We start from the raw sequence: 57671 nt of genomic DNA, 5'->3' as shown, positions 1-57671 counted from the left end.
CGGAGGTGTTATCAGATGCTAAATCAAGTCGTAATCATTACTGGAGCCGCAAATGGAATAGGTAAGGAGATTGCAAAAAAGTTTGTGGAAAAACAAGCCAAGGTTGTCCTTGCCGATGTAGATGCGGAAAATGGAGAAGCTGCTGCAGCTGAGTTAAGTCCCGAGGTCCTGTTTATCAAAACCGATGTTCGGGAAAATAACGACGTCATCGATTTAATGAAAAAAACTGTCGAGCACTTCGGAAGAATAGACATATTAATTAACAATGCCGGTAAAGGGATATCCCGTTCACCTTATGACTTGAAAATAGAAGAATGGGACGATGTCATTGATACCAACTTACGAAGCGTGTTTCTTTGTTCGCGTGAAGCTGCAAAATATATGCGTGAAAATAATGAGGGAGGATCGATTGTGAATATTGCATCTACTCGCGCCATTATGTCAGAAGCAAATTCTGAAGCATATGCAGCTTCAAAAGGTGGTATTCTTGCGCTTACTCATGCGCTCGCAGCTTCTCTCTCTAACGACAGAATAACCGTAAATGCTATTTCACCGGGATGGATTGAAACGGAAGATTATGCCGCATTAAGGCCTGAAGACCATGCCCAGCATTTTTCAAAACGGGTTGGTAAACCAGCGGATATTGCAAGAGCTTGCCTATACCTCACGGATCCACTCAATGATTTTGTGACAGGCATTAATTTAGTGGTGGATGGTGGAATGACACGAAAAATGATTTATGAGGAATAGTTAAAAATAGGCCCTCATGTTTAAAAAATACATGAAAAGGTACTTTCTTTTTCGTGTATTTTTATTTATATTAAGAAACCGGTTTCCTTTTAAAGTGAAAAATTACTCATAATATGTTGATTTTTCTAAAATCCATGTATATAATACATTTAGGAAACCGGTTTCTTTACTAAGTGTTTCTGTAATTTTTACATAATTAGGGAAGCGGTTTCTTCTTTTCGAGTTACTAGATTCACAGATATACTAACTACACTTGGAGGTGGATCCGGGTAAAACTGGCAATATATTTAACAAATATACTTCTTTAGAAAAAATAGGGGGAAAATACTAATGAAGAGTTTTAAAAAAGGGATAATAATTGCTTTGACTCTGCTTCTATCGTTTTCACTGGCTGCATGTGGAACAAGTAAAAAAGAAAGTGGCGGAAGTGGAAAAGATGAAAAAATTACTTTGAATTTTTGGACATTTGGCGCAACTAACTATGAAGAATTGGCAAAAGAATATGAAAAAGAAAATCCTAATGTAATAGTTAAAGTAAAGGCTTCTGAAACTGCTGAACATCACGACGCATTATTCACGGCATTATCTGCTGGAAGCGGTGCGCCGGATCTGGCAATGTTAGAACTAGATCAGTTTGATCGTTTTAAAGCTGCTAAAGACCGCTTTGAAAATCTATACGATCTTGGAGCGAAGGATGTCCAAGGTGAATACCTGGATTGGAAATGGGCAGGCGGCGAGAATGCTGAAGGTGACTTCTTATTCGGAATGCCTACGGACATTGGTCCAAAAGCACTTTATTATCGGACCGATATTTTTGAAGAAGCAGGATTACCAACTGAGCCTGCAGAGGTTGAGGCATTAATCAACTCACCTGAAGAATTTCTAAAAGCTGGTTTGCAAGTGAAAGAGAAGACTGGGAAGCCATTTGTGGACAGCATTGAAATGGCGTATAGAGCCTACTTGGATGCGTCGGTAGATACGTATTTAAATTCCGATGGCGAGCTATTGCTTGAAAAAGAAGGAAATTCAGTTAAAAAGGCATATGACTATGCTGTAGATTTGTACAAGCAAGGAATTGTTGGGAAATTTGAAATGTGGACTCCTGAATGGGCGAACGCTGTTAATAAAGGTGAATTCGCGGCTGAGTTAGGTGCTGGTTGGTTAAAAGGATGGATGGAAGGAAATGCTCCGGATGCAGTTGGCAAGTGGAAAGTAGCTACGCTTCCTAAGGAATTTGCTGCAAACTGGGGTGGATCTTATATCGCGATTCCAAATGAAACAAAGAATGCCCAAGCAGCATATGACTTTGTTGAATGGTTGGTATCTCCTGAGAATCAATTGAAATCATTCGAAGCAAAAGGATTATTCCCATCTGCTCACTCTGTTTATGAAATGGAAGAATTTAAAACCAATGAAGATGAGTTCTTCGGTGGCCAAGTTTCGTCTTCTGTGTTTGCCGCTGCGGCACAAGATATTACTGGTGCGGTCTATAAAGGAGAAAAATACTTCCCTGTACACCAAGAAGTGGTGAATGCTCTTCATAACGTTAGAGATGGCAAAGATCCAGAGAAAGAATGGAAAGCAGCCGTAAAACGCTCTAAAGACTTAATTAGTCGTTAATTTCCAAAGCAATCTTGAGATATGGTGTCCCCAGGGCACCATATCTTACTTTCAAGTGAAACGGGGGAGTGAAAATGGTTTCGTTAAATAAATCCGAGAAGATAAACAAGAGGTTTATTTCAGAAGAAAAGAAAGATATGATATCAGGGTATTTGTATATTGCACCTTTTTTCATTATTTTCGCCGTGATCGGTTTGTATCCAGCTATATTTAGTATGTTTTTAGCATTTCAAAAATGGAACGGTTTAAACCCTATGGTTTTTGTCGGATTGGATAATTTTAAGGTAGTCCTGACAGACCCGCTTTTTTGGAAATCGGTTTATAATACAATTATTATTGGGTTAATGGGAACAGCACCACAATTAGTCATAGGTATTATTCTTGCTTTTTTATTAAACCTATCGTTTCTGCGTTTTAGAAATTTCTTCAGAGTTACCATCTTTATGCCGTATATTACGTCAATGGTTGCAGTAGCTCTTATTTTCAGTGTGTTATTTAGTAATCATGAAACATCGTTGGCGAATTACGTATTAGGTGTATTTGGATTTGATCCAGTAAATTGGGGAACATCAGAGTGGGGTACGAAAATTGCCATTTCCATTATGGTGTTTTGGAGATGGGTCGGATACAATACAATCATATATCTTGCAGGTATCCAGAGTATTTCGAATGACCTTTATGAAGCTGCAACAATTGACGGAGCAAACAAATTTCAGCAGCTACTCCACATTACATTGCCTTTGCTAAAGCCATTTATCATCCTAACCGTTTTCTTCTCAACAGTTGGAGCATTACAGCTATTTGCTGAACCAACCGTATTCCTAGGGGCAGGCGCCTTTACAAGAGATGAAGCAATGACTGTAGTTATGTATTTATATCGTGATGCTTTTAAATTACAATCATTTGGTACAGCCTCTGCTACAGCGATCATCTTATTGTTTATCATCGTCGTTTTCGCTTCTATTAATACACTGTTGACATCAGGGATCGGCAGAAAGAAAAGAGGTGCAAATGGATGAGTAGAGCAGCTGAAATGAAGAGACTGTCATTTGGAAAAATCCTTATTTACTCATTTTTAGGCATTGCATCACTGCTATCCTTGTTTCCATTTTATTGGATGTTTGTGATGGCTTCACGCCCGAGTTCTGCCTATAACTCCATTCCTCCAACGGTTACACCTGGGAATTTATTGGTAGATAACTTTCAGAAGGTATTAAATCAAATTGATTTCTTTCATGCGATGTGGAACACCTTTATTGTGTGTGCAACAGTTACACTAGTTGTATTATTTATCAGTTCACTAGCTGGGTTTGCTTTTGCGAAATTTAAGTTCCCTGGTAAAAACGTGTTATTCCTAGCTATTTTATTAACAATGGTTATACCACCGCAATTAGGATTAATTCCTCAATACTACTTAATTGCTAAAGCTGGTTTGCTAGATACATTACAAGGTGTAATGATTTTATTCTTTTTAAATCCACTAGGTATTTTCTTAATGAGACAATATGTAAGTGACTCAGTACCTGACGAACTGATTGAAGCGGCTAAATTGGATGGATGCTCAAACTTTAGAATATACCGGAGTATTGTTCTGCCGATTATTTTGCCGGCTTTTGCTACATTGGGTATTATTGTCTTTACTGCAGTCTGGGGAGAATTCCTATGGCAGTTTACAGTATTAAGGGATCCGGAAATGTATACAATCCAAGTTGCTTTAGCATCACTAAGTAATACTCATAATATTGACTTTGGAATGATATTATCAGGTGTTTTCTGGGCAACTGTACCATTAATAATCATCTTCTTGTTTTTCAATCGGTTATTTATTTCGAGTATTACAGATGGTTCTGTAAAATAATTTAGTTGTTTTTAAAAAGTCTTAACAGGTGGGGTAAGAATCCCACCTGACTTTATTGCGAGACTATAAGAATAGAAGTTATCAGCATATACAGGAGGGGAGGGGTTGCGATGAATTATACGATCAAAGATATCGCCAAAATGGCCGGAGTTTCCCCGTCGACTGTTTCTAAAATAATGAATAACTCCGGTAGCATCAGTAATAAAACAAAAGAAAAAGTAAATAAAGTCATCGAGGAAACGGGTTATCAACCAACTTTTTCGGCTAAATCGCTGGCTACCAAGAAATCAAATTTAATTGGGTTAATTTATGCAGGTAAGGTAAATGTCGACTTTACACATCCCTTTTTTAACGAGGTCATTACATCGTTTAAAAAGTCAATTGGACATTTAGGCTACGATATCATTATGTTTTCAAATGAGCAATTTTATCAAGGCCAAGGCAGTTATCTCGCAAGATGCAGACATTTCCATGTGGATGGCTGTTTAATTATCGCCGGTGAAGAAATCGAGGACGCAATTTATGAATTGGTAGAAAAGAATATTCCTTGTATTGGAATTGACTTGGAGTTAAATGGACCTAGTTCAAGCTTTGTTATGACCGATAATATAAATTTATCCAGGAAAGTAATTCAACACCTATACATGCATTCTGTAAGAAACATTGGATTTATTGGTGGAAAACGTGATTCGGCAATTGCGATGTTACGTGAAAAAGGATTTTTAGAAGCGATGAATCAGCTTGGCTTGGAGTTAAATAAAGATTGGATTCAGTATGGAGATTTTCATGAAGAAAGCGGATATGCTGCGATGAAGCAAATCCTTCAAAAGGAGCCTTATCCACAAGCTGTTTTTGCAACATCGGATATGATGGCTTTTGGCGCATTGAGAGCAATAAATGAAAGCGGATTAAAAGTTCCTGAGGACATTCGTCTAATTGGGTGTGACGACATCGAGGCTTGTCAATATAGTCATCCGAAACTTACAACAGTCAAACAAGATAAAGAAAAGTTAGGGAAGTTAGCTGCATCTATGTTAAATGATCTTATTCATGGAAAGACATTGTTGAATCCTGTTTTTATTGATTCCGAATTAATAGTTAGGGACTCATGCGGGAGTAGTAAGGGATTTTAGAAGCTCGTCTACTGAAAGAGTATAGAAATAGCCGATGGGGAAACGATGAAAAGATTCTTAAGCAAGTTAATTAATAGAGAGAGAAATGTTAACGGTATCAAGGGATATTTTCAATCAGCTACAAAGAAGTTGGAGGTAAAATTTTCACTGTTTTTGTAATTATTTTTATTTTGATTGCAGGCTCCAGCTCGTACATGCATTTCGGAATGAAAGAAATGAATAAGAAGTCCGCTGAAGTTGAAGAAGGTTGGCTACCATTAATAGAAACAATTGGTGAAATGAGATTCCTTATAGAACAGGTGGTAGCGTTTCAATTGTTTTTTGCATCAAACAATAGGAGAAATGGATTACTTTGAAGGGCGATTAGATACAAATTTTTCTCGCTCACAGGAGTTGTTTGGACATCATGAAACAACGCTTACATCAGAGGAAGAAAATGCCATATATAAAGATTTTCGGATGGAGTGGGATGGATATTTAAAAATACATAACGAAGTTCTTACTCTTTCCAGACAGTTCGATGTAAAGAGCGCAAGTGAAATCATTAAAACCTCTCGGCAAAAAATCGAGGAGATAGAAGGGTTTATAGACGAACTTGTAGAAATGAATCAAGAGCAGGCCAGCACGGCGCAAGTCAATGGAAGAAATTACTGCTTCCTCAGAAGTGCTGAGCCAAAGGGCAATGGAATTACAAGATCTTATCAAACAATTCCAGGTTTAAAGACCTTATTAAATGAAAGGGGCATTATAATCATGAATTATCGTCCATTGGGAAACACAGGCATTAAAGTAAGCGAAGTAAGCTTTGGAACTTGGGCAATCGGTGGGGCTTGGGGAAATGTGAGTGATGAGGAATCATTAAAAGGGCTTCAATATGCTATCGAAAATGGCGTCAACTTCTTTGATACGGCTGACGTTTATGGCGATGGACATAGTGAAGAATTATTGGCAAAAGCAACGAAGGGCAAGGAAGACGACATTCACATTGCCACAAAGTTTTGTAGGATGGGAGATATACATAACAAAGATACATATTCTTATGAAACGGTAAGTGCGTATTGTGAAGCGAGTTTAAAGCGCTTAAATCGTGAATCGATAGATTTATATCAAATTCACTGTCCGGCTACTGAAATCCTCAAAGATGGAGAAGTTTTCGCGGTGCTGGATCGTCTCCAGCGAGAAGGCAAAATCCGTCATTACGGAGTGAGTGTAGAGACAGTTGAAGAAGGTTTAATCTGCTTAGAGCACTCTAATGTAAAAAGCCTTCAGGTGATTTTTAATATGTTCAGGCAAAAACCTTTAGAGGAATTACTTCCAAAGGCACAGGAAAATGGAGTCGGTATCCTTGTAAGATTACCATTGGCAAGCGGCCTGTTAACGGGGAAATTTACGAAAGACTATACTTTTGAAAAAGATGATCACCGCCATTTTAATGAAAATGGTGAAGCGTTTAATGTTGGAGAAACCTTTGCAGGACTAGGTTTTGCCAAGGGAGTTGAGTTGGCTGATCAGCTATCCTGGATTGCTAATGATAGGGAATCAATGGCGAAGGCAGCGCTAAGATGGATTTTGGATCAAAAAGAAGTAACTTGTGTCATTCCAGGATTCAAAACGGAAAAGCAAGTAAGAGAGAATTTAGCATCAGCCTCTGTAAAATCTTTTTCACTAGAAGAGACGCAAAAAATAAGAGATTTCTATAATGAGGAAGTAAAACAATATATTAGAGGATCATACTAAACACTTGCTGGCTGCATCCAAAGGGGATGCAGCCGTATTCATGCAATGATTATCGGTCTCCACCGAGTATGTTAAATAGACCGCCAAGACCACCTTCATCTTTAGAACCGCCTGCTCCAGGCATAGCTGCAAAGACACGGCTAGCGAGTCTTGAAAAAGGCAGTGATTGAATCCAAACTGTACCGGGACCGCGAAGTGTAGCGAAGAAGAGGCCTTCTCCTCCGAATAACGCCGTTTTAACTCCACGAACCATCTCTATATCGTAATTCACATCGCTCGTCATCGCAACGAGACAGCCAGTATCAATCCGTACTACATCTCCGGGTTCCAATACTTTTTTATAGATCGTGCCACCGGCATGTACAAAGGTCATGCCATCGCCTTCAAGTTTCTGCATAATGAAGCCTTCGCCACCAAAGAAACCTGCACCAAGTTTGCGCTGGAACGCAATCCCGACAGACACCCCTTTTGCTGCAGCGAGGAAAGCATCCTTTTGGCAAATAATTTTACCGCCAAGTTCACTCAAATCTAACGGAATGATTTTCCCTGGGTAGGGTGATGCGAATGAAACGTGTTTTTTTCCACTACTTTCATTTGTAAACATCGTCATAAAAAGGCTTTCCCCAGTAAGCATGCGTTTGCCGGCGCCCATTAGTTTTCCCACCAGTCCGTTTTGACTGGAAGAACCATCTCCGAAGACAGTTTCCATATGAATGCCATCATCCATCATCATTAGGCTGCCCGCTTCCGCTATAACCGTCTCACTCGGGTCAAGCTCCACTTGCACAAATTGCATATCATCGCCAATAATCTCATAGTCAATTTCATGGTTATTCATTGTGAGCACCATCCTTTTGATTAAACTACGGGTTGTGTATCTAAAAAGTTTCGCAAACTCACTTTAAATTCTTTGTCATATAAAGAACTAAATCATCATCTGCATACACCATTGTTCCGGGCATGACCTCTTGGTGGTGGTAAGTGACTCCTTTTCCATCTGGGATATATCCTCTTTTGGCATAAATCCTTTGAGCAGGGCCATAGTAAAAGTGCATGCCAACCCCTATTCCGACTATTCCGTATTGTTCTTTTGCGATTTGTTCTGCGGCATCCATCAGCCGATTTCCAATACCCAGTCTTTTTAACGGTTCAATCACATTGAAATCATTGATTTCGGGAATATTATTCTCGGAAAAATAAGGATAGGACGATTTTTTAAGGAAATGCAGGCTTCCTGCAAACTGGCCATTGTAAAAAGCGAGTAAAGTGATACGATCTCCTTTCTCGTTTTCTTCCCAGTATGTATGTACATACTCTTTGGGCTTGTTAATACCATGCTCAGTAAAAACTTCATAGACGACCTCAATGTCCTCGCTTTTCATTTGGCGAATTTGAATGGAATGATTCATTATTTTAGACCTCATTTTTATATCGTTTTTAATCTAATTCGTTATGGAAGATTAAAACCCTTTATTTTATTCAAGTTTAATTTTTAAAACGGGGAACTTAATTTATTTAAGTTTTTAATGAAATTAATTAATAAATGTTATTTACAATTTTAAATATGTGTAATATGATATCAATAACATGAAGAAGGGAGAGCGTTATGACCTATCCAATCATCTCAACTTGCCCAGTGTGCAGCAAAACATTAAAGATTACCAAATTGCATTGCACCCATTGTCATACAACGATTGAAAATGAATTTGAACTTTCGAAATTAGCTTCACTCAATAAAGAACAGCTATATTTTATTGAAATATTCCTAAAAAGCCGCGGGAATATCAAAGAAGTAGAAAAAGAATTGGGCATTTCTTATCCGACTGTGCGCGGCAAACTCAATGATATCGTTGCCGCTCTTGGATATGCCGAAAAGAAAAGTGAAACAGATGAGAGTAAAGTCATCTCGATGCTGGAAAAAGGGGAAATCACCCCAGAAGAAGCACTGAAAATGTTAAAAGAAGAGTAGAGGAGGATTTAATAATGAAAGAAGAGATTTCAAAAATATTAACTTTGGTCGAAGAAGGAAAAATTGATTCGGAAAAAGCTAGTCAACTCATAAACGTGTTGAAGGAAAAAGATGTTACTCCTTCTGTTAAGAGCTCGGACTATTTAGATAAAATGTTAAGGGTCCGGGTATCATCTGAAGAAGGTGATAAAGTAAGTGTAAATTTACCGTTAAGACTTATTAAAGTGGCGTTAAAAACAGGACTTAGCATTGCGGCAACAATTCCGGAGTCCGCAAAGTATGTAAAGGATATCGATGTCATTGACGTTGACCTTATTTTAGAAGCGATTGAAAATGAGCTATCCGGTCAAATTGTTGATGTTGAAAGTGCCAAAGGCGAAAAAGTCTCAGTTGTCATTGAGTGAGCCACATGATTAAAGTAAAGGTGAAATTAAAGGATAAACCCGCGTTTACCGTGCCACTGCCTTACCTTCTATTACGTACAGGAGGTTGGATCGTTTCTTCTCGACCGTTCTGGAAACTCATTAATAGCAAAGTAGTCAAGGAGCATCTTGATGAAAACGAAAAATCATGGATTCCCGGATCGATTGATCGAAGGGACATCAAGGAACTTTTGAAAACGATTAGGCAATATAAAGGCTTAAAGATAGTAGAAGTGAAAGATAAAGATGGTACAGAGGTTGTTGTGAAATTATGAAAAGCTAACCCTTATTGATGGATCCTCCAGCGATAGGGGTTGTTTATCATTCATCAATATAAACTAATTTCTCTAAATCTTGCAAAATCCACTTTATTGGAAAATAATAGTATACACATATGGTAGGAGATTCGCATTGTCACAACGACTCATTCATCATATAGAACTATATGTATCGAATTTATACCCCTCCAAAATAGAAATGAGGTGAATATAGTGAAACGAATTATGGTAGTTGGGGTATCCTCAGGTGTCGGTAAGTCGACGTTTGCCCAGAAATTAGGGCAGGCCATGGACATCAAGGTCTACCATTTAGATACTTTTTATTGGACACCAGGATGGGTGGAAGCCTCGACTGAAGCCTTTTCTGCAGCCCAAGAAGCCATCGTTCTTGAAGAGCGATGGATCATTGAAGGGAACTATATGGGAACAATTGATATTCGTACCAAATATGCAGACACGATCATCTATTTGGAGCTGCCTCTTTACGTATGCTTATACCGCGTAATAAAAAGATGGCTCACAAATATCGGAAGAACCCGACCTGATATGGGAGAAGGCTGCAAGGAAAAAATAGATTGGGCGTTTATCAAGTTCATCTTGACGACCTATTATCGACGTAAGAAGAGTATGCCCCAGCGTCTCCAAGCTTTTCAAAAAATTGGTAGTAAAAAAACGATTATATCTTTAAAGAGTAAAAAAGAGGTAGGTTTATTTCTGAAAGAGCTGGCATCACGAGATTAATATCATCAAACAGTATAAATTCGCTCAATTGTAAAGGTAGAACGATCACCCCTAAATACGGATTCTGAAAACTCAATTGGCTTTAGATTTTCATCATATGTAAGGGTTTCCAAGTGGAAAACGGGTGTATCTTCGGAAACCGATAAGTACTCACTAATTTGTTTGCTTGCAAGAATTGGTTCTAGTACTTCGACAGTTTTATGGATTTTTACATTGTACTTGTCCTGTAAAAGTTGGAATAATGAGCCTTTACAACTTTCTTCATCATTTACAAGTCCTGGAGCAAAGTGCCAAGGAATATATGATACTGCATAAAAAAGAGGTTCGTCATTCGCGTATCGTATACGGGCCAATTGAGTAACAGGATCATTTCCATTCACCTGTAAATGTGAGGCAAGTGTAGAATCAGCCGGAATAACCTTAAGTTCAATGATGTCTGTCTTTGGTTTATATCCTTGTTCAATTAATTGGCTGGCAAATCCCTTTTCAGTCGTTGATAATGATTGCTGGATTTTCGGCTTAGAAACAAAAGTGCCTTTTCCCTGCACTCTATAAATTCTTCCTTCTAAAGCGAGTTGCTGCAGAGCTATCCTTATTGTGGTACGGCTGACACTATATTCTTCGCATAATTCCATTTCTGTTGGGAGTTTATCCCCGACTTGATACTTTCCAGATTTTATTTTCTCCATAATTTTCATTTTTACTATATTGTATAGTGAAGCTTGTTCTTTGTTTTGATTCATCTAAACTCCCCCAATACCTTTTGTATATTTTGACGAATATTGTCATAACAATTGTGACTTTGAGTTTTCATTAAAATATTAATAATATTATACATTATTAATACAAGCAAAAGATATATTGATACGAAAGAAAAGCATTGACTATTTGTTATAACAAGTGTAAATTAGTGTTAATAACAACATTTTACACCTAGAATCATAAATGAAAAGGGCTTATTGTCCTACATTTATGAAAGCGCTAACGGTATTTTACAGAGATTAATATTTATTAAGGGGGATGATTATGCCTATTATTATGGGTGTGGATGGCGGGGGCAGTAAGACATACACAATTATTTCAGATGAAAACGGCAATCAATTAGGCCGAGGAATATCTGGCGGAGGAAACTATCAATCAATTGGAATTGACAAAGCAATTGATAATATAACCGCTTCAATTGAGAGCGCTTTATCTTCTGCGGGACTTGAATATAAAGATATCGATTTTGTCCAATATGGACTTGCTGGAGCAGATAGACCGAAAGATATCGCGATTATCGAAGAGGGACTTAAAAGAATCCCTTTACATAATTGGGGTCTCGTTTGTGACACGATGGAAGGTCTTCGCATTGGTTCCAGAGATTATACAGGTGTTGTGCTTGTTTGTGGAACCGGAACAAATGCGGCCGGGAGAAACAAAGTCGGCGATGAGATTCAAATTGGCGGCTTTGGCTACTTTTTTGGAGATTGGGCAGGCGGAGGAGCAATGGCACAGGAGACTTTTCGAGCAGCTGTACGCTCTTGGGAACTGCGGGAACAGCCTACAATCCTCACGGAGATGGTTCCTGAATATTTAGGTTTTAACAACATGCCAGATCTCGTAAACAATTATCTTGATAATGACATCTATCATGCTCCAAATCAGCTTGCTATTGTACTTCATGAAGCAGCAAATAAAGGCGATGAGGTAGCGATTAGCATTTTGGAAAAAACCGGGGAAGAGTTGGGCATTGCTGCGAGTGCAGTGATTAAAAAGATCGGGAATTTTGAACAACCGATTCCAATCATCTTAATCGGAAGTGTTGTACAAAAAGGACAAGATAAATATTTATTGGAAGCACTTAGAAAAACAGTAGAAAAAGACCACGAAAAGGTTGAATTAGTCATACCAAAAATGGAGCCAGTATATGGTGCTGTATTGTTGGGGATGGATCATTTAGGTATCACAGCAACAGAGGATATCTACGATAAATTTGAATCGTATGGAGGCTATGAAGAATGAAGAAAAAATTAAAAATGGCGGTCATTGGTGGAGGTTCTTCCTATACTCCAGAACTAATTGAAGGCTTTATTAACAGATACGGTGAAATGCCAGTGGAACAAGTATATTTAGTTGATATCGAAGAAGGCCGCGAGAAATTAGAAATAGTTGGTGCACTTGCAAAAAGAATGGTTGAAAAAGCAGGAGTGCCAATTGAGGTTATTTTAACATTCGATCGCAGAGAGGCGATTAAAGATGCGGATTTTGTTATTACACAGTTAAGGGTTGGATTGCTTGAAGCGCGAGGCCGCGACGAACATATTCCACTTCGATACAACGCTATTGGCCAAGAAACAACAGGGGCTGGCGGATTTGCAAAGGCAATGCGGACCATTCCCGTCATCCTTGATATTTGTAAAGATATTGAAGAGTTATCTCCAGATGCGATGCTTCTAAACTTTACGAATCCAGCGGGTATTATCACCGAAACTGTTTTAAAGCATACAAATGTTAAATCAATTGGACTTTGCAATCTTCCCATTGGAATTAGAATGCAAATGGCCAAGCTTTGCGATACAGATTTAGACAATGTTTTTATTGAAATGATTGGTATTAACCATTTGAATTGGACAACAAAAATTGTCGTGGATGGCATCGATGTGACGAAGGAAGTACTTTCAAAAGCGTCTGAAGCAAAAGGCTTAACAATGAAGAATATCCCAGACTTTGGCTGGGACAAAGAATTTTTACAAGCTCTCGGTGCACTCCCTTGTTCCTACCATCGCTATTTCTACATGAAAGATGAGATGTTAGCTGAACAATTGGAGTCTGTAAAAACAAAGGGTACACGTGCAGAAGTTGTAAAAAGGGTAGAAGAAGAGCTATTCGAGCTCTATAAAGATCCAAATCTAGCAATTAAGCCACCGCAACTGCAAGAGCGTGGCGGAGCATATTATTCAGAAGCAGCGCTAAATTTAGTGTCATCTATTTATAATAACAAAGGTGATATCCAAACAGTGAATGTTCAAAACAATGGAATTATCCCTTGTTTACCAGATGATGTGTCTGTAGAAGTGAACTGTGTGATCGATTCACAAGGAGCACATCCAATTCAATTAAGCACAGAGATCACTCCGCAAATTCGTGGTTTACTGCAAGTTGTGAAGGCTTACGAAGAACTGACTGTCCAAGCGGGAGTAACGGGTGATTATGATACAGCTGTACAAGCATTAACGATTAATCCGTTAGTAGGTTCTGTCAATCTAGCAAAATCTATCTTGGACGATGTATTGGCGGAAAACAAAAAGTACTTGCCTCAATTTAATTAAGGGCATCAAAAAACAATCCATTATGTTTAAAGGATTGTTTTTTGTTTTGTTAATCCACCAAGCCTATCGATTTTAATCCATTGAAAATACCGGAATCCATCACTGACGTTGTTTTGTGATTCGCGTAGGCAAACAAGTCTGGATGAGCATTTCCCATAGCAAAACTTTCACCAGCGGCATGAAGCATTTCTTTGTCATTCATCCCATCTCCAAAGGCAATGGCCTTTTCTTTTGGAATGTCCATCAAATCCAATATCGTTTTAATGGCACGGCCTTTATTGACATTGTCGCGAATCACATCGTAACAATGCAGTAAGCCTTCGACATTCACCTGGGAAAAGTGATACGAATCGTCAACTTGATAAAGTGAAGGATCCTCTTCTTTTAAATTGATCAAAGTAGCACCCAAGATCTGATTTGCGATATCTAGTGTAAATTGTTCATTTTGCTTCATTTGAAATTTGTCAATAAAATCTTTTACGACAGGCTTCTCTAAAGCAGTGAAGTAGTTCTTTTCACTCGTATATAAAACCATTTCGTGACCATTTTCCTTAGCGATTTCTACAAACTGTTTGACTGTATCCTCATTCATTGGCTCGTTGACGATCGTCCTTTCCTGATAGACGGCAAGAGCGCCATTGTACCCGATGAAGGAATGGATGTTTAATTCTTCAGCTAAATCCCTAATTTCATGTAGTGGTCTACCCGTTGCGAGGAAAACTTTCACTCCCTTTTCCTGCACCTGTATGATCGCGTCCTTCGTTGATGCATCATATGTATGGTCTGGCTTTAAGATTGTTCCATCGATATCTAGAAATAAAACTTGATAATTTAGCATCTGATTCTCCTCGTATCATAATTTTTCAACTTTATCATCACTAAAGGACAAATGGTTACAGCTCGGTCTTAACGAATAAACTCCATCGTGAGCTTTGCTTTACCACTCTCTGCTTCTAATTTAGCTCTTGCCCCATTAACAAGCGTCATTTGCGGGGGCACATGCCCAATATCGGCATCAAATACAATGGGTAAGTCTGCCAAGTTGGATATCCTCTCCATAGCATCAACAATCGTAAAGCCCTCTACTTCTTCTCCAGCTGGTGTCCGCCCAAATACAATGCCATTGCTTTGTTCGAACCAGCCGGCATAATGCATATGCAACAATGCACGGTAAAAATCGGTAGCTGTCATTTCACAGTTTTCGAAATACCAGAGGATATTTTCTCCCTTTATATATTTTTCTCTAAATGAACGTACATCCCCATACGGGGTGCCGACCAAACTTTGAATCGTATCGATGCAGCCGCCTAATAGCCGACCGGACATCTTAATAGGGGCACCATCAATTGTTTTCCACTCAGTCGGTGTATCCAGTTGAAACACATAAGGGTTTGGGTTTTTTGAGTGATTCCAGCTTGATTGGAATTTTTCCGAAGAATGTTGAACAATCTTTTCATCAGAAGCCGAGAGCACATCCATAAATTTGCGTGTTACGGGATCCCATTCATCACTCCTTAAGTCTACGATATTAGTTCCGTGAGCAGTTGCGATTCCAGTCATTACGGTTATGGCGAATAAGAGAGTACTAGTGTCAGAATATCCTAATACCCATTTTGGCTGCACATTTTCCCAATCGATCTTTGGAAGAATCTCCATCAAAATTTCGCCGCCCCAAGGAGGGATGATTGCGGCAATCTTAGGATCTTGCAGCATACAATTTAATTCAGCTGCCCGTTTTGATGCACTCGAAGAAGCGGCTTTCTCTTGCATCCAGCTTGTTTCCCCAACTTGAACGCCAAATCCGCGTTTTTCAAATTGCTGAATAGCCTCATTTAAAATATGATGAAGCTCATTAGGTACACCAGAGGACGGTGCAGTTACTCCAATTATTTCTCCGGTCTGCAATGGTTTTGGATAGCGAATCATCTGAAACCCTCCTTCTGATTGTTCAAACTATTCTAAGTGAGAAACGTAGAAAAAGAAAGATTTTTTGTTTGAAAATTCTAATGGTTCTAAGTGCTTTACTTTGACTAGTGATATAATCCAATACCAAAAATCCATAGTGAAAGAAGGGATATCTTATAATTATATAGAATGTTTAGAATTATCACGATTGAAAGTTTATTTTCATTAAAATAACTTTGAGACATGATAGCCTCCACACCTTTCATTATGATGCGCCGGTAAACGTTTGGAGAGTAAATAATGTTTCTTTAAAAAGGTATAAGAAAGTGAGGATATTAAATGACAAAATTAAAAGCTGGAATTATAGGATTAGGGGAGGTAGCTCAAACCGTTCACTTACCAATTTTGCAACAGCTATCGAGTAAATTTGAAATTAGTGCTTTATGTGATATTTCAGTGAAATTATTAGAAAAATTAGGAGAACAGTATCGTGTGGGAAATTTATACACCGATGCGGTAGAATTAACGGAACAAGCGGATCTTGATGTAGTATTCGTACTGAATAACGATGAATATCATACAGATTGTGTCGTAGCCGCGGCGGAAAATAAAAAGCATATTTTAGTAGAAAAGCCGATGTGTCTAACGCTTGCTGATGCCGATAAAATTATCGAAGCGAGAGACAAAAATGATGTACAAGTCATGGTTGGATATATGAGACGTTTTGCTCCGGCTTTTATACAAGGCGTCGAGGAAATTAAAAAGTTGGAAAAGATTAATTATGCAAAAGTAAGGGATATTATTGGACCAAATATCAAGATGATTGAACAAACTCATCATGTGCATCGCTTTAATGATATTCCTGAATCAGCGATGGAAGAACGATGGACAAGAGCAAGGGATATGGTACTGGAAGCTATCGGAGATGCTCCAGTAGATATCCAAAATGCTTACAGATTATTATGCGGTTTAAGCAGTCACGATTTATCAGCGATGAGAGAATTGATTGGCTTCCCTAAACGAGTGGTATCAGCTGTTCAATGGAACGGCGGTGGATATATCAATGCAATATTCGAGCATGATGGCTTTTATACATCATTTGAGACCGGTGTGGACCAACAAAGAAGATTCGATGCCCATTTAGAAGTTTTTGGTGATACGAAGCAAGTTAAAATCCAATACAATACACCTTACATTCGCCAATTACCTACTACTCTATTTATTAAGGAAACAGTAGGAGAAGCATTTGAAGAAAGAGAAATACGCCCTACTTTTAAAGATGCTTATATAGCAGAATTGGAATACTTTTATGATGTTGTTACTCAAGGGAAAACACCAAAAACAACTCCGGAAGATTTTAAGGAAGATTTAAAGCTTTTCAACATGATTGTTGAGAAACTGCTTGAAACTAGTGCTGTTAAACAGGAATCTGTCTAATTACTAATCTACAAACCTCAAGTTCATAATCTTGACAGCTTTCTAAAAATGATCAATGATATACATGTAAACGCTTAACACGCAGAAGGGGAGAGGTTGGCTTGAATTATCGCAGACTTGGACGTACCGGTTTAAAAGTAAGTGAAATTAGTTTGGGCAGCTGGTTAACATATGGTAAATCAGTGGAAGATGATACAGCAACAAAGACTATACATAAAGCATACGAATTAGGTATTAACTTCTTTGACTCGGCCAATGTTTACGAAAGAGGCGAAGGCGAAAAAGTAATGGCAAAAGCTTTAAAGGAGTTTCCTCGAGAGTCTTATGTTATTACTACGAAGGCTTTTTGGCCGATGGGTGAAGGACCGAATGATCGTGGACTTTCACGTAAACACGTATTTGAACAAGTTCATAATAGCTTAAAGCGTATGGAGCTTGACTATGTGGATATTTTTTATTGCCACCGCTATGATCCCGAGACTCCGGTTGATGAAACATTGCGTGTCATTGATGATTTAATTCGTCAAGGCAAGATTCTTTATGCGGGTGTCAGTGAGTGGAGTGCAGCTCAAATTGAAGAAGCAGTAGGAATTGCCGATAAATATTTACTTGATAGAATCGTAGTTAATCAGCCGCAGTATAACATGCTTAATCGTTATATTGAAGATGAAGTAATTCCGGTATCTAGCAAACACGGCATTTCACAAGTTGTGTTTTCTCCACTGGCACAAGGCGTTTTAACGGGAAAATATATGGGCGGTAATATTCCTGAAAACAGCCGAGCGGCAAATGATGATATTAATATGTTCGTGAAGAACTTCATGAACGAAGATGTTCAAAATAAAGTTGGACAATTGGATAAATTGGCGAAAGAATTGGACACTACCCTTCCGGCATTAGCGATTGCTTGGATTTTACGTCAGCCAAACGTTGCGAGTGCGCTAGTAGGAGCAAGTCGTCCAGATCAAATCGAAGCTAATGTTAAAGGTGCTAGCTTGGAATTGTCTAACGACGTAATTGATAAAATCGAAGATATATTAGCATAATCGTAAAAGCTCCTAGCTCTTTTTTAAAGGGTAGGGGCTTTTTAATCTTGTCCAAACTCATCAAGCGCTTGATTTGACTTTAAAAGGGTGCGAACAAACGTCTAATCAAACGTTTGATTAACGTAAAAATCCGAACAATTATCTATTTAAATAGCATAGCGGGCGCACGCAACTTAGGGATAAAGACATTTTGTCATTCAGACAGCAATCTGAGTCAATTATTTTATGAAAACGAGCATGCTCAGATAGTGTTTTATTAAGAAGCTTTCGTTAATATATAGATAAGTAAGCCCTTACACCATAGTGGGATGGAGTGAAAGAATGGAAAAATGGCTTAAATCCAATTATAAAATGAAGTCTCTTGGTGAGCAGACGTTTGACTTCCATTCGCACGCACAGTATGAAATTTATTATTTTCATGGAGGCGATTGTAAATATTTAATACATAATACCATTTACCACTTACAGCCCGGGGATATCATTATTATGGATGGTCTGACTGCTCATCGGGCGAATCCTTCGTTGTTTAAGTTGTATGAGCGAAGTGTTGTTCATTTTTCACCAGATTGGATCAAACCTGTTATTGAGTCTTTGCAAATGCCGGAATTATTATCTCCATTTGAAAAGATGAACAATTGCTTGCTGCGCGGACGAGAGGAATCAGAACGACACAGTATTTTACAGAGCATGAAAGAGCTTGATCAGTTATTACATGATGAGCAATCTTATTTGGGAGAGGGCATTGAACGGAAGCAAAAGCAAGAAGTGGAAGCAGAAATGAAAGTATTGCTTGTGTCTATGCTTGTCCAAATATTTAAGTTGAGTAAGAAAGAGAATCAAAAGCTATTGATGCAAAAAAACGAAAAAGATATTCACGTTGAAAAAATTGCTGATTACATTAATGGCCGTTTTAAAGAAAAGATTACATTGGATGACTTATCAATCGCCTTAAATTTAAGTAAGTTTTATTTGTCACGCATTTTTAAAGAAGTGACCGGAACAACAGTAATGGATTATGTGATGGCTTGCCGGTTGAATCAGGTGAAATATGAGCTGGAGATGAACCCAGAAAAAACGTTAATGGAAGTTGCGATAGAGTCAGGATTTGAAAGTCCTGCCCACTTTAGCCGTTTCTTCAAGAGAAAACTCGGGGTGACACCGTCCGAATATCGGAGAAAAAAACAAAGATTAATAGATTAGGAGAGATGGAGAATGGAACAAAAATTTGCTGCACAATTATTTACGGTTCGCAATGAACTCGCAAAAGGGATAGCGCCAACGTTTCGTGAAATCAAGAAAATGGGTTGGGCTGGAGTGCAAATATCGGCACTTCCTGCTGATCATGACCCACAGGAAGTGGCTGATGCATTAAGAGAAACAGGTCTTCGGACAGCAGGTATGCATATTTCTTTAGATCGCCTTGAAAATGATCTTGAAAATGTTTTAAAGGAAGCGGATCTTTATGGAACGAAAGATATTATCTGTCCATTTTTACCAAAAGAGTATTGGAATGTAGAAGGTTATAAAAAGCTAAAACATAGTTTAAATGCAACTGCAAAAAAAGCTTCCGATTATCGAATTTCCTATCATAACCATGCTTTTGAATTTGAGACAGAAATAGATGGCGTTTCAGCGCTCGAATATATATTGGAACCGACTGAAGAGAATTTAATTTTAGCGGAAATTGATGTGTATTGGGTTAAAAAAGGCGGCCGTGATCCACTTTCCTTCATTCAGCCGTATGTGAACAGAATGCCAATCATTCATTTAAAGGACATGTCCAATGATGAAGCAGAAACGTTTGCGGAAGTTGGTTCAGGGAAGATTGATTTTGTTCCAATTTTGCAATGGGGCGAAAAGTCAGGTGTGGAATGGTATGCGGTTGAACAAGACGTTTGCCCCGGCAACCCAATGGATAGCTTGCAAATCAGCCTTGAAAATTTAATGAAATTAAAAGAGGTGGTTTTCATATGAGCGAAGTGAAAGTTGGCATTATCGGCTTAGGAAATATGGGAACAAGCCATGCGAACCAAATTTTTAAAGGTAATGTTCAAGGGGCCGTTTTAACCGCAGTATGTGATGAGCGTCCAGAGCGTGTTGACTGGGCCTATAAAACATTCGGTTCTGATGTTCAAGTATTCTCCTCTCTCGATGACTTCTTTGATAATGAGAATATTGATGCCGTCATTATCGCTACGCCGCATTATGATCATCCAAAGCTTGCAATCCAAGCTTTTGAGAGTGGTTTGCATGTACTTAGCGAAAAACCAGCAGGTGTTTATACGAAAAATGTAAGGCAAATGAATGAAGCGGCTGGAAAAAGCGGAAAAGTGTTCAGCATGATGTTCAATCAAAGAACGAATCCCCTTTACCAAAAGGTGAGGGAATTGATTTCATCAGGCGAACTAGGTGAAATTAAACGGACGAATTGGATTATTACGAATTGGTACCGCTCTCAAAGCTATTATGATTCAGGCGGCTGGCGGGCGACATGGGCAGGCGAAGGTGGCGGCGTAATGATCAACCAATCGCCGCACCAACTCGATCTATGGCAATGGACAACAGGCTTGATGCCAACGCGTGTCCGAGCATTTAGTGGTTTCGGTAAGTATCATGATATCGAAGTGGAAGACGACGTAACCGCATATGTAGAGTATGAAAATGGAGCCACAGGGCTGTTTGTTACATCTACAGGCGAAGCGCCAGGCACGAATCGATTCGAAGTGGCTGGCGACAGAGGCAAACTTGTCGTCGAAGATAATAAACTGACATTTTGGAGATTGCGACAATCGGAGCGGGAGTTTAACCGAGAATACAAAGGTGGATTTGGTGAGCCTGAATGTTGGAAAATTGACATTCCGGTCCACGGAAAATCAACTGAGCATATTGGAATATTGAGAAACTGGGTAGATGCCATTTTACATGGAGCAGATCTGCTTGCCCCAGGTGAAGAAGGAATAAAAAGTTTGGCCATATCCAACGCTGTTTATTTATCGAGTTGGACAGATGATTGGGTAGACATGCCAATTGATGAAGATCTTTATTACGAAAAATTACAAGAGAAAATTAAGGAATCGAAATATGAAAAACCGGAGGTAGAGCAAGTAACTTTGGATGTGAGTGGAACACATTGATAGGAGGGGTAATTTGACTGCCATGAAAAAAGATGGAATGAACTATGCACCTAAAGGCGGAGTAAATCGAGTTGTTGAGGAAGGCGAATTTGTCATTGCGGCAATGGCTCTTGATCATGGCCATATTTATGGTATGTGCAATGGGTTAGTGGAAGCGGGCGCTACCCTCAAATATGTTTATGATCCAGATCCAGCAAAAGTAAGGAAATTTATCGAGTCATTTCCAGAAGCGCAAGCAGCTGATAGTGTAGAACAAATTTTAAAAGATGATGAAATAAAGCTGGTTGCTGCGGCTGCCATTCCATCTGAGCGGGGTCCGCTCGGTGTTCGTGTCATGGAAAGCGGGAAGGATTATTTTACCGACAAGACTCCATTTACGACGCTCGAGCAATTGGAAGCGGCAAAAGAGACAGTAGAAAAGACCGGCAAGAAATACATGGTCTATTATTCAGAACGACTACATGTAGAGAGCGCGGTATATGTAGGGAATTTAATTAAGGAGGGTGCGATTGGCCGTGTTCTTCAAGTATCGAATTTAGCACCGCATCTTCTCAATGCGCCTTCAAGGCCAGAATGGTTTTTCCAGAAAGAAAAATATGGCGGAATTCTTTGCGATATCGGCAGCCATCAAATCGAACAGTTTCTATATTACAGTGCCAATACCGATGCAGAAGTGGTGAGAAGCCAAGTTGCCAATTATACGGCAAAAGAATACCCCGAGCTCGAGGATTTTGGCGACTGTATGATTGTCGGTGCTAACGGCGCAACACATTATTTCCGCGTCGATTGGCTGACACCCGCGGGATTAGGTGTGTGGGGAGATGGACGGACATTTATCCTCGGATCGGAAGGCTATATAGAAGTAAGAAAGTATATTGATATTGCAAGAGATGATGAAGGGGATCAAGTGTATTTGTCCAATAATGAAGGCACATACCACTATTCAGTAAAAGGGAAAGTTGGTTTTCCATTTTTCGGTGAATTCATTCTTGACTGCATCAACCGTACGGAAAATGCGATGACACAAGATCATGCGTTTAAAACAGCGGAGCTTTGTCTGATTGCTCAAAAGCAAGCAGTGAGGTTGGAATAGCCTATTGTTTTTTGCGCAATCGTCCTTGCGAAAATGTAAATCACTGCTCTTATCGTAAAACTCGGCCATTCTCGGCCGGGTTTTTCTATTCTCATCATTAAACATGCTATAATGATAGGGATTTAGAATAGGTTTCTCATTTAGAAAGGAAGCTATTTAAATGAAGCAACAAGATTTCACGAACGGCAATATATGGCGGCAGCTGCTAACATTCTCCATCCCGATTTTGGTTACTAACCTTCTGCAAGTCTCTTATCAGTTTATTGATAGTTTATGGGTGGGGAATTTGCTCGGGGCGAATGCACTCGGCGCCGTAGCTTTATCCAGTACAGTAATTTTCACTGTTTTATCGTTTATTATTGGTGTTAACAATGCGACATTGACAATTTTATCGCAATTAAAAGGAAAAGATGACCCAGCGCGGTTAAAAAGCTATGTGAATGCTTTTACAGTCATCTTGGGAAGCATGGCAATCATTCTCGGAGTTACTGGATACATATTTTCAGAGAATATATTAACATTGCTTGGTACTCCCGCTTCAATGATTGAAGAAGCAGCAAGCTATTTGCAAATAAATTTTTTAGGTATTCTATTTTTATTCGGTTATAACTTTATCGGAACTGTATTTCGGGCAGTCGGAAATAGTAAGACACCGCTGCGTTTCGTGTTGATTGCGGTTATCTTAAATACTGTTTTGGATCCATTATTTATTTACACATTTAATTGGGGCATTGAAGGAGCAGCTTATGCAACGATTGTGGCACAAGGGACGGCTTTCTTTTATGGACTTTTTGTAAGCTTATACCATCGGCTCATTCCATTTTCGGTTCCTACTCTTCCGAAAAAGGAGGAAGTTTCTCTCATCTTAAAGCAGGGAATACCATCAGGGATGCAGATGACGATTATGTCCGCTGGAATGGCTGCCATTATGAGCGTCATTACTGCTTTCGGGAGTGATGCCGTTGCAGGATTTGGAGCTGCACAACGGCTCGACAGCCTCATCATGCTTCCGGCACATGCACTTGGCACAGCGGTTAATAGTATGGCAGGGCAAAATATTGCTGCAGGAAAGTGGCAGCGCGTCCGCCAAATCACAACTTATGCCACTTTATTAAATTTAGCTACGATGATCGTTGCTGCTATTTTTATCTTTATCTTTGCAGACCGGGGCATACGGATGTTCATTTCGGACGAAGCGTCCGTGAGATTTGGGACAGAATATGTAAAAATCATCGCCTTTTTCTTTCCGTTCTTAGGCTTTAACTTTGTTTGGAACGGAGTTGTTCGGGCATCGGGTGCAGCATTCCAAGTATTGATATTGAACATCATTTCATTTTGGGTACTTCGTTATCCACTAACATATTGGTTTTCCGATTTACTTGGTGAAAAAGGCATCGCGGTGGGGATGGGAGTTAGTTTCGTCATCAGCAGCATTTTCGCTTTTGCTTACTATCGATTTGGTAAATGGAGAAAACGAGAGCTATTTGAAAAAGCGTAAAAATTGATTCAAAGCATATCGTTTTTTATAATTGGAAGATATTGCACCTTTGGGGGTCGTTACGTATCGCGCTCATATACTTCTTAGTTGGACTAGTTGCATCTACATTTGGAGCAATGGCAGGGCTGGGCGGCGGAATAATTATTAAGCCTGCGCTCGATTTCCTTGGCCATTATGATGTCACGACTATCGGCATACTATCAGCGGCAACCGTTTTTTCGATGGCTTGTGTGTCTTTAATCAATGCAGCGCGCGCAAGGATTAAAGTAAAAGGGAAGATCAGTTTCGTTCTTGCGTTAGGTTCCATTGCAGGTGGGATTTTTGGTAAATTGACATTGAATCACCTTGTGGGCCAGATCGAGAACCAAAACATCATTACCGTTTTTCAGGCAGGAATTTTGGCAGCCTTAATGTTGGTCATTTTTTTGTTTGTAAAAAACAAGGCGAAAATAGAAACTTATCAACTGCATAATATTGTAATCATTTTTATCGTAGGCTTCGGATTAGGAACCTTTTCTTCCTTCTTAGGAATCGGAGGGGGACCCCTGAATATGGCGACCCTTGCGCTAGCGTTTTCAATGAGTACGAAAGAATCAACGATTAACTCGATTTTCATTATCTTTTTCTCGCAATTAGCCTCACTTGTCATGACGGCTTCAACGACAGGTTTTGCTGATTTAGATATCCAAGTACTTGGATTTATGATTGTGGGAGGCGGCCTAGGCGGTTTAATCGGTGCCGTCATTTATCAAAGAATTAGTAATCGCCAAATAGAGAAGGTTTTTAATTTCACTCTGTTGGCCATCTTATTTTTAAATATTTATAATATGGTGCGTTATCTTATTTAAGTGAAAAAAGAATGGAAAATGCTCCATTCTTTTCAGACTGTAGACAAACTCGAAAAAACGAGTTGTCTACAGTTTTTTATTTTTATATTGGATAATGCGGGTTTTCCGAAGCTTACCGCTCGCTTTCCGCGGGGCGAGCGCCGAGCCGCTTCGTCGCTACGCTCCTGCAGGGTCTCGGCTGGCTCGCAGATCCCGCAGGAGTCGAGCGGACCCCAATAAAGTAGTATATTTTACTTTTCTAAATCACAGCTTCAACCATTTCATCTACCACCCGTGCGGAATGATTCTCTGGTATGGTACTTCGATATCAAAAATCACTTAAATTTTACGGTTGTTAAAAGGTTTGAAAATAGGGCCTAATTGTCTTTTAGGGTTCTTTTTTTCCTGTTTCCCCTAAGAATTAGCATTGACATTCTCTGGAATCGCATCTTTCCTATAAACATTTTTATAAAAAGCTGCAATTCCATTTAGAATGCAAGCGGGAATCTTTTTTGGAAAAAATGGTTTTGTATAGAAACGATAAGCACCTTTTAAATCCCCCCATTGATTACAGGCTTTTGTTTGACGAAAGCGAGCTACGTCAATCATTTTTATCTCGCCCTTAAAGGTCTTAAATATATTTCGCAAATGAATATCAGAAGGATTCAATCCTTCCTTCCGGGCTAGATATAAGGCGTTGTCTACCTCCTTTATTTCCTCTTCTGAAATACGGATTCCTAGAGTTAGACATTCAAAGAATGTGTAGCCTTCAATATAATCAATCACAATATAATTAGAGCCAGCTTCATGCAAGGTCGGATAGTAATCAATGTGTTGGATGCTGCTATATATGTCAGCTTCTTCTTGAGCAATATAGTGATGCTTCGGAAAAGACACCTTCATTACCTTATTTGTCGCTTTTATTTTAAATACAAACGCACTTCGGCCAACGCCAGTGAGTGATAAAGATTTATCATAATCAACAAGCTCAGGTTTTTTATTTTTATATTTAATAATTACACTTTTCGCTAGTTGTTCAAAGTCATTCAAAATGAGAGCTCCTTTCGAATAAAAAAACGTTATAACCAATTTTTGGTTATAACGTCTAAAAATAAAGAGACCTTACCAAAAATAGGTAAGGTCTCGCAAACAACCGCGTAAGTTGCCAACAAAGCCGAGGAAAGAATCCTGTATTGACGACTTTATTGTATAGCTACTCCCCTTAAGTGGAAGAAATATTTAAATGTTTATTTGGTTTATTATAAAGTCCAAAGCGGAGAACGTCAAATGTAGAAATTGAACAGGCTGTCTTGATAAATAAGTATACGCTTTTGTCCTTTTATTTAAAACTTCGTTAATAATTTGTTCATATCTCTTGGCTATGATAAAGACAATAAATCGATAGCCGGGAGGAAACGATGATGAAAGAAATGAATGAAAATAACAATATAGAAAAAAACCGTTGGCAAAAAGGAAAGCCAAGATTGGCAAAATTTCTATCTACCATGGGCGCGGGTGTGATTGGATCGCTTTTAACGTTAACGGCTGTAGCGAATACATCACTTTTTCAGGCTGGTGAAGTTTCAGCTCCATCAGCTCAAACTGAAAAAACAAATTCTTATACAGTGCAGCAGACATCAGCCAGCACAAATTCACTAGCGGATATGGTGGAACATTCTTCGAAGGCGATAGTTGGAATCGTCAATTTCCAAAATGAAAGCAACCGTTTATCCCCGTTTGCTGAAACTGTGGAAAGAGGATCAGGTTCAGGTGTCATTTTTAAAAAAGAAGGAGATAATGCTTTTATCGTAACGAATAATCACGTGATTGAGGGGGCAGAGAAGCTCGAAATTTCGCTCGAAAACGGAGAGAAAACAACAGCAGAGCTTGTGGGTGCGGATGCTTTGAGCGATCTTGCTGTTTTAAAAATCGATGCAAAATATGCAGAGGCTGTTCTCGAGTTCGGCGACTCTGACCAATTAAGAGCTGGGGATCAAGTTGTTGCGATCGGCAATCCGCTTGGACTTGATTTTTCAAGAACGGTTACACAAGGGATTGTCAGTGCGGTCAATCGATCTGTAAACGTAAAAACTTCAGCGGGTGAATGGGATTTAAATGTCATTCAAACAGATGCAGCGATTAATCCTGGAAATAGTGGCGGGGCTTTGCTGAATGCAGAAGGTACAGTCATCGGCATTAACAGTTTGAAAATTGCTGAGAATGGGGTGGAAGGGCTCGGGTTTGCCATTCCGAGCAATGATGCAATTCCGCTGATTGAAGAAATGATCAAGCATGGGCAAATTGACCGGCCGTATATGGGAGTCAGCTTGACTGACCTTGAACAAATTCCACGTAATCTTTTACAGGACCTGCCAGAAAAAGTTGGTGGAGGTACGGTGGTAACTGCACTTGATTCGGAATCGGCTGCAGCAAAAGCGGGGGTTGAGGTAAAGGATGTCATTGTTGAGATTAATGGTACGGAAGTAAAAAACACGGGTGATTTGAGAAAGTTTTTATACAAAGAACTGAAGGCTGGCGACAAGGTGGCGTTGAAAGTGTACCGTGGCAGCGAAAAGAAAACGATAGAGATAACACTTGCAAGCAGTAAAGCTATAAAAAATTAACCATTCACCTCTTGCGGCTATGCAAGAGGTGTTTCCAGTTGCTAAATCTTTATAATCGATTTATGTTAAAAGTAACATTCCTAAACAGGAGATGCTGAGCTATGAAAATATTAGTGATAGAAGATAATGAAAGTGTCTCTTCGATGATTGAGCTGTTCTTTTTGAAGGAGGGCATTGAAGGCGTATTTGTAATGGATGGACTAGAAGGATATAGACGCGCCCAAGAGGGTGGTTGGGATTGTTTAATTATTGACTGGATGCTTCCGGGGATGGATGGGGTGACGATTTGCCGGAACATCCGTCAGGAAAACAGCGAGGTTCCAATCATCATGTTAACCGCAAAGGATAGTGAATCAGATCAAGTGCTAGGGCTTGAAATGGGTGCCGATGATTATGTAACAAAACCTTTCAGTCCACTTGCACTCATGGCTAGAATCAAAGCAGTTACCCGCAGATATAATACGCGGACAGTTGCTCCCCGTGAAGATGGTGTAATTGAGACAAAGCATTTTAAAGTAAATAAAAATACGAGAGAAGTCTTCTTAGACGGTAAATCAGTCACCAATTTAACCCCGAAAGAATTCGATCTTCTCTATCATTTCGTGCAGCATCCGAAACAAGTATTTTCCCGTGAGCAGCTATTGGAAAAGGTATGGGGATACCAGTTTTACGGGGATGACCGGACTGTAGATGTCCATATTAAAAGGTTGCGGAATAAAATCACCACTGAAGATCATTCGTTTTTTCAGACGGTGTGGGGTGTAGGATACAAGTTTGATGAAGAGGATGGCGTTAGGTCAGGAGTAAACTCCAGCCCATTACAGGATAAGAAAAATGAAAATTAAGTATTTATATCAGCAGCTTGCGAGCCATGTCAGTGTCATCATTATCGCCTTTTTAATCTTGAGTTTGCTGTTTTCACAATTTGTTGAAAGATTTGTCTATGAAAATAAGATTGATGAACTTACTTCCTATGGAAATAATATTTTGCATGATTTAGAACGAAGCCGGGGTGGAGGGCCTCAGCAAGTTGTTTTGCAGGAATATGGCCGAGTATTGGCGGGGAGGGACATTCAATATAGCTTATTTGATGAAGAATCCACGATTATCTACTCAACGGGACGAAGAGGTCCTATCATTGAACTGGAAAATGAAGAATGGGAAAAAATAAAAAGTGGTCAGACAGTCATTGTTAAGCAGGACTTTAAACGATTTGAAGAGGGCGTGACTTTCGCATTGCTTCCATATTTTCATAATGGCCAATTTATCGGAGGTATTTTACTGGCATCGCCGATAAAAGGTTCACGAGAATTCATTTCCCAAATCAATCAATATTTGTTTAATACGGTACTTATTGCTCTTGGAGTCGCATTATTGCTTAGTTGGATATTATCAAAGTTCCATGTGAAACGGATTAAACGGATTCGGGAAGCTACTTCTCTTGTTGCTGCTGGGGACTATTCGATTCAAATTCCGTCCTCGAACTTTGACGAAATTGGTGAATTGGCCGGAGATTTTAATAAAATGGTTGAAAAATTGCACATATCGATGGAAGAGATTGAAAGTCTTGAAAATCGCAGGCGCCAATTTATGGCTGATGTATCACATGAACTGCGAACCCCTTTGACAACGATAAGCGGTGTGATTGAGGGCATTCGAACTGATATGATACCGGAAGCTGAAAAAGATAAAGGAATGCAGCTCGCGAGTAAGGAGACTAAGAGGCTTATCCGGCTTGTCAACGAAAATCTTGATTATGAAAAAATCCGCTCAAACCAAGTGACATTAATCAAACAAGAGATTCAGCTTATTGAAGTGCTGGAGATTATAAAAGATCAGTTGGACATTTTAGCTGAAGAAAAAAATAATGATATTATTGTTGATGTAAAACAGGATGTCTTTATTTATGCCGATTACGACAGACTTACTCAGATCTTAATCAATATTGCAAAGAACAGCATCCAGTTTACGCAAAATGGCAAAATTATTTTACGAGGCAGAGCAGGTTCCAATGAAACAATGATAGAAATTGAAGATACGGGTATAGGCATCGACCAAGAAGAGTTAGAAAAAATTTGGGGCCGTTTTTACAAAGCGATGCTGTCCAGGACGACAAATCCATACGGAGAATTCGGACTTGGGCTATCGATTGTAAAACAATTGGTCACGATGCATCACGGTAAGATTGAAGTGGCCAGTGAAAAAGGGAAAGGAACAAAATTTACAATGAGGTTTCCCCTGAAAGAAAGCTAAAGCCGCTTTGCGATGACGCAAGGCGGTTTTTTCATATTCATTTCAAAAGTTGTTAATAGTTTGTTCATATTTTCCGATTATGCTTAAAGGACGAGTATAAGAGGGAGGATATATGATGATTCAAAAATTAGCTGGGAAAAAATTTATGTTGTCTGTTATTGCCTTAATTCTGGTTGGTACTTCACTTCTATTCGTCGCGGCATTTTCAAAGCGAGAGACATTAGCGAGTGTTGGTGGTGAAACGATTACGAAAGATGATTTATATGAGGTGCTTACAGAAAAGTATGGTACGGAGACGCTCAACTCTTTAATTGAAGAAAAGGTCATCGCAATGGAAGTGAAAAAAGAAAAAGTCGCTGTTTCCAAAAAGGAAATTGATGAGGAATTGGCTACATATATCCAATCATATGGCGGGGAAGAAGCATTTAACTCTGCCTTGATGCAAAGTGGAATTTCAGAAGAGAATGTAAAAAAAGATATTAAACAATATTTATCCATTAAAAAGCTCATGGAACCTAAAATTAAAATTACTGACAAGGAAATGAAGGATTATTTTAAAGAACATAAAGCATCTTTCAATCAAGAAGAACAAGTAAAAGCAAGCCATATTTTAGTTAAAGATGAATCAACAGCGAAGAAGGTAGCCAAAAAGCTAGCTGATGGAGATGATTTCGCGACATTAGCGAAGGAATATTCGACAGACACTGCCAGCGCTGAAAAAGGCGGCGATTTAGGGTATTTTTCGAAAGGTAAGATGGTGAAAGAGTTTGAGAAAGTAGCATTTTCATTGAAAAAAGGCGAGATTAGCGATCCAGTAAAAACAGAACACGGTTATCATATTATTAAGGTGACAGATAAAAAGGCAGCAAAAGAAGCAGTCTATGACGATCATAAAAAAGAGATAAAAGAAGCATTATTTAAAGAAAAAGTTCAAAAGGAATATCCTACATGGCTTGAGAAGAAAAAAGAGAAATATAATATTAAAAACTCATTCGGACAAGATTAATTTTCCTTTTGAATAGTTTGTTTATCGATTCGGTTTAAAATCGGGCATGCTATTCAATGAAAGCATCGACATCCAAGGAGGAATCGTAAAATGAAAAAGAAATTGGTTACATATCTACTCGCAACCGCCCTTACATTTGGAGCAGTTAGTATGGCATCAGCGCATCCGGAAAATGAGGCCGGCACCCAGCAAAAAACATTTGATATTGAACGCGGGTTCCATAAAAAGGTATTTAACCACAACCAAGAATTTCTCGAAAAACAGGCAAAAGAGCTTGGGATTGAAACCGAAGGAAAAGATGCAAATACACTTCGGCAAGAAGTAAAAGCGGCGATCATCAAAAAGCAGGCTGAAGCATTAGGTATCAAAACAGAAGGCAAAGATATCAATACATTAGAAAAAGAAGTCCGCCGCGCTTGGATCGAGCACATAGCCAAACAATGGGGCATTAATACACAAGGCAAAGACGATAAGACCATAATGAAAGAAGTAAAAGCGGCAAAAATAAATAAGGCTGCGAAGGAACTGGGCATTTCAACAGAAGGCAAAGATATCAAACAACTCGCCCGTGAAGTGCGTGAGGCCCAAATCAAAAAGCATGCCAAAGAATTGGGCATTTCAACAGAAGGTAAAGACCTTGGACAGTTAGCCAAGGAAGTCCAAGAAAAAATGATCTACCGAGCCGCGGAAAAATTAGGCGTAAACACGGACGGTAAAACCCCTAAAGAAATCTTTCACGAAATTATGATGAACCATGGGGATAAAGTGAGGGAGATGAACCTATTTCCTTTTCAAAAAGATAATATGATTTTCTTTAACGGACATCACAAAGGACATCAATAAGGAAAAAGTAAGGAGCTTTCGTGGGCGAAAGCTCCTTACTCCTCGTATGTCTTTATATAAAATCCATCGTTTTCAGACCATTCGGCGAAAAAAATTTCCGATAGACGAGGGTGACCTATTTTTCCTAGTTCATTCTGCAGCCAATCAGTGGTTTTTCCTGCAAAACTTAGGTTTTCCTTTTTTATCTTACCCTCATCTATTAATAAAACGGAAGGACCTTCATCTTTAACATCTAATCCGAGCATATTCGCTGTTGGTGGTTCTCCACTAGAAAATTTCTTAATACTAATGTTCCCACTTGGCTCTAAGTACAGATCCCTTACTTCACGCAAAGAAAATACGCCTTCTTGCCTTAACATAGTACGAAGCTGCTCCATTTCAAGATGATTTTTACTCATGGCCTTCAAATCTAAAACACCATTTTTTATGATGACTGAAGGCTTTCCCTTTAGTATCGTTCTAATTGTATCGTTTTTTCCTACGAGTACTTCAACAATATAAATTAATATCCCCCAAACAGTCACTCCAAATAGCATCTGAAAAACCGATATTTTATCATCATATAAACTTTCTTCAAGAAGAGCGCCCAAGATAAGTGCATACACAAAATCAAATGGAGTGAATTGACCCATTTCTTTTTTTCCGAGGAGTCTGGTAACGACAAGTAGCGCTCCCAGCCCAAAGACTAGTTTTATAACCGTGTCTAAATAAAGCATCCATCCGGCCTCCCGAAAATCGTATATATTGTATATATCCTATATACCACGGACAGGAAGACAGTAAGCACTTCGGTCCTAATGGGGAAATTTACCGATTAACCTTTATGTAATCATTTTTAACCATTAAGAAACCAATGCCTTTTCAAAATTGTATATGATCAGTTTGTAGCAAAAATACAATTTGAAAGTAGGGATTTACAAATGGAAATGAGTTTGTCAGCAACAAAAAGATCATCAGTCATCGTCGCAATTGTCGCCGCTCTCGCTCTTTTATTCTCAACTATGTTTGGCTTAAATGCAGAAGCCGCACAGACGAAAGGTGATAAGGTAGTCTCTTACGCGCAAACGCTAAAAGGGAGTAAATTTAAATGGGGCGGAACTACACCAAAAGGATTTGATGCTTCAGGTTATACGCAATATGTATACTCAAAAAGCGTTAAAGTGAAGTTGCCAAGAACTAGCGCAGATCAATATAAAGTTGGTAAAAGTGTAAAGCTTGCTGATTTAAAGCCAGGCGATTTAGTATTCTACAAAACTAATGGAAAAACAGTTTCTTTTGTAGGTATTTATGTTGGTAAACAACAATTCATAGGCGCAACATCAAATGGTGTTCGACTTCAATCAATGAATGATTCTTATTGGAAAACAAAATATGTTGGTGCGAAAAGCATTGTGAAATAACCTTCGGTAAGAGCCATTGAAACGGGATAAGGCGAAAGAATTCATCCACTTTTTGATATATCTACTCGTTGCTGTTTCCCTTATCAGCGTGATATATCTGTTAATTCTCTTTATATTGCTCAAATATTAAAACTCAACGAAATATCTCCTGCAGAAAAATTTTAGCAGGGGATTTTTTAATTTTTATTTTATATAAAGAAGATTATTTTCCCTTAAAATCATTCATATTTCTACATTTAAATTTTGCAGGAAATATTACTTTTCTACATAACACCCAACTTAATATTCACTCCTTTCTTCCAGTTTTCTATAATTATATGATGAACCTTGTAGTATTTTAATGTAAAAAGGCGGCCTGTTTTACTTTATTTGTAATAACAAACTGCATCAATTGGTATTTACAATTGCTTAGACGTGAAGTATAAATAATGTATTCTGAATACTTTCTGTCAGGAGAAACTTTGAAAGGGGTGATACAAAAAAATTATTTCAAAATGATAGCGCTTTCAGAATTCCATCTATGAATCTAGTCATCAATTAGGTTTTTGTTAGGTTCATTTTTGAAAGGGGAGTATGTATGAAACGTGCTAAGTTTATTGGAGGAAAGTCACAACAACTACTTATAATTGTCATAACGTTTCTTTTGTTAATGCCATCAAGCTTTAGTGCTATTGCCAAAAATGGAGGAGATGAGATGTCTGTAAAGGCTCTTACGCCTGACCAGACTGTTACGAACATGATCAACGACCTGAATGTAACTTCTCTAGCTGACCGCGAGGCGGTTGTGCTTACGAGGCGTACTTACGATAGGCTAAGTTCAGCACAAAAGGGGCTAGTAACTAATTTGGAATTACTTGAAAAAGCTGAAGCACAGATTGTAAAGCTTTGGATTGATGGTGCAGAAGTTGTCACACTTGTTGATGAGGGACTTGTAGGTGTTCTGCAGGAGGAATACGATGCATTGAAACCTGCTCAAAAAACATTTGTAACGAATGCTGACAAGCTTGATCAGTTAGAAGCGAAGCTTGAAGCACTGGCATTAAAAAAAGACAAAAATTTTGCAAAGGCAAAAGAGGTCCAAGCGGTTATTGATCAAATGCAGGTGCTAGGATATGCCGATAAAGCTTCGGCAAAAGCAGCTAGAGCAGCATATGACGAACTGACGGGTGACCAGAAAGCAATGATCACCAACTATGGATTGCTAAAAGATGCAGAAAATAAGATTGCTAATTGGGAAGGCAACCCGCAAGTTCACAAAGCGCCAGATAACATTGCTTATGCAGGTACCCGTTCTTCAGATTACGGTGTGAATGGACAGTGGCTTGGAACAGAAGACTGGCAACACATTACTGACCAGATGGACGGCTATTTTCCAGGTGCACAACCAACTTACGTTTGGATTATCGGTAGATTAAACACGAGTGTGGGGGTAGGTGGAGTTAGGCTAGAATTCGAACAGCCTAATGACGGTGTAGATTATGCAGCTCAAAACATCAGTTTTGGTCCACCAACGAAGTCGGGTCATCTGTCACATGAAGAATACCTAGAATACTTTGATAAGCATGGAATTAAGGTATTTCTACAGGTGGAATCCGGTTTTGCGGATATGAAGACTCTAATGGACCTTATCTTTAAAAAGTACGGTCATCATGAAAGTGTCGTTGGATTCGGAGTAGACGTTGAATGGTATTACGGTGTCTCGGAAGATGCCGGACTGCCGGTAACTGATGCGATGGCACAAGATTGGGATGAGCATTTGAAGTCGATTAATAAAGACTATCGTATGTTTTTAAAGCATTATAATCACCGCTGGTTGCCGCCGACCTATCGAGGTGACATTTTGTTCTGCGATGATAGTCAGAGTATCGGCAGTATCGACGGGGAAGTAAAAGGGATGTATGAGGATTCGATGGGATTCATCCCTGAATTTAAGGCATGGGCTGACCACTTCTATCCGAACGAAGTACTATATCAGATTGGTTACCGCCCGGATGCAATGTGGTATTACACGCTAGATAAACCAGTAATACAAGATCTTGGTGAGCGTTTGGCTGAAGTGACTCGTCAAAATTTAGGAATCGCATGGGTGGACTTCACGATTAAGGACCCACTGACATTCCCAGCATTGTTCAAGGCGGACAGTGAAGTGGTAAGTGCGGTTAACACACTGGTCGGTTACCTAAGGGGCTCGGGTAACAACATGGTCGGCAAGCGTTTTACCGTAGGGGAGGCTACACTAACAGACGCTCTTTACGTGGCAAGGATACGTGAAGTGGTCGATTCACTGACCGAAACCCAGCGTGGTTTGTTGAATCAAAGCTATCTTACAAACCTAGTCAATCTCGAACCGGAAGCGGTTGACATTCGCATAGCCAATTTAGATATTTCCAAATTGAAAATTAAGGATAAGGAAAAAGTAGCTGACATTAGAGCAACTTACAACGCGCTCACAGCAGCCCAAAAAGCGCAGGTGACTAAACTGAGTCATCTTGAAGCTTCGGAAAGAGCTTTAGCGGCAATTAAAGTAGATGAAAGTGGCACTGCTTTAGCAGATTTGATTGCTTTACTCGATCACTTTGTTGCAACAGGGGATGTTAACGGCCCTTCCATCAACCAACTTTCCAATGGGTTGGATCAAGTGAGACACCACTTGAATGCAGGGCGTATAAAGCAAGCCGTTCAGCACCTAGAACAGTTCCGGAGTCACATGAATAAGCCTCCTCAAAGCAAAAATGTTTCTGATAAAGCTAAAGGATCGTTGAAATTGCAGGTTGATAGCCTGAATAAAAGATTGTCTAAATAAAAGAACATAATTAAGGGACTGTTCTAAAGTCAATCGACAAAGGAATAGTCCCTTTTATTTTTTTGCCGCAAAAAATCTCCCTTAACCTTTCTGTAACCATTTTTAACTTTTAAGAAACTAATGACCTTCCAAAATTGTATATGATCATTTTGTAGGAAAAATAAAATTTAAAGGCAGGGATTTACAAATGGTAATTAGTTTGTCAGCAACAAAAAGATCTTCATTTATCGTTGCAGTTGTCGCCGCTTTAGCTCTTTTATTCTCAACTCTATTTGGTTTAAATGCGGAGGCCGCTGCGCCGACGAAAGGGGAAAAGGTAGTTAATTACGCTCAAACTTTGAAAGGTAGCAAATTCAAAATGGGCGGTACAACGCCAAAAGGCTTCGATGCTTCGGGTTATACGCAATATGTATATTCAAAAAGCTTAAAAGTAAAGCTTCCACGTACGAGCGCAGATCAGTATAAAGTAGGTAAAAGCGTTAATAAGAGCCAACTAAAGCCAGGCGATTTAGTATTTTACAAAACGAATGGAAAATCTGTTTCATTTGTCGGTATTTATGTTGGTAAACAACAATTCATAGGTGCAACATCAAATGGGGTCCGCCTTCAATCAATGAATCTTGATTATTGGAAAACAAAATATGTCGGTGCGAAAAGAATTGTGAACTAAACCTTATTTTCGGGTAACAACCAAACGGGATAATGCGAAAGTTTAGTATCATATTTATTTTGATTCTCTTGTTATTACTCAAATTTAAACTCAACGAAAATTTTCCCCTACAGGTATTCTGATGCCGGTAGGGGGTTCTTTTTTGTTTCTAAAATAAAGAGGAGTCCAGATATAGTCAGTTTTCACTGACTTTCTGGACAGCCTTCACATAATTTCACGATTCATAGCCATCGATTGACCGTAAGAGTGTTTATTTTCTTTTTAGGGTAAATCGGACGCCCATCGATTGACCGTAAGAGTACTTAATTTCTTATTCCGGTAAATCGAACGCGCTCCCATTGACCGTAAGAGCCTTCATTTACTTCATTCGGTAAATGGAGTGCTCCTTTCTTCACCAAACTTCACTAAAACGTACCAATATCTGAAGAGATTTTCCAGCCATCCTTCGTTTTAGAAAATACAACATGAACGTATTCAAAGGAAAGGCTGGTACCTAGTGGAACTTTCAGGTCATATTCTTTTTCCGTTCCATTGTCTTTTTCTCGAACTACGGTTGCTTTTTCATAATTTAAAAGTGAGCCGCCATCTGCATTCGGTTGGGCGAGTATTCCATCGTGCTCAATGATTCCAGAGCGTTCAATATAAGAGCGGATTGCCCCTGATGTATAGGATTCCGAAAGAAATTCATTTAGTTTTTCGGAAGAGTTTAAATCGGATCCCATATAACGATAGTCAGTTTCATTATGAGTGAATGATTCAGCTATCTTACTAGGCATCGTTCCGCCTCTAACTACATCCCAGTATTTGTTTACCGCTACTTTTACCTGCTCAATAACAGATAAATATTTAAGGCTGGTATACTCTGGGTATACGAGACCAGGACGTACATTGGCAATCATTTTTTCTATTAATGTAACACTCTGTTCATAAATATTCGATTCTTCAAAAGTTAAGTCTCTATTTCCTCGTCGAGCAACATAAAGGAATTCCTCCGTCTCGGCAATTTCTTCTAGATCGGCATCCTTTTCCGGTATATACATATCCTTTGAATAGATTTCAATCGAAAACAATAGCTCTTTTTGATTCTCATAAGGAGATACAAAAACGGACACTACATAGCTATTCATCGTACCATTGTTTTCCTCGAAGGAAATATAGGGTGCAATCTCCCGGGGAACATCAATCGTAATTCCCGCATCGCGGATTTCGTATTGGAAATCTGAATTGTCATTTTGCTCTAGCGTTTTTTCAATTTTCTCCTTGAGATCCGTAAACTGGTTATAGCTCGGCACGACCATTTTATGCGCCATCCCTTTGTTAACGGCGAGCAAGGCTTGCTCAGGATAATTGGCCTTTAAATAAGCGTCTGCTAGATAATACCAATAGTAAGCAGCATCAGGTACCGCTTCGGTTCTGCGTTGATAATACTTGACGGCTTCAGGAAAGTACGCTGGATAATTCTTCTTATCAGAGATTAATAATCCATTATTCCATTGTAATAAATCGATATTATAAATATCGTTGACATCTTTTTTCCAAACAGCAAGCCTTGTTTTTGGATCATTTTCTATTTCAATCATGTCAAGGTCATGATAATTAACTTTCGTAAGCTGCTCAACGCCGCTTTGTTTCCACGTATAAACATCTAGAACATTTCCGGCTGAACTGCCAATTTTCCAACCAACGAGAAGTTCCTTTACTCCATCCCCTGTAAGATCTGAGGCACTTGCCCAGCTAACATCGTATCCTGAGCCTTTCTTGGCAAATACCTTTTCCCATTTCCCATTTTGTTTCTTTAAAATAAATAGACCGACTTGATCAGCGTTGTTTTTTGATTGGTAAAAGACAACTGCTTCATCTTGCCCATCACCATCCAAATCGGCACATAATACCGCATCTGTACCGATAGGAGCGTTAGCAGTCAATAAAACGGTTCCTTTCGGTAAATATTTTTTTGCCAGTTCATATACACTTTCGCTATCGGCAGAAGTTGCTGCCACTTGCTTAGGCACTTGTATCAAACTGCCAGGTTCGGGTAATATGTTACAGCCACCTAACACTAAAGAAGCTGCTACCAGACATGTCAATGAAACACGTCTCTTTTCCATTTTAATATCCTCCAATGCTCTTTTGAGCTCACTATACTTATTAATGGTAGGAAAGTCGTTATCATTCGATTGAAAAAGGTTACATACTGGTTACAGGAAGGGTGATAACCACTATTGTTCCTTCACCAGTATTGCTTTCCAAATTGATTGTGCCTTGATGACCTTTGATAATTTCCTCACAAATGGCCAGTCCTAGACCTGTTCCTGATTCTTGTGTCTTCCCTTTAACAAATTTATCTTTAATTGCATCTAATTGATCCACTGGTATGCCGATGCCCGTATCGATAATTTTAATGATGATTGAGTGATCATCTCCATTTTCCAGAGAAGTGCTAATTTCCCCGTCCTGAGGAGTATACTTAAGGGCATTATCAAGCAAATTTATAAACACTTGTATTAATCTGTTTTCATCAGCCCTAATAGTCTTAATATCTGCATTTATATTAGTTATCAGATGGATACCTTGTCTCTCGGCTCTAGGCTGCAGCTGGTGAATAACCTTTTCAATGAGGGCAGGAAGGTCAACTTCCTCAAATACAAAGGAAAGTCTTCCGCTTGATAAGCTTGATAAGTCAAGTAAATCACCGAGAAGGCGAGATAATCGCTCGCTTTCATTTGTAATAATTTCAAGTCCTTCCTGAAATAAATCATCCTTGGCCATGGAGTGTAAAGTAATTGCCCAGCCTTGGACGGACGTCAGCGGGGTGCGAAGGTCGTGGCTTACAGAAGCGATAAATTCATTTTTTAGCTTTTCATGTTCCTCTACCTGCTGTGCCATATAATTTAATGTGTCTGCCAGTCGGCCGAGTTCATCATCTTTATTCTTTGGTACCCTTGTTGAAAATTTTCCTGCGGCCATTTGCTCAGCTCCTATAATGAGTTGACTGACTGGCTTGGTGATTGTTCCTGCTAGGAAGAAACTGATTACGGCTGCCAACATGATGACTATGCTGCCAATTGCAAGAAGTATGAACGCATTCTCCGTAAAGACAGCATTCAATGGTGCAAGCGAGGTTGTTAACCGAATTGCACCAACGGCGGTGCTGCTGGATTTCAAGGGGTAGGTAACGGACATGACTTTTTCATTATTAAGTTTTCCTGTCCAATAGCCGGTTTTACCGCTAAGCCCACTTTGAACATCCTCTTCCTGCAAAATATTTTTTACATTACTTTTGTGAGACTCAGCCAATACATTGCCTTTTTCGTCAATAAGCTGAGCATGTACGTTAACAAGGAAGTTGTACTGTGATAAAAGTTGTTCGGCTTCTTTCTCGTATCTGCCCTCAATTAGTTCCTGTTCATAAAAGGAAGCAAACATCGCTCCTTGATCCCGGAGTGTTTGTTGCACTCCGCCTTTGTAATAAACCATTAATGCCGATAAAATAATCGTCTCAAATAAGACGACTGCGAAGATAATTAAAAGTAAATAACTTAAAACCAACCTTCTTTTAATTCCTTCTTTCATTGCATCTCCTCACTCTCGAGAAAGGAGTAGCCGTATCCCCAGACCGTTTTAAGAAATAAAGGATTGGAAGGGTCATCTTCAATTTTTTCTCTTAACCTCCGAATATGTACGTCCACTGTTTTCGGGTCGCCAAAATAGTTTAAACCCCAGATTTCATCAAGGAGTTCGTCCCTTGTAATCGGTTCGTTAAGTTTTTCCGTAAATAATTTCATCATTTGGAATTCGCGTATCGTTAATTTTATTAGTTTTCCACCTTTATAGACTCTTTGTGTTTTTAATTCGATAACAAACGGACCGGTAGTGACCTGGTGGGGATTAGCTGCTATAGATTTGCTTTTTGATCTTCTTAGTACGGAGCGGATCCTAGCGATGAGCTCGAGGGGATTAAATGGTTTCACAATATAATCATCAGCCCCGAGTTCTAAGCCCATAATCTTTTCCATATCTTGTCCTCTGGCGGAGACGATAATGATTGGAATTCCCGGATAGTTTTCTGTTATTTGTGCACATAGGTCAAGCCCATCCATATCTGGCAAGGTTAAATCCAATAAAATTAATGAAGGTTTATGATCCTTAATAAATATTAATGCCTGTTCCCCATCGCCCGCTTCGATTACTTCAAAATTTGAGCGCTGCAGATTAAAGGTAATTAATTTTCGTATCGATAATTCATCTTCTACTACTAATATTTTTCCTTCTCTCATGGTACAGACCCCCCTCAACATTACTCTTTTTAACTTCATTATATTTGACAATTGAGTAAAAAAGTTGAAGAAGGTTAAAAAAATTCGGAAATTGTCTTCGACATAAAAAAACAAAGGCTGCAGCCTTTGTTTAGATTGTAGACAAACTCGAGATATTGTCTACAGTCTTTAATTTTAAATAGGATAGAGCAGGTTTTCCAAAGCTTACCGCTCGCTTTCCGCGGGGCGAGCGCCGAGCCGCTTCGTCGCTACGCTCCTGCAGGGTCTCGGCTGTCTCGCATTTCCCGCAGGAGTCGAGCGAACGCTCCTCCTAACCAATAATTCATCCTTCTCGATAGCATTTTGACCATTATCATGACAATATTTATCCTTAACCTGTGGAGACTTCTATGTTAATAAAGAGGAAAAAAAGACGAAATATGTCGTTGCACTTGACGTAAGTATGGGGAAAAGTACAATCGTTGTCTATGATGATAGTCAACGTTGTCATCACGAAGGGAGTTGGAACACACTGTATCAGGTTTTCAATCATTAAAGAAACGCATAGATTACTTATTAAAACAGGCAGAAAATCATAACGTTGATTTTTATGACCATTTAAAAAGGCAACCCCAGAGTAAGCCTCATTATATTGTAAATACGTTGATTGGAGCGGAAGGCACGAAGACTCCTGCGGGAGATGCGAGATAGGCAAGACCCCACAGGGCGAAGCCCGAGGAGGCTTGCCACTCGCCCCGCGGAAAGCGAAGTGCCTGAAGTGGAAATCAACAGTATTAATAGATCCTCACATTAACAAAGGCTGCAGCCTTTGTTAGTGTGAATGTTTATCTATATATTTGCCATGGTCAGGAATGGCGATCTGATCGAATTCCTCAACAAGCTTTTTTAAACTGCTTTCTAACAATTCACCTGACATTGGTAAACCATGACCCGTTATCGCTGTTTTTGGTTTTAAAGCCTCCAACTTTTTGACCGATTCAAAGGCTGCCGCCCAGTCAGGGGTAAAATATCTTGGAGGGCCGCTAATTTCTTGTTCTTGCGTCAATACTTTATAAAGATATTCTTGTTTAACGGTAACAAATGCGTCACCAGCAATCAAAGCCCTGTCTGCTTCCCTGAAAAACGATACATGTCCAGGTGAATGTCCGGGCGTATGAATCCAACGGAATTCTGGCAGATGAGGAACACTTCCATCTGAAGGAAGCTTTTCTACATTACTTCCTAAGTTAATCGGTTCATTCGGGAACATAGGTGACATTTTAGCGACCATTCCACCTTCAACAGTGGGATCTGCTTCTGGGTAACTCATTTTCCCTGTAAGAAAAGGAAGTTCTAATTCATGGGCATATACGGGAATACCCCAATGTTTAACTAAATCGATGATTGCTCCAACATGGTCAAAGTGACCGTGAGTTAATAAAATAGCCTTCGGACGACTATTTTCTCCAAAACGGTTCTCTATTGTTGTAATTATTTTATCAGCCGAATTCGGCATACCCGCATCAACTAATACAAAATCTTTAGAATCAGGTTTTCCAACTAGGATGATATTAACAATTTGAATGGTATGACAGTATAAATCGGGAAGGACTTCGATTCCATCACCACTATTTACTGATGTCGCCGGAATGTATTTATAGTCATTTCCGTAAGAAAGATCTTTGTTCACTAAAAAAACTCCTTTGGATAATTTTAATGATAGATAGGTTAGTTTTTCGCTATACATATTATTTATACAAAAAGGAAATCGACTAAACTCTAGGCGCGGATGAATATAAAATAATGTTATGATAAAGGACAAGGGAGGTCATAATTTTGTCCCAACAGAGCAAAAAAGAGATTGCCGCCAAAATTATTTCGAAACATGCGCATTTTTTTAGATGTCCGATTTGTTCCAACCAGATGTCTATGGACAATGATCACACACTCATTTGTATAAAAGGACATAGCTATGATTTGGCAAAAAAGGGCTATATCCATATGCTGGCACAATCGATTAATACGAAATATGATAAAGCTTTATTTCATTCCCGGCAAAAAATCGCTGAGAGTGGATTTTTTCACCCGCTCGTAGAAACAATTGGGAAACTCATTGAAAAGGAAATCGGCCAAAACCATGGTACTGCGATTTTAGATGCAGGATGTGGCGAAGGGTCGCATTTAGCACAAATTCAAGATTATGTGGCTAGTGACACCATTGGATTTGGTGCGGATATTTCAAAAGAAGGCGTCCAGCTTGCAGCAAGTAAATCGACAAAAACGATTTGGCTTGTCGCTGATTTGGCAAACTGTCCTCTCGCCAGCGATAAATTTCCATTCATTTTAAACATTTTATCTCCATCTAATTACGCTGAGTTTGACAGATTACTTACAGACGATGGCTTTCTCATAAAAGTAATTCCGAACCAAGATTATCTAAAGGAATTACGAGAAGTTTTCTATGAGGAAAGGGAAGCCTTTGATAATGAAAAAACTTTGGCAAGATTTGAAGAGAAATTTGATTTGGTAAATTCACAAAGCGTCCGTTACAGTACTCATTTGGAACAACCGCTTTTAAATGAGTTGGTAAAGATGACCCCATTATCCTGGTCGGCAAATGAGAAGAAGCTGAGAAGAATGAGCGAAATGCTTTCAATGGATATTACCGTGGATTTAAATATTTTAGTCGGAAAGAAAAAAAGTGAATAATGCTATTACAAAAATACACGCCATCGTTTACAATGATAATAAACGAACGTGTGTTTTTATTTTGATGAAGGAGAGAAAAACATGCAGGCAATTGTAGCGGAGAAAGCATTGCAAGCCCAAGCTTTGGCAGCGCCATTCAAGCATTCAAAAAAAGGAACGCATATTGAGATTGCGCCATGCGGGATGTTTCCCCAAGGTGCGCTAATGACTTGGTGCAGCGGGCATTTGTTTGAAATTGCCGAGCCGCATGTGATGGATGCTTCCTTGAAAAAATGGCGGCTTGAGACTCTTCCGATGATTCCAGATTCATTTAAATATAAAGTGATCCCATCTAAAGCGAGTAGATTCAAAGCAGTGAAGGCCGTTCTGACAGACCCAAGAGTTAATGAAATCATTGCTGCAGGAGACCCGGCACGCGAAGGGGAACTGATTGTACGACTCGTCATTCGCATGTCCGGCGTAAAAAAGCCAATGAGACGGCTTTGGGTAAATAGCTTGACACCAAAAGCGGTAGAAAAAGCGTTTCAAAATTTATTGAGGATTGAATCGACCCAGCCACTCTATTTTGAGGCGATGGCCAGAAGCTACGCGGATTGGCTGATCGGCATGAATGCAAGTCGTGTTTACACTTTACTGATTCAATCGAAAGGTGTGGAGCGTTCCGTCTATTCCGTTGGACGTGTTCAAACGCCAACGCTCGCCATGATTGTGAATAGGGAGAGGGAAATTCAAGAATTTGTATCGAAACCGTTTTTTGAAGTAGTCGCGACCTTTAATATGGATGGGAAAATATATGAAGGAAAGTACACGATGGAAAATGGCACACGGTTTGATAAGAAAGAAGATGCTGTTGCCATTCAGGAAGCGACGAATGGAAAAGAGGCCCTCATTGCAGAGGTGAAGATTGAACGAAAACATGTGCAGCCGCCTGCCTTTAACAGCTTATCTACTTTGCAGGCACTTGCTAATAAACGCTTCAAATTTTCTCCGAAAAAAACCTTGGAAGTAACCCAATCATTGTACGAAAAGTCTTATGTGACCTATCCGCGTACAGACAGCAACCATGTGACAAAAGGGGAAGCTGAAGTTTTTCCGGAAATTTTGAAAAAGCTCGGAGCACTAGAACCATACCGGGAGCTGGCAGCGAAAACATCGCGTTCTATTTTATCGGACAAGCGGTATGTAAATGAAAAACTTGTTTCAGATCATTACGCCATCATCCCAACAGAGAAAATTCCGCCTTTAAATAGATTGAGCAATGATGAACAGAAAATATACGATATCATTGCCAGGTCCTTGATTGCCGCTCATTATGGTCCGGCGATTTTTTCCCACACAAGCATTCAAACAAATGTTAGTGAGCATAAGTTCATGACGAAAGGTAAACAACTTTTAACACCTGGTTGGCGAACTGTAATCTTTGATGATCAAAAAGAAGAAGATGCGCTGCTTCCAGATGTGAAAGAAAAGGAGCAAGGAGTCGCAAATCCTGTCAAAGTGACAGAAGGAAAAACGACTCCCCCAAAACGTTTTACGGAAGGCGAGCTAATTACAGCAATGAAAAATGTGGGCCAGTCAGTGGAAGATAAAGAAGTAGGCAAAGTGTTGAAAGCTGTGTCGGGTCTTGGGGAGGAAAGTACACGCTCCAATATTATCGAGCGCCTGAAACAGCTGGACTATATTGAAATAATCCAGCACCGGGTCGCTCCATGCCAAAAAGCGTTTATTTTAATAGATGCAGTAAAGGATACTTTGCTCGCATCGCCGGAACTGACAGGGCGCTGGGAACAGCGTTTAAAGGAAATAGGACAAGGGGAGGCACCACCTAAAAACTTTATCGACCAGTCAAAGAAGCTCGCTGAAAAACTTGTCCAAGATGCCATTCAGCAATCTGCGTCATGGGATATGAAACAGTATAAGGCGGCGGTAAAAGCGGATCAACAGCTCGGACCATGTCCTATATGCGGTGCGGGCGTTGTCGACAAAGGGAGGATTTACGGCTGCTCTGCGTATAAAACAGCGAGTTGCAAATTCATATTGACAAAGAAACTGCTTGGAAAGTCATTAAGCGAAACGAATGTAAAAAAACTGCTTGATAAAGGTAAGACAAATCTAATCAAAGGATTTAAAGGAAAAAAAACATTTGATGCATACATCGTATGGCAAGATAAGCGGGAAGGTAGTATCCAGTTTGAATTTAAAAGGAAAAGGGAGAGAGTAAAGAAATAAAATCTGTCAATCTAAACTACGAAAGGAAAGAGACGATGAAATAAATTTAAATCACCGTCTTTTTGCGAAAATACTCATTTATTAAATTGTCGGATTGAGGGAACTGCAATGCTAGTTGCCATGCGCCTACACCTCTTAACTGATAGTCGAATACCAGTTGATATTTTTTAGCCCGGGCCTTTATATCCTCGAACCAGACAATATGGTAATTTCCGGTTTCATCGCGATAGGAAAAATACGGCTGCTGGTATTGAATGGAATACTGAATAGGAACCCGATATCTCATGGCAATATTGATTGAATCAGATATGGAATGGGCCCGAGCGCTAACAACCTTTCCATTAGACATGGTCCAGTCGTATCCATAACGGGCAACACCAAGAATTATTTTATTCCTGCCCATAAACCGAAGCGCATACTCGATCGTTTTCCTTACTTCAATAATTGGAGCGACAGGGCCGGGGGGACTGCTTGCTTCATGCCAGTCATAGGCCATGATAAATACAAAATCAACTGCTGCTCCAATTCCCCCATAATCATATCCTTTTAGCCACGGAATTTGATCATCCGTTTTGGCTGGAACAGCTGCGGATGTAGAAAAGCCTTCTGGTCTTAAACGATTTCTGATCGCGTGTAAAAAACCGCTGTATAAATCTCTTTCACTTTCACGGACCCGCTCAAAATCAATATTAACTCCAGCGTATTTTTTACTTTTAACCAAATTGTAAATATTATCAATGACTTTCTGTCTTAAAATCGGGTTATTTAAAATTCGTTTTGTTAATTCAGAGCTAAACCCACTTGCAGTTAAATTGGTTATGACGGCAATAGGTGCTACCCCATTTGCTCTTATTAATGTAACGAGATTTTGATCATTTAAAGAACTTAAATTTCCGTCTTCAAGAATATGGTATTCAAATACACCGAAATACGAATTTAGTGAAGCGAAAGTTTGAACATTGACCCGGTTTTTTTCTGGTGTTGAGGGCACTAAATAACTGAAAGTTTCAACCAAATCCTTTTTTCTTGGGGGCAAGTACAAACTCATACCGATCATTAATACATCTGTATGAAGACCATTGAAAAGACGAATGGTTTCTATGGGAACTAAAGCCATTTGGGCAATTTTATAAAGTGAATCGCCAGGTTGAACAATATATACGGTTGAAGGAATCAGTAAATCCTGACCTGGCACCAATTGATCCGTTTGTAAACCATTGATGATCCGTACGCTATTCATTGGAATCCGATATTTATTCGCAATGGAAAAAACAGAATCACCTGACTTCACAACGTAAATAAACATATTTCACCCCCATGGTTATAAGCGGTTCCAGCTATTTGATATATATGACACTGATATTTCATTCATGATAGCTACGGACTTGCGAGTATCAATGTATAAAAAAACATGCAACGCCTACTTGTAGCGGCACTGCATGTCAATAAATTATTTATCCAATGCGGTTGTAACAATATTGTGTACAGACCACCAACAAGCTTATTAATTCCGATCATTTTTCGAACTTGTATCATTGGGGTATATTATAGCTCCTGTTTTTAGATACGAGGCAGAGGATTAATTAATCCAGAGTTTGAATAATCCTTCCGTTATCCCTAGAGTGTACATATAATAAATCCCGAATACGGTACTGATAATTCCGGTCAATTGGGCAAGTGGTCTATTTAGACTGCGTTTTTTAGCGCTTAGCGCAAATGGTATCCCAATAATGGTTGTAAAGAATAGCATCCCAACAACGGTTCCCATCCCGAACACGACGATATAAATAGCACCTTCCCACACCGTTTTTACAGTACTCATCGTTAATAGAACCATTGCACCGCTTCCCGCCAAACCATGAACTAAGCCAATTAATAAGGATTTCGTATAGGATACCTTCTTTTTATGTTGATGTTCATGCCGCCCACTATGTTTATGGGAATGCAAATAGTGATGCGGTACCTCATCATGCTTATGCCGATGGATATTTTTAAAAGAAATGATCGTTGTTATGCCAAGATAAACGAGCATGATCCCTACTATAAATTCTAGTGATAACTCCCACTTCAGAGGTATTTCATCCTTCATAAGAATGAGAATGATCCCGACGATAAATAATGTTGCTGTATGCCCAATTCCCCAAAATACCCCAGCTAAAGAGGCACGAGATAATTTTTTACTTTGGCTGGCGATTGTAGAAACAGCGATTACATGGTCCGGCTCAATTGCGTGCTTAATTCCAAGAACAAATCCCAAAAATAAAATAGATAGTAAACTGACCTCCACATATATCCCCACCTATAACTTGTTTACTCATATGTATTGAGGGGGAGGTTTACTTATTACAATCAAATGAAAAAAGCCGCTAAATGCAGCGGCCATAACAAACCTATTTGGACAACTTTTTAAACCACTCTGCAGACTTTTCAACTTCTCCAATTGTCAATTGATGACCGTGGTTTTCCCAATGAATTTGCACGTCTGCACCAGCCGTTTGCAAAATTTCGGTAAGCTCTTCCGATTCTTCCGGCGGGCAAAGGGGATCGTTTTTTCCAGCACCGATAAATACGTTAATGTCTGATAAATCCGGCAGGTCTATCCCACGTCTTGGCACCATAGGGTGAAATAGTATTGCACCTTTCAAGCTGTCTTGAAAATGAAACAATAAGCTGCCTGCAATATTTGCTCCGTTTGAGTAGCCAACGGCGATAACGTTATTTCTATCAAACTGATATTCTTGGGCGCTGTCATCTAAAAATTGTTTTAATTCTTCAGTGCGAAAGATCAAATCTTCTTCATCAAACACACCTTCTGCAAGCCTGCGGAAAAAGCGGGGCATTCCATTCTCCAAAACATTCCCTCTCACACTTAAGAGAGAGGAGCCTTCCGATATCATTTTTCCAATCCCCAATAAATCCTGTTCTGTTCCACCTGTACCGTGCAAAAGAAGCAGGGTAGGGGCGTTAGGATCTTGCCCCTGTTGAAAAATATGCTTCACTCAAATGACCTCCAATTATTTTGTTTGTAAAGGTTTTAAATGTGCTTCAATTTCATCACGCTGCGGCTCGAGGAACGGAGGGAGTGCAAGTGATTCACCCAAGTGATCAATATGTTCATCCGTATCAAAACCTGGTCCATCAGTCGCAAGTTCAAAAAGAATTCCATTTGGTTCCCTGAAATATAATGAACGGAAGTAGAAGCGGTCAACGAATCCCGAATTCGGGAATCTCGCGTTACGAATATGGTCGATCCAATTGCGCAGTTCTTCGTCATTTTCAACACGGAATGCAACATGGTGTACTCCGCCGCGCCCTAAACGTTCTGGTGGAAGATCGTTTCTTTCTTCCAGGTGGATTTCTGCTCCACTGCCGCCTTCGCCCGTTTCATAAACGACAATATCAGGTTGTCCAGCTACATGGTTTGGATACTGTCCTTTTAGACGGAATCCCATCAACTCAGTCAATACTGCGGCAGTTGGCTCTGCCATACGTACTGTTAGTTTCACTGGTCCTAATCCTGTGACACTGTGATTTTGTGGCACCGGGCTCTTTTCCCAAGGCGTCCCTGAAGCAACACCTTCATTATTTTCATCAGAAACAAGAATGAGGCGTTGGCCTTCTGGATCCGTAAATGCTAATGTTGCACGATTAGCTCGCTCAGTGATTTCCTCATGATCGATTCCTAGTTCTTCAAAACGCTTTTTCCAAAAGGCGAGTGCTTCATCATTTGCTACACGAAGCGAAAGGGCGGAGATACTGCTGACGCCTTCATGATTCGGTCCAGCATTCGGGATTTCAAAAAATGTGAGTTCCGTACCCGGATTACCTCTTTCGTCCCCATAAAAAAGATGGTAGACAGATGTGTCATCCTGGTTCACTGTTTTCTTAACGAGACGGAGACCCATTACTTTTGTATAAAAATCTAAGTTTAATGCAGCATTTGCTGTCATTGCGGAAACATGGTGTATACCTTTTAATTCCATATGAAAAACCTCCTATAAGGTGTATATTCCCATACTTTGGAGAAAATATATCTCGAATTCAAGATAATTGTAACGTAAAGATTACCACTTGTCAAAAGTAAGTAACTATTCATTTGTTCTTATTTTTTAAGGGAACTATAAAATAACACTGTATGGATAAGTTGCAAAAAAGTTAGTAGTCTTCCAGCTCCAGCGCCTAGCCCCTCGAGGCCCGCACGGAAGCGGGTCCATCGGCGTTGCCGCAGGACGCGGCGCTCTTAGCCGATGTTCCTAAATAACCTGAGGCAATAAAAGTCAAGATCGGACTTTTTTTGCCTCAGAACATTTGCTTGTCGGGGCTATCAAGGCGCTTTCGCTTTTGTTTGTGTCGAATCGAGGGAGAAAAAAGTGTTTGACAACTAGCGATGATAGGAGTAGGTTTATTCCATAAATCTTTGTAGAGTAAGGGTCCAAACAAAGGAGGAAGTCATCGTGAAAAAGCAATTTGCAGTGATTGGTTTGGGCCGTTTCGGCGGTAATTTGGTAGAGGAATTCAGTCGTTTAGGTGTGGAAGTTTTGGCGATTGATAAAAATGAGGAACGCGTTGAAAAGTATAGTAAATTTGCAACATTTACAGCGCAGATCAACGGAATTGATGAGCACGCCTTAGTACAATTGGGGATTCGCAACATCGACCACGTCATCGTATCTTTTGGTGGCAATATTGAAGAAAGTGTACTCACGACACTATTATTGAAAGAACTAGGAGTTAAAGAAGTTTGGGTAAAAGCGACCAATGTTTATCACCAAAAAGTGCTTGAGAAAATTGGAGCCGATAGGGTGATCCATCCTGAACGTGATATGGCGATAAAAATTGCTAATAAGGTCACTTCGGAAAAGATTATTGATTATATCGAGTTGTCTAAAGAACATAGTATTGTGGAAATTATCGCTACATCAAAGTTAAATCATAAAACGATTATGCAGTTGGATGTTCGTGCAAAGTACGGATGTATAATCATCGGTATCCAAAGAAGGAAAAATTTGATCGTCGCTCCTGGTGTTGATGAAATGGTTCTGGAAGGAGATATGTTAATTGTAATGGGAAGAAACGAGCATATTCATAGATTCGAAGAAGACGGAGTATGATGATGTTCAAAAAAACGATGCATATTAGTCCATCGCGATTATTAATTCTTGTATTTTTTAGTTTTATTACTCTAGGAACTCTACTATTAAAGCTGCCTATCGCATCGATAACTACAATATCGTGGATAGATGCATTGTTTACTGTCACATCCGCCGTAACCGTTACAGGACTTAATACAGTCGACGCCAGTGGGACATTTACAACATTTGGGCAAATCATCATCATGATCCTTATTCAAGTGGGCGGCCTAGGTATCATGTCCTTTTCCGTGCTGATTTTTATTATGCTTCGGAAAAAAATTGGCTTGAAACAAAGAGTGGTTATGCAGCATGCATTAAACCAAATTTCAATTGGCGGCGTGATTAAACTTGTCCGCAATTTATTTGTTTTTTCATTTGCAATTGAAGGAATCGCAGTCATCATATTATGCTTAAAATGGGTTCCAGAGTATGGCTTTGGTAAAGGGATTTACTTTAGTTTTTTTCACTCTATTTCCGCGTTTAACAATGCAGGATTCGCCTTATGGCCGGATAATTTATCCCGCTATGTAGGCAGTCCAGTTGTAAATCTCGTCATAACGAGTTTGATTATTATTGGCGGTATTGGTTTTACAGTGATATCCGATCTTTGGTCCTCAAAGAAATTGAAGTATTTGTCTTTGCATTCAAAATTAATGATCTTTGGAACTTTGTTTGTAAATATTGTTTCAATGCTCATTATTTTTTTACTAGAGTTCCAAAATCCACATACAATGGGAGGGTTAGATACAGCTGATAAATGGTGGGCATCATATTTTCAAGCCATAACTACGAGGACGGCGGGCTTTAATACGATTGATATCGCGGGATTGGAAAATTCAACTGTTTTATATATGCTGCTTCTCATGTTTGTTGGTGCAGGGAGTGCATCGACTGGGGGCGGGATTAAGTTGACTACGTTCCTCATTATTTTATTAGCTGTAGCAACTTTTTTAAAAGGGAAAAAAGAGGTCACCTATTTAAATAGGACGATTAACCACGCCCATATATACAAAGCACTCGCAGTCACGATCATTAGTTTACTATTTATATTTTTTGCTTTATTCATATTGAATGTTACAGAGGATTTGCCTTTCATGCAATTGATGTATGAAGTTGTATCCGCTTTCGGAACGGTGGGCTTATCAATGGGGATTACCGCTTATTTGAGCACTGTTGGAAAAGGCGTCATTATTTTCATGATGTTTCTGGGGAAGATTGGTCCATTAACATTAGCTTTTTCTTTGGCAAAGCCGGATCAATGTAAGGTCCGCTATCCGCAAGAGGATGTGTTAATTGGATAACTGTTAAGGGGTCAGTCTAGGCTGACCCCTTTCGTTATATTTTTCTCACACGGAAGTTATCTTCAAGCAGCAGCCAATTTTGCGGGAAAGGGTAGCCTAGCACCCAATAGCTGACGCCACGCAATCCATAGTCTTTTACTAAATCAAATTTGGCTTGGGCGCTGCGGGCGTCTTCAAACCAAACTTCATGTTGGCGGCCCTGTTCATCTGTATAGCGGAAAAATGGCGTTTGAGCTGTTTGGTTATATTGAATGGCGACTCCATATTTTGATGCGCGCCTGACTGCCTCCTGCATGTCAAACGTTTCTGCTTCTTGTCCTTGAACATGTGGCAGCACCCAGTCACGGGCATAAAGCTGGAAGCCCATGAAAATCTTATTTCGTGGAATGACGGTAACGGCGTAATCGATCACTTGCCTCATCAAATTGAGCGGTGAGATCGCTTGCGGCGGGCCAAACCGGTAACCCCATTCGTATGTCATTAAGACAACGAAGTCGACAATTCTCCCATGTGCCGCGTAATCATGTGCCTCATATAAAAGCCCTTTCTGTTCACCGCTCGTTTTCGGCGCGAGTGCGGTTGAAACAAAATACCCGAGTGGATGCAGTCGGTTGACCGCCCGCTGTAAAAATTGATTGTACAGTTCCCGATCTGTTTGCCGTACATTTTCGAAATCGATATTTAAACCACGGTAACCTTTTGCTTTCATCGTATTAATTACATTTGTAAGCAGCTTTTCCTGCAGTTCTGGGCTTGAAAGGATGGTATGTGCTAATTTTGTACCCGGATCCTTAAACGTGAAATTCGTAATGCACATAATAGGAACTACTTGATTTTGTATTGAAGCTTGAATGGCCTCGGCATCTTGAATGGTTCCTAATCCACCGTCTTCAAGCATTCTATAACCAAATGGTGACATATACGTCAAATGCTCGCCAACATCCCGGATTTCTTTTCCACCTTCAGCACCCATATTAATAATGTATGCATTCACATCAGCAGGCGGTTTTGGAAATGGAATGATTAATACTGTGCCAACACCTATTGCATTCGGTTGCTGAATTCGATTCATTTTGATAATCTCCCGGGCGGTTGTTCCGTAACGCTGGGCAATTTCCTGCAAAGTTTCACCTGCCTGGACTGTGTGGGTGCGAGGGGGGATGATGAGAATTGTCCCAACATTGATCATCGCCGTATTTGTAAGATGATTTGCCTGAACAATTGCTTCGAAAGAAATACCATATCTTTGTGCGATTTGCCAAAGCGTTTCACCGCGTCTTACTGTATGATGGGTTGCAGCGATCGGGATCACAAGCGCCTGCCCAATTAATAAACGATCTGGATTCGGCAATTCATTTGCAGCTGTAATTTGCTGGACCGTGCTGCCAAATCGGCTTGCAATGCTCCGCAAAGTTTCTCCACTACTCACCACATGTATAATCATATAATCCTCTCCTAAATAGGTCATATGAATAATGTATGCGGAGGAAAATGGCGCAAGACTAGAAAAAAGGCCGGCCCCATACCACTGATCAGGATGGAGACCGACCTTAAGGAGTGGGGTTTGGGAAGTCAGATAGTGGTAATCATGAAGCGCGTCGCAATCGATTTCCCTTGAACTAACTTTTTGCTAATTCACGGTCAATCGAATCGTGATCGATTGACCGTGACCAAACTATTTGTGTCTTCGCGGGTAATCGAATCGTAATCGATTTACCCTGAACTAACTTTTTTCCTCTTCACGGTCAATCGAACCGTAGTCGATTTCCCTTGACCAAACTATTTTCGACTTCATGGTCAATCGAACCGCAATCGATCTCCCTTGAACTAACTAATTTCCTCTTCACCGTCAATCGACCAATCCCTTTGTCGATTATCTAGCTAGAATACTAATGTTTTCCTTAGCAAATGCTTCATTAATTTTTTTAGCGAAATCCAAGGCATTCGGTCCGTCTCCATGAATGCAAATGGTATCAGCCCTAATAGAGAAATCTATACCTTCCACTGATGAAACCCGCTTTTCTTTTACCATTCTCACTACTTGAAAAATAGCAGCATCGACATTTGTAATGAGGGCATTCGGATTCTGCCTCGATGTTAACGTGCCATCATTTTGATATGTACGATCTGCAAATACTTCGTTTGCTGTATGCAGTCCAATTTTTTCACCTGCTTTTATCAACTCACTGCCGGCTAATCCATATAAAATAATCTCGTGATCCAATTGATATACCGCCTCAGCAATTGCTTCCGCAAGTTTCTCATCAACAGCTGCCATATTATAGAGCGCGCCATGCGGTTTCACATGGCGAAGCTTTCCGCCTTTGGCAGTCACGAATGCATTTAATGCACCGACTTGGTAGAGAACGAGTTCGTACGCTTCACGAGGGGAGATTGCCATCACCCTCCTGCCAAATCCTTGAAGATCAGGCAAACCGGGATGGGCTCCGATACTTACTCCATTTTCCAGTGCCAGCTTTACTGTCTTATTCATCGTGGAAGGATCGCCAGCGTGAAAACCGCAAGCGATGTTGGCTGATGATATATGCTTCATGATTTCTTCATCGTGGCCAAGTGTGTACTGTCCAAAGCTTTCGCCTATATCACAATTCAAATCGACTTTATACATTTGCATCATCCCTCCATTTTAATTGGAATGCTAATTTTAGCGCCGCCAACTCACGATGCTCATCAATCAAGAGTCGTTGGGCTTCTTCTAATGTGACTTCCTCAAAACGCAGTTTATCACCCGGTCTCATTTGACTTAAACGGGGGAGATCACAGCGGATGACTTCTCCAATCTTTGGATATCCACCAGTGGGCTGACGGTCAGCCATTAAAATAATTGGCTGTCCATTTGGTGGAATTTGAATCGAGCCGAATGCCGTTCCCTCGGTTGTAAGTTCCTTTTTTTCAATTAAATCGATCGCTGGTCCACCATTTAAACGGAATCCCATTCGATTGGAATCCGAACTTATTGTATAAGAAGATTCAACAAATTGTTGTTTTGATTTATTTGTGAACCAATCATTTTGGCGCCCTTTTATAAAACGAATCGGGCCATTAGTCTGAAAATAATTTTCAAATGTATGTGATAAACCCCAATTTACCTCTTTATGCACGAGTGGTTTATTAAGAGGGAGAAGATCCCCTGACTTTAAGACTTGTCCATTCAAACCGCCAATCCCTGCTGGCACAAATGTGCTATGGCTTTGTAAAACTTTATCGATTTTGAATCCACCTTTTACAGACAAATAGCAACGGACACCGGATTTCGCTGCTCCGAATTTCAAAAAATCTCCGTTTCTAACTTGAACGGGTTTGCCATGTTTCACAGTCTTACCGTTTAGCTTAGGAGACATATTAGCACCGAAAATGGCGATGATCGCATTTTCTTTAAACTGGAGAGTGGGTCCGATGAGCGTCATCTCTATTACTGCTTCATTTTCATCATTACCAAGCACGATGTTTACCAGCTTAGCCGCCATCTCGTCCATAGCTCCGCCAACCGGAATGCCAAAACGTTGCCATCCTTGCCGACCCAGATCTTGAATCATTGTATACATTCCACTTTTAATTACTTTAATACTCATGATTTTTCCTCCCAGGCAGCATAGTCTTCTTTGCTAATTGGTACAAAGCGAATTTGGTCGCCTGGTAAAATAAGAGTCGGAGGGTTGGCATTGACGTCAAAGAGCTGCAATGGTGTGCGCCCAATGATTTGCCACCCACCCGGTGATGTTAGAGGGTAGATTCCCGTTTGACCACCAGCGATTCCGACAGCGCCTCCAGGTATTTTTAAACGCGGAGAGCTTCTGCGGGGAGTAGAAAGTTTTTCATTCATCCCTCCTAAAAAAGGGAATCCTGGTGCAAATCCAAGAAAATAAACGTGATACACATTATCACTATGAAGCTGTATAACCTCGTGTTTAGTTAAACCATTTTGCTCCGCAACAAACGCAAGGTCAAGAGCAAAAGGCTCCTCGTAGCAAACGGGAATTTCTACTATTTTAGCTTTGCGTGCAGTTTGTTGATTTTTTATAGGAAGATTTTGTAGCGCATTTTTTACAGTTTCATATGGAAAATCGGTGCCTACCGAAACAGGGTCGTAAAAAATAGTTAAGGTTGTATATGCTGGAACAGCTTCAATAAAACCAGGAAAGGGGTTTGCTTCAATAGCATATTGCCATTCCAAAATCAGCTCATTTTTTTCCAAACCGATTCCCTCGCCAAAATCAATGACAATAGCACCGTCACCGAGTGGAGTGAAAGAAATATTTTTCATTACTTGCACCTACCTTAAGGAAAATCCATTTATTTGATGGTAACATTTAATAAAAGCCCTTAACAAGAAGGAGATGATTTCCAATGAAAGCGGAAGCACGCAGGAAGGAATTATACCAATTGCTTGGCGACTTACCACCAAGAAGTCAACCCATTTCTTCAAAAAAACTAAAAGAAGAGGTCTTTCCTCACTACATATTAGAAGAATGGCTGCTCGATTTAAATGGAGTGGATGCAGTACCAGCTTATTTTGTACGACTTTTAAAAGGAGAAGGGCCATTTCCAACTATCCTGTTTAATCATTCTCACGGCGGAAACTATGTACTTGGTAAGGATGAATTGATTCACGGCAATCATTATTTGCAAGATCCTCCGTATGCAGAAGAAATGGCGAAACTCGGATATGCTGTACTTTGTATTGATGCTTGGGGATTTGGTAAAAGAAGAGGTAGAACGGAAAGTGAGCTTTTTAAGGAAATGCTTTGGAAAGGCCAAGTGCTATGGGGAAATATGGTGTACGATGGTTTACGTGCAATTGACTTTTTATTTTCTCGTCCTGATGTGGATACACATCGAATTGGGACGATGGGGATATCGATGGGCAGCACGATGTCTTGGTGGCTTGCAGCATTAGATCCGCGGATTAAAGTATGTGTAGACTTATGTGGTTTATGTGATTTTCAAACATTAATAGAAGCCCAAGGATTAGATGGGCATGGAATCTATTATTTTGTTCCAAATCTCCTTAATCATTTTACAGCATCAGATATTAATGCATTGATCGCTCCGCGTCCACATTTGAGCCTCGCTGGAAATTATGATCGATTAACACCATCACGAGGGCTCGACATTATCGATGAGCAGTTGAAGGCTGTTTATAAGGAACATGATGCAGAAGATGCTTGGAAGTTAATCCGATATAATATCGGCCATTTTGAAACAGGGGATATGAGAGTCGAAATAAAATCATTTTTGGAGAAGTGGTTATAGATGAAGAACAGAAATCTTATCACGAGAGGGGGGGAGATTTTCGTTTAGTTTAAATATTCAAAATAAAATATTGTTTATTTTCAAAGAATGATAGAATAAGGAAAATGTTGGGTGACAACTCATAGTGCACATAAGAAATGTGATTTTACAATATTAAGGGACCTCAGATCACGGGACCTTTTTTTCTAAAGGAGGATTTATGAAATTTATTCTAATATTTGGGCCGCAGGCTGTCGGGAAAATGACAGTTGGACATGAATTAGAAAAAATCACAGAATTGAAACTTTTTCATAATCACATGACGATTGACTTAGTCCAACCTTTTTTCGGCTTCAGCGCTGAAATGTGGAGATTATCAAGTTTATTTCGTCATGAAATATTTGAAGCTGTTTCTCGAAGCGATTTGCCAGGA

General features: G+C 39.6%; 54 protein-coding genes and 1 pseudogene (1 of these 55 only partly in view). 36 read left to right on the top strand and 19 right to left on the bottom strand.

The window, feature by feature from the left end:
* Window positions 1-15: 15 nt before the first annotated feature.
* The 8 genes and pseudogenes from KHA88_RS16735 (at window position 16) to KHA88_RS16705 (ending at window position 7098) form a co-directional block, all read left to right on the top strand.
* On the top strand, window positions 16-750 hold the full coding sequence (locus tag KHA88_RS16735; RefSeq protein ID WP_213108427.1) for a glucose 1-dehydrogenase: 735 nt from the start codon (window positions 16-18) through the stop codon (window positions 748-750).
* Window positions 751-1080: 330 nt separating this feature from the next.
* Window positions 1081-2370: an ABC transporter substrate-binding protein gene (locus tag KHA88_RS16730; protein WP_213122544.1), complete on the top strand. Its 1290-nt coding sequence runs from the start codon at window positions 1081-1083 to the stop codon at window positions 2368-2370.
* Window positions 2371-2444: 74 nt separating this feature from the next.
* Window positions 2445-3389 carry a carbohydrate ABC transporter permease gene (locus tag KHA88_RS16725; protein ID WP_213122543.1) on the top strand — a complete coding sequence of 315 codons (945 nt, stop codon included), beginning with the start codon at window positions 2445-2447 and terminating at the stop codon, window positions 3387-3389.
* Window positions 3386-4228, top strand: coding sequence for a carbohydrate ABC transporter permease (locus KHA88_RS16720; RefSeq protein WP_213122542.1), 843 nt, complete (start codon window positions 3386-3388; stop codon window positions 4226-4228). The genes KHA88_RS16725 and KHA88_RS16720 overlap by 4 nt, the downstream gene beginning before the upstream one ends.
* A gap of 110 nt (window positions 4229-4338) precedes the next feature.
* A complete protein-coding gene (locus KHA88_RS16715) occupies window positions 4339-5361 on the top strand; it encodes a LacI family DNA-binding transcriptional regulator (protein ID WP_213122541.1) in 1023 nt (340 codons plus the stop codon).
* Window positions 5362-5576: 215 nt separating this feature from the next.
* Window positions 5577-5717 carry a hypothetical protein gene (locus KHA88_RS16710; protein WP_213122540.1) on the top strand — a complete coding sequence of 47 codons (141 nt, stop codon included), beginning with the start codon at window positions 5577-5579 and terminating at the stop codon, window positions 5715-5717.
* A pseudogene (locus KHA88_RS21045) lies at window positions 5704-5937 on the top strand (MCP four helix bundle domain-containing protein); the annotation flags it as partial. The gene KHA88_RS16710 and the pseudogene KHA88_RS21045, both read left to right, overlap by 14 nt.
* A gap of 177 nt (window positions 5938-6114) precedes the next feature.
* Window positions 6115-7098: an aldo/keto reductase gene (locus tag KHA88_RS16705; protein WP_249313303.1), complete on the top strand. Its 984-nt coding sequence runs from the start codon at window positions 6115-6117 to the stop codon at window positions 7096-7098.
* Window positions 7099-7147: 49 nt separating this feature from the next.
* On the opposite strand, the gene KHA88_RS16700 is transcribed toward KHA88_RS16705, so the two are convergent.
* Together KHA88_RS16700 and KHA88_RS16695 are read right to left on the bottom strand one after the other, a co-directional pair.
* Window positions 7148-7936 (bottom strand): TIGR00266 family protein, encoded by a 789-nt coding sequence (locus KHA88_RS16700; protein WP_213099038.1) that lies wholly within the window; start codon window positions 7934-7936, stop codon window positions 7148-7150.
* A gap of 58 nt (window positions 7937-7994) precedes the next feature.
* Window positions 7995-8507, bottom strand: a complete 513-nt coding sequence (locus tag KHA88_RS16695) for a GNAT family N-acetyltransferase (protein WP_213108426.1) — start codon at window positions 8505-8507, stop codon at window positions 7995-7997.
* A gap of 197 nt (window positions 8508-8704) precedes the next feature.
* On the opposite strand from KHA88_RS16695, the gene KHA88_RS16690 reads away from it, so the two are divergent.
* The 4 genes from KHA88_RS16690 (at window position 8705) to KHA88_RS16675 (ending at window position 10508) form a co-directional block, all read left to right on the top strand.
* Window positions 8705-9067 (top strand): DUF2089 domain-containing protein, encoded by a 363-nt coding sequence (locus KHA88_RS16690; RefSeq protein WP_213099040.1) that lies wholly within the window; start codon window positions 8705-8707, stop codon window positions 9065-9067.
* 14 nt (window positions 9068-9081) lie between these two features.
* Entirely contained in the window at window positions 9082-9471 is a 390-nt protein-coding gene (locus tag KHA88_RS16685; RefSeq protein WP_213099041.1) for an SHOCT-like domain-containing protein, read from the top strand.
* 5 nt (window positions 9472-9476) lie between these two features.
* Entirely contained in the window at window positions 9477-9764 is a 288-nt protein-coding gene (locus tag KHA88_RS16680) for a hypothetical protein (protein ID WP_213122538.1), read from the top strand.
* Window positions 9765-9980: 216 nt separating this feature from the next.
* Window positions 9981-10508 carry a P-loop NTPase family protein gene (locus KHA88_RS16675; RefSeq protein WP_213108423.1) on the top strand — a complete coding sequence of 176 codons (528 nt, stop codon included), beginning with the start codon at window positions 9981-9983 and terminating at the stop codon, window positions 10506-10508.
* 5 nt (window positions 10509-10513) lie between these two features.
* Here KHA88_RS16675 and KHA88_RS16670 read toward each other — a convergent pair whose 3' ends face one another.
* The gene (locus KHA88_RS16670; protein ID WP_213122537.1) at window positions 10514-11251 is read right to left on the bottom strand and encodes a GntR family transcriptional regulator; all 738 of its coding nucleotides are present in this window, start codon (window positions 11249-11251) and stop codon (window positions 10514-10516) included.
* 283 nt (window positions 11252-11534) lie between these two features.
* Here KHA88_RS16670 and KHA88_RS16665 point away from each other — a divergent pair, with 283 nt between their 5' ends.
* The gene (locus tag KHA88_RS16665) at window positions 11535-12512 is read left to right on the top strand and encodes an N-acetylglucosamine kinase (RefSeq protein ID WP_213108422.1); all 978 of its coding nucleotides are present in this window, start codon (window positions 11535-11537) and stop codon (window positions 12510-12512) included.
* On the top strand, window positions 12509-13819 hold the full coding sequence (locus KHA88_RS16660; protein WP_213108421.1) for a 6-phospho-beta-glucosidase: 1311 nt from the start codon (window positions 12509-12511) through the stop codon (window positions 13817-13819). The genes KHA88_RS16665 and KHA88_RS16660 overlap by 4 nt, the downstream gene beginning before the upstream one ends.
* Window positions 13820-13868: 49 nt before the next feature.
* Here KHA88_RS16660 and KHA88_RS16655 read toward each other — a convergent pair whose 3' ends face one another.
* A complete protein-coding gene (locus tag KHA88_RS16655; protein ID WP_213122536.1) occupies window positions 13869-14657 on the bottom strand; it encodes an HAD family hydrolase in 789 nt (262 codons plus the stop codon).
* A gap of 68 nt (window positions 14658-14725) precedes the next feature.
* Window positions 14726-15745, bottom strand: a complete 1020-nt coding sequence (locus KHA88_RS16650; protein WP_213108419.1) for a S66 family peptidase — start codon at window positions 15743-15745, stop codon at window positions 14726-14728.
* A 318-nt stretch (window positions 15746-16063) separates the two neighbouring features.
* On the opposite strand from KHA88_RS16650, the gene KHA88_RS16645 reads away from it, so the two are divergent.
* The 8 genes from KHA88_RS16645 (at window position 16064) to KHA88_RS16610 (ending at window position 24780) form a co-directional block, all read left to right on the top strand.
* On the top strand, window positions 16064-17161 hold the full coding sequence (locus KHA88_RS16645; protein ID WP_213122535.1) for a Gfo/Idh/MocA family protein: 1098 nt from the start codon (window positions 16064-16066) through the stop codon (window positions 17159-17161).
* A 101-nt stretch (window positions 17162-17262) separates the two neighbouring features.
* Window positions 17263-18207 carry an aldo/keto reductase family protein gene (locus KHA88_RS16640; RefSeq protein ID WP_213122534.1) on the top strand — a complete coding sequence of 315 codons (945 nt, stop codon included), beginning with the start codon at window positions 17263-17265 and terminating at the stop codon, window positions 18205-18207.
* Between the two features lie 321 nt (window positions 18208-18528).
* The gene (locus KHA88_RS16635) at window positions 18529-19407 is read left to right on the top strand and encodes an AraC family transcriptional regulator (protein WP_213108398.1); all 879 of its coding nucleotides are present in this window, start codon (window positions 18529-18531) and stop codon (window positions 19405-19407) included.
* A gap of 12 nt (window positions 19408-19419) precedes the next feature.
* Entirely contained in the window at window positions 19420-20181 is a 762-nt protein-coding gene (locus KHA88_RS16630; RefSeq protein ID WP_213099054.1) for a sugar phosphate isomerase/epimerase family protein, read from the top strand.
* The gene (locus KHA88_RS16625; RefSeq protein WP_213122533.1) at window positions 20178-21341 is read left to right on the top strand and encodes a Gfo/Idh/MocA family protein; all 1164 of its coding nucleotides are present in this window, start codon (window positions 20178-20180) and stop codon (window positions 21339-21341) included. Before KHA88_RS16630 ends, KHA88_RS16625 begins: the two co-directional genes overlap by 4 nt.
* A 22-nt stretch (window positions 21342-21363) precedes the next feature.
* Window positions 21364-22434: a Gfo/Idh/MocA family protein gene (locus tag KHA88_RS16620; RefSeq protein ID WP_213122608.1), complete on the top strand. Its 1071-nt coding sequence runs from the start codon at window positions 21364-21366 to the stop codon at window positions 22432-22434.
* Between the two features lie 160 nt (window positions 22435-22594).
* Complete coding sequence (locus KHA88_RS16615) at window positions 22595-23932, top strand: MATE family efflux transporter (protein ID WP_213122532.1); 1338 nt, start codon at window positions 22595-22597, stop codon at window positions 23930-23932.
* A gap of 41 nt (window positions 23933-23973) precedes the next feature.
* A complete protein-coding gene (locus KHA88_RS16610; protein ID WP_249306136.1) occupies window positions 23974-24780 on the top strand; it encodes a sulfite exporter TauE/SafE family protein in 807 nt (268 codons plus the stop codon).
* A 393-nt stretch (window positions 24781-25173) separates the two neighbouring features.
* Here KHA88_RS16610 and KHA88_RS16605 read toward each other — a convergent pair whose 3' ends face one another.
* On the bottom strand, window positions 25174-25809 hold the full coding sequence (locus KHA88_RS16605; RefSeq protein ID WP_213108395.1) for a protein kinase family protein: 636 nt from the start codon (window positions 25807-25809) through the stop codon (window positions 25174-25176).
* 371 nt (window positions 25810-26180) lie between these two features.
* On the opposite strand from KHA88_RS16605, the gene KHA88_RS16600 reads away from it, so the two are divergent.
* The 5 genes from KHA88_RS16600 (at window position 26181) to KHA88_RS16580 (ending at window position 31485) form a co-directional block, all read left to right on the top strand.
* A complete protein-coding gene (locus KHA88_RS16600; RefSeq protein WP_213122531.1) occupies window positions 26181-27383 on the top strand; it encodes a S1C family serine protease in 1203 nt (400 codons plus the stop codon).
* A gap of 101 nt (window positions 27384-27484) precedes the next feature.
* Window positions 27485-28228 (top strand): response regulator transcription factor, encoded by a 744-nt coding sequence (locus tag KHA88_RS16595; protein WP_213099059.1) that lies wholly within the window; start codon window positions 27485-27487, stop codon window positions 28226-28228.
* Window positions 28218-29636, top strand: coding sequence for a sensor histidine kinase (locus KHA88_RS16590; RefSeq protein ID WP_213122530.1), 1419 nt, complete (start codon window positions 28218-28220; stop codon window positions 29634-29636). The genes KHA88_RS16595 and KHA88_RS16590 overlap by 11 nt, the downstream gene beginning before the upstream one ends.
* A gap of 115 nt (window positions 29637-29751) precedes the next feature.
* Window positions 29752-30642 carry a foldase protein PrsA gene (locus KHA88_RS16585; protein ID WP_213122529.1) on the top strand — a complete coding sequence of 297 codons (891 nt, stop codon included), beginning with the start codon at window positions 29752-29754 and terminating at the stop codon, window positions 30640-30642.
* Window positions 30643-30732: 90 nt separating this feature from the next.
* Window positions 30733-31485, top strand: a complete 753-nt coding sequence (locus KHA88_RS16580) for a hypothetical protein (protein WP_213099062.1) — start codon at window positions 30733-30735, stop codon at window positions 31483-31485.
* Window positions 31486-31520: 35 nt separating this feature from the next.
* Here KHA88_RS16580 and KHA88_RS16575 read toward each other — a convergent pair whose 3' ends face one another.
* Entirely contained in the window at window positions 31521-32201 is a 681-nt protein-coding gene (locus KHA88_RS16575) for a DUF421 domain-containing protein (RefSeq protein ID WP_213099063.1), read from the bottom strand.
* A gap of 210 nt (window positions 32202-32411) precedes the next feature.
* On the opposite strand from KHA88_RS16575, the gene KHA88_RS16570 reads away from it, so the two are divergent.
* From KHA88_RS16570 to KHA88_RS16560, 3 genes are all read left to right on the top strand, one after another.
* Window positions 32412-32885 (top strand): C40 family peptidase, encoded by a 474-nt coding sequence (locus tag KHA88_RS16570; RefSeq protein WP_249313297.1) that lies wholly within the window; start codon window positions 32412-32414, stop codon window positions 32883-32885.
* Between the two features lie 784 nt (window positions 32886-33669).
* Complete coding sequence (locus tag KHA88_RS16565) at window positions 33670-35688, top strand: FIMAH domain-containing protein (RefSeq protein WP_213122528.1); 2019 nt, start codon at window positions 33670-33672, stop codon at window positions 35686-35688.
* Between the two features lie 199 nt (window positions 35689-35887).
* On the top strand, window positions 35888-36358 hold the full coding sequence (locus KHA88_RS16560; RefSeq protein WP_249306135.1) for a C40 family peptidase: 471 nt from the start codon (window positions 35888-35890) through the stop codon (window positions 36356-36358).
* Window positions 36359-36762: 404 nt separating this feature from the next.
* Here the strand turns inward: KHA88_RS16560 and KHA88_RS16555 are convergent, their stop codons facing one another.
* From KHA88_RS16555 to KHA88_RS16540, 4 genes are all read right to left on the bottom strand, one after another.
* Window positions 36763-38466 (bottom strand): DL-endopeptidase inhibitor IseA family protein, encoded by a 1704-nt coding sequence (locus KHA88_RS16555; protein ID WP_213122527.1) that lies wholly within the window; start codon window positions 38464-38466, stop codon window positions 36763-36765.
* 79 nt (window positions 38467-38545) lie between these two features.
* Window positions 38546-39931, bottom strand: coding sequence for a sensor histidine kinase (locus KHA88_RS16550; RefSeq protein ID WP_213122526.1), 1386 nt, complete (start codon window positions 39929-39931; stop codon window positions 38546-38548).
* Window positions 39928-40635, bottom strand: coding sequence for a response regulator transcription factor (locus KHA88_RS16545; protein ID WP_213122525.1), 708 nt, complete (start codon window positions 40633-40635; stop codon window positions 39928-39930). Before KHA88_RS16545 ends, KHA88_RS16550 begins: the two co-directional genes overlap by 4 nt.
* Window positions 40636-41446: 811 nt before the next feature.
* A complete protein-coding gene (locus KHA88_RS16540; protein ID WP_213108384.1) occupies window positions 41447-42304 on the bottom strand; it encodes an MBL fold metallo-hydrolase in 858 nt (285 codons plus the stop codon).
* Window positions 42305-42450: 146 nt separating this feature from the next.
* Here KHA88_RS16540 and KHA88_RS16535 point away from each other — a divergent pair, with 146 nt between their 5' ends.
* Window positions 42451-43323, top strand: coding sequence for a putative RNA methyltransferase (locus KHA88_RS16535; RefSeq protein ID WP_249313263.1), 873 nt, complete (start codon window positions 42451-42453; stop codon window positions 43321-43323).
* An 81-nt stretch (window positions 43324-43404) separates the two neighbouring features.
* On the top strand, window positions 43405-45552 hold the full coding sequence (locus KHA88_RS16530) for a type IA DNA topoisomerase (RefSeq protein WP_213122524.1): 2148 nt from the start codon (window positions 43405-43407) through the stop codon (window positions 45550-45552).
* A 46-nt stretch (window positions 45553-45598) separates the two neighbouring features.
* Here KHA88_RS16530 and KHA88_RS16525 read toward each other — a convergent pair whose 3' ends face one another.
* From KHA88_RS16525 to KHA88_RS16510, 4 genes are all read right to left on the bottom strand, one after another.
* Window positions 45599-46858 (bottom strand): glycoside hydrolase family 18 protein, encoded by a 1260-nt coding sequence (locus KHA88_RS16525; protein ID WP_213122523.1) that lies wholly within the window; start codon window positions 46856-46858, stop codon window positions 45599-45601.
* A gap of 273 nt (window positions 46859-47131) precedes the next feature.
* Window positions 47132-47839: a HoxN/HupN/NixA family nickel/cobalt transporter gene (locus tag KHA88_RS16520; protein WP_213122522.1), complete on the bottom strand. Its 708-nt coding sequence runs from the start codon at window positions 47837-47839 to the stop codon at window positions 47132-47134.
* A 103-nt stretch (window positions 47840-47942) separates the two neighbouring features.
* On the bottom strand, window positions 47943-48551 hold the full coding sequence (locus KHA88_RS16515; RefSeq protein WP_213099075.1) for an alpha/beta hydrolase: 609 nt from the start codon (window positions 48549-48551) through the stop codon (window positions 47943-47945).
* A gap of 15 nt (window positions 48552-48566) precedes the next feature.
* Entirely contained in the window at window positions 48567-49535 is a 969-nt protein-coding gene (locus KHA88_RS16510) for a ring-cleaving dioxygenase (RefSeq protein ID WP_213122521.1), read from the bottom strand.
* 471 nt (window positions 49536-50006) lie between these two features.
* Here KHA88_RS16510 and KHA88_RS16505 point away from each other — a divergent pair, with 471 nt between their 5' ends.
* The gene (locus tag KHA88_RS16505; protein ID WP_213122520.1) at window positions 50007-50663 is read left to right on the top strand and encodes a potassium channel family protein; all 657 of its coding nucleotides are present in this window, start codon (window positions 50007-50009) and stop codon (window positions 50661-50663) included.
* 2 nt (window positions 50664-50665) lie between these two features.
* Entirely contained in the window at window positions 50666-51985 is a 1320-nt protein-coding gene (locus KHA88_RS16500) for a TrkH family potassium uptake protein (protein ID WP_430413670.1), read from the top strand.
* Window positions 51986-52019: 34 nt separating this feature from the next.
* On the opposite strand, the gene KHA88_RS16495 is transcribed toward KHA88_RS16500, so the two are convergent.
* The 4 genes from KHA88_RS16495 to pxpB form a co-directional block, all read right to left on the bottom strand.
* Window positions 52020-53429, bottom strand: coding sequence for a glycoside hydrolase family 18 protein (locus KHA88_RS16495; protein WP_213122519.1), 1410 nt, complete (start codon window positions 53427-53429; stop codon window positions 52020-52022).
* Window positions 53430-53858: 429 nt separating this feature from the next.
* Window positions 53859-54614 carry a LamB/YcsF family protein gene (locus KHA88_RS16490; protein WP_213099080.1) on the bottom strand — a complete coding sequence of 252 codons (756 nt, stop codon included), beginning with the start codon at window positions 54612-54614 and terminating at the stop codon, window positions 53859-53861.
* Window positions 54607-55578 carry a 5-oxoprolinase subunit C family protein gene (locus KHA88_RS16485; protein ID WP_213108378.1) on the bottom strand — a complete coding sequence of 324 codons (972 nt, stop codon included), beginning with the start codon at window positions 55576-55578 and terminating at the stop codon, window positions 54607-54609. The genes KHA88_RS16490 and KHA88_RS16485 overlap by 8 nt, the downstream gene beginning before the upstream one ends.
* The gene (pxpB, locus tag KHA88_RS16480; protein ID WP_213108377.1) at window positions 55575-56270 is read right to left on the bottom strand and encodes a 5-oxoprolinase subunit PxpB; all 696 of its coding nucleotides are present in this window, start codon (window positions 56268-56270) and stop codon (window positions 55575-55577) included. The genes KHA88_RS16485 and pxpB overlap by 4 nt, the downstream gene beginning before the upstream one ends.
* 83 nt (window positions 56271-56353) lie before the next feature.
* Here pxpB and KHA88_RS16475 point away from each other — a divergent pair, with 83 nt between their 5' ends.
* Both KHA88_RS16475 and KHA88_RS16470 read left to right on the top strand, forming a co-directional pair.
* Window positions 56354-57259: a dienelactone hydrolase family protein gene (locus KHA88_RS16475; protein WP_213122518.1), complete on the top strand. Its 906-nt coding sequence runs from the start codon at window positions 56354-56356 to the stop codon at window positions 57257-57259.
* Window positions 57260-57458: 199 nt separating this feature from the next.
* A protein-coding gene (locus tag KHA88_RS16470; protein WP_213108375.1) for an AAA family ATPase crosses the window boundary here: on the top strand, window positions 57459-57671 show its 5' portion. The gene runs 345 nt beyond the window's last position; 213 of the gene's 558 nt are visible here — the first part of the coding sequence; its start codon is at window positions 57459-57461; the stop codon falls past the right edge of the window.

The organism is Lederbergia citrea (assembly GCF_018343525.1).
Taxonomy (GTDB): Bacteria; Bacillota; Bacilli; order Bacillales; family Bacillaceae_C; genus Lederbergia; species Lederbergia citrea.
The sequence above is the reverse complement of the archived record's forward strand: the minus strand, read 5'-3'. Positions and strand labels throughout refer to the sequence as shown.

Coding starts and splice junctions, on each gene's coding strand:
- KHA88_RS16620 (WP_213122608.1), top strand. CDS start 21,364: ATGAAAAAAGATGGAATGAACTATGCACCTAAAGGCGGAGTAAATCGA.
- KHA88_RS16590 (WP_213122530.1), top strand. CDS start 28,218: ATGAAAATTAAGTATTTATATCAGCAGCTTGCGAGCCATGTCAGTGTC.
- KHA88_RS16650 (WP_213108419.1), bottom strand. CDS start 15,745: ATGATTCGCTATCCAAAACCATTGCAGACCGGAGAAATAATTGGAGTA.
- KHA88_RS16555 (WP_213122527.1), bottom strand. CDS start 38,466: ATGGAAAAGAGACGTGTTTCATTGACATGTCTGGTAGCAGCTTCTTTA.
- KHA88_RS16600 (WP_213122531.1), top strand. CDS start 26,181: ATGAAAGAAATGAATGAAAATAACAATATAGAAAAAAACCGTTGGCAA.
- KHA88_RS16705 (WP_249313303.1), top strand. CDS start 6,115: ATGAATTATCGTCCATTGGGAAACACAGGCATTAAAGTAAGCGAAGTA.
- KHA88_RS16575 (WP_213099063.1), bottom strand. CDS start 32,201: ATGCTTTATTTAGACACGGTTATAAAACTAGTCTTTGGGCTGGGAGCG.
- KHA88_RS16630 (WP_213099054.1), top strand. CDS start 19,420: ATGGAACAAAAATTTGCTGCACAATTATTTACGGTTCGCAATGAACTC.
- KHA88_RS16580 (WP_213099062.1), top strand. CDS start 30,733: ATGAAAAAGAAATTGGTTACATATCTACTCGCAACCGCCCTTACATTT.
- KHA88_RS16735 (WP_213108427.1), top strand. CDS start 16: ATGCTAAATCAAGTCGTAATCATTACTGGAGCCGCAAATGGAATAGGT.
- KHA88_RS16475 (WP_213122518.1), top strand. CDS start 56,354: ATGAAAGCGGAAGCACGCAGGAAGGAATTATACCAATTGCTTGGCGAC.
- KHA88_RS16725 (WP_213122543.1), top strand. CDS start 2,445: ATGGTTTCGTTAAATAAATCCGAGAAGATAAACAAGAGGTTTATTTCA.
- KHA88_RS16715 (WP_213122541.1), top strand. CDS start 4,339: ATGAATTATACGATCAAAGATATCGCCAAAATGGCCGGAGTTTCCCCG.
- KHA88_RS16545 (WP_213122525.1), bottom strand. CDS start 40,635: ATGAGAGAAGGAAAAATATTAGTAGTAGAAGATGAATTATCGATACGA.
- KHA88_RS16485 (WP_213108378.1), bottom strand. CDS start 55,578: ATGAGTATTAAAGTAATTAAAAGTGGAATGTATACAATGATTCAAGAT.
- KHA88_RS16530 (WP_213122524.1), top strand. CDS start 43,405: ATGCAGGCAATTGTAGCGGAGAAAGCATTGCAAGCCCAAGCTTTGGCA.
- KHA88_RS16730 (WP_213122544.1), top strand. CDS start 1,081: ATGAAGAGTTTTAAAAAAGGGATAATAATTGCTTTGACTCTGCTTCTA.
- KHA88_RS16500 (WP_430413670.1), top strand. CDS start 50,666: ATGTTCAAAAAAACGATGCATATTAGTCCATCGCGATTATTAATTCTT.
- KHA88_RS16645 (WP_213122535.1), top strand. CDS start 16,064: ATGACAAAATTAAAAGCTGGAATTATAGGATTAGGGGAGGTAGCTCAA.
- KHA88_RS16655 (WP_213122536.1), bottom strand. CDS start 14,657: ATGCTAAATTATCAAGTTTTATTTCTAGATATCGATGGAACAATCTTA.
- KHA88_RS16665 (WP_213108422.1), top strand. CDS start 11,535: ATGCCTATTATTATGGGTGTGGATGGCGGGGGCAGTAAGACATACACA.
- KHA88_RS16660 (WP_213108421.1), top strand. CDS start 12,509: ATGAAGAAAAAATTAAAAATGGCGGTCATTGGTGGAGGTTCTTCCTAT.
- KHA88_RS16585 (WP_213122529.1), top strand. CDS start 29,752: ATGATTCAAAAATTAGCTGGGAAAAAATTTATGTTGTCTGTTATTGCC.
- KHA88_RS16670 (WP_213122537.1), bottom strand. CDS start 11,251: ATGAATCAAAACAAAGAACAAGCTTCACTATACAATATAGTAAAAATG.
- KHA88_RS16625 (WP_213122533.1), top strand. CDS start 20,178: ATGAGCGAAGTGAAAGTTGGCATTATCGGCTTAGGAAATATGGGAACA.
- KHA88_RS16550 (WP_213122526.1), bottom strand. CDS start 39,931: ATGAAAGAAGGAATTAAAAGAAGGTTGGTTTTAAGTTATTTACTTTTA.
- KHA88_RS16695 (WP_213108426.1), bottom strand. CDS start 8,507: ATGAATCATTCCATTCAAATTCGCCAAATGAAAAGCGAGGACATTGAG.
- KHA88_RS16700 (WP_213099038.1), bottom strand. CDS start 7,936: ATGAATAACCATGAAATTGACTATGAGATTATTGGCGATGATATGCAA.
- KHA88_RS16495 (WP_213122519.1), bottom strand. CDS start 53,429: ATGATTATACATGTGGTGAGTAGTGGAGAAACTTTGCGGAGCATTGCA.
- KHA88_RS16680 (WP_213122538.1), top strand. CDS start 9,477: ATGATTAAAGTAAAGGTGAAATTAAAGGATAAACCCGCGTTTACCGTG.
- KHA88_RS16510 (WP_213122521.1), bottom strand. CDS start 49,535: ATGGAATTAAAAGGTATACACCATGTTTCCGCAATGACAGCAAATGCT.
- KHA88_RS16720 (WP_213122542.1), top strand. CDS start 3,386: ATGAGTAGAGCAGCTGAAATGAAGAGACTGTCATTTGGAAAAATCCTT.
- KHA88_RS16595 (WP_213099059.1), top strand. CDS start 27,485: ATGAAAATATTAGTGATAGAAGATAATGAAAGTGTCTCTTCGATGATT.
- KHA88_RS16710 (WP_213122540.1), top strand. CDS start 5,577: ATGAATAAGAAGTCCGCTGAAGTTGAAGAAGGTTGGCTACCATTAATA.
- KHA88_RS16635 (WP_213108398.1), top strand. CDS start 18,529: ATGGAAAAATGGCTTAAATCCAATTATAAAATGAAGTCTCTTGGTGAG.
- KHA88_RS16690 (WP_213099040.1), top strand. CDS start 8,705: ATGACCTATCCAATCATCTCAACTTGCCCAGTGTGCAGCAAAACATTA.
- pxpB (WP_213108377.1), bottom strand. CDS start 56,270: ATGAAAAATATTTCTTTCACTCCACTCGGTGACGGTGCTATTGTCATT.
- KHA88_RS16570 (WP_249313297.1), top strand. CDS start 32,412: ATGAGTTTGTCAGCAACAAAAAGATCATCAGTCATCGTCGCAATTGTC.
- KHA88_RS16525 (WP_213122523.1), bottom strand. CDS start 46,858: ATGTTTATTTACGTTGTGAAGTCAGGTGATTCTGTTTTTTCCATTGCG.
- KHA88_RS16490 (WP_213099080.1), bottom strand. CDS start 54,614: ATGTATAAAGTCGATTTGAATTGTGATATAGGCGAAAGCTTTGGACAG.
- KHA88_RS16615 (WP_213122532.1), top strand. CDS start 22,595: ATGAAGCAACAAGATTTCACGAACGGCAATATATGGCGGCAGCTGCTA.
- KHA88_RS16685 (WP_213099041.1), top strand. CDS start 9,082: ATGAAAGAAGAGATTTCAAAAATATTAACTTTGGTCGAAGAAGGAAAA.